Genomic DNA, 56,438 nt, shown 5'->3' with positions numbered 1-56,438 from the left:
GTCGTGATCAGCCTCGCCGTGGCGGGTCTGCTGAATCGAAAACTGCGTGCCGTCGGGATCTTCCGCACCATCGCCTTCCTCCCCTTGGTGGCGTCGACCGTGGCCATGGCGGTGGTTTTCCGTTTCATCTTCGCCAGCGACGACGGGTTGGCCAATATCCTGCTGGGCTGGGTCGGTCTCGGCCCGGTCCCGTGGCTGACCGATCCGCACTGGGCGATGGTCTCCCTGAGCCTGGTCACCGTCTGGAAGTCGGTCCCCTTCGCCACGGTCATCCTGCTGGCCGCCATGCAGGGTGTCCCCGAAAACCTGTACGAGGCTGCGCGAATCGACGGTGCGAGCGGTTTCCGCCGCTTCCACTCCATCACCATCCCCCTGATCCGGGGCGCCCTCTCCTTCGTCCTGGTCATCACGGTCATCAACTCCGTTCAAGCCTTCGACCAGGCGTACGCCCTCACCGGCAGCAACGGCGGCCCCGAAACCGGCACCTATGTCCTCGGGATCATGCTGTTCCAGAACGCCTTCCGCTTCTACGAGGTCGGCTACGCCTGCGCGCTGGCCTGGGTGATCTTCGCGATCCTGTTGGCCTTCACCTTGATCCACCAGTGGCTGTCCCGCCGTGCGGAGGTCGACCTGTGAAACGCCGCCTGATCACCGGTTTGCTCAGCTACCTGGCGCTCATCCTGGTGGCCTGGTGCGCCCTGACCCCGATCCTCTGGTCCGTCTCCGCCTCCTTGAAGTCCGACGGTGAACTCACCGACGCCACCCCGTTCCCCGCCCATCCCCAATGGTCCAACTACCGAGAAGCTTTCGCCTCGATCCCGCTGGGCCACATGCTCCTCAACACCGTCGTCTACGCCGCCTGCGTCACCGCCGGCCAAGTCTTCTTCTGCTCCCTGGCCGGCTACGCCTTCGCCCGCCTGACCTTCCCCGGCCGCGAAACCTTGTTCCTCGGCTACCTCGCCACCCTGATGGTCCCGCTGACCGTCACCGTCATCCCCCAATTCCTCCTGATGCGGGCCTTCGGCTGGATGGACACCCCCTGGTCCATGATCGTCCCCGGCCTCTTCGGCAGCGCCTTCGGCACCTACCTCATGCGCCAGTTCTTCCGCACCCTCCCAACAGAACTGGAGGAAGCCGCCACCCTCGACGGCTGCACCCCCTGGCAAACCTATTGGCGAGTCCTCCTCCCACACACCAAACCCGCCGTCATGGTCCTGGCGGTCCTCACCTGGATCACAGTCTGGAACGACTTCCTCTGGCCCCTGATCATGATCCAACGCAACGACTACGCCACCGCCACCCTCGGCCTGGTCCGCCTCCAAAGCCAATACTCCACCAACTGGCCCCTCCTCATGTCCGCAGCAACAGTCATCCTCCTCCCCCTCCTCCTCATCTACGCCGTCGCCCAACGAGCCTTCGTCCGAGGCATAGCCCTCTCCGGCCTCGGCGGCCGCTAGCCGCCGAGGCCACGCGCCGATTGTGTACTGGATGTGCCGGACTGGTGAGTTGAGGAGGTTGAAATAGGGTGAAGGAGCCCCGGCAGGTATAGTTATTCCTATACTTCGCCGGGTGGCAGACCAAGAGTGGGATATCTACGTGGTCGACGAGGTCCGTCAGTGGATCGCACAGTTGGAAGAACCCGACTATCGACGGGTGGTGCAGGCTATTGACCTATTGGCGGAGTTCGGCCCGGGCCTCGGGCGTCCGTTGGTAGACACCGTTGCGGGCTCGGCCATTCCGAATCTGAAGGAACTGCGGTCGGGCACAGTACGCATCCTGTTCGCCTTCGACCCGTGGCGGTCGTCGATCATGCTGGTAGCGGGCGACAAGCACAAGCGATGGCAGTCTTGGTATCGGGCGGCGATTCCACTGGCAGAGCAGCGATATGAGAGCTATCTGACGGAGCGACGGGAAGAGATGGAGGATCGCGGATGAGCGGGTACTCGAGGTGGCGGGACATCCGCGGAGAGTTCGTCGAACGGGCCGGCGGCGAAGACGCCGTTGCCGCGGGGAAAGAAGAACTGCTCGCGGAGATGATCGGTCATCGGCTAGCCGAGATTCGGCGCTCCAGGGGGATGACGCAGCAGCAGCTCGCCCAGCGGATGGGGGTGACAAAGGGGCGGATCTCCCAGATCGAGCAAGGAGACATCGCCGGCTACGAACTACTGGCACGGTACGCGGCCGCCCTTGGTGGCCGCCTGCACCAGTCCATCCACTTCGAGGACGGGGAGATTTCGGCTATCGCCTGAGCATCAGACATCGATGGACTTCAGTTGTAGCTGAATGTGAGGGAACCGACCTGATCCCAGACCTTCCATGCCCGAACGGCACATCTCCGCCGACCTGTACACGGAGTTGATCACGCGCAGCTGGACCGAGCTACTCGACTCGGCGAGCCCGTGACGCCGGACGCAGATGCCGGTGACCTTGCCGAGTTCTAGGTGGCTAGGCGGTCTTTCAGGGCCTGGGTGATTGCGGCGCGGAGGGGGTCGTGTTGGGGGCCGAGGTGGTGTTCAGGGGATTGGCGGGTTGGGCCGTAGAGGTGGATGGGGCCGGTGCGGAGGTGGTCGGGTTCCCAGAGGTAGCGGGGGTGGATGTGGGCGTGGAGGTGGGGCCAGCTGTTGCCCAGGACTTCGTAGTTGATGCGCCAGAAGGCGGGGTCGGTTGTGCGGCAGGCTTGTTCGACGGCTTCGCCCAGGAGGATCAGGTCGTGCATGAAGGCCAGGCGGGCGGGGCGGGGGAGGTCGGATAGGTGGTCGGCGGTGCCGTCGTGGATCAGGAGGCAGTAGCCGGGGAGGTGTTGGTTGGAGCCGATTACTGCCCAGCCCGTTTGCATGCGGGCGAGGACGTCGGGGTTGGTGCCCTGGCGGGCTGCGCCGATGGAGTCGACGCGGTAGTCGATGGGGGCGGGGTCGGAGTTCGGCATGAGGGTCCCAGTTCTGGTGGGGGACAGAGCGACTGATCGATCCCGGTCAGTTGGGGAGATTTGTCTCGGCAGGACCAGGAGTTGACGTTTTCGGGCTTCGGCTGGAAATCCTTCCAGCGGTCTCGGGTGGCCAGGTCGGGGAAGGCGCCGAGGAAGTCGGCCTTCCACTCGCTGCTGGTGACGTAGTTCTGGATGTCGTCGGCCGGCTTCTTGCAGTCGGGGCGGTGGGACTTGTTGATGCCGACGCCGCAAAGCTCAGGTCTTGATCCGATCATCCCTCGAGCTCGATAACCGCACGGTCGGTTGGGGAGATCGAAATCGACAGCGGGGGAGGAATTTTCCAGAATGAGACCGTTTATCCGGTCCGGGCTTCACTCAGGGTCGGCGCGTCGGCTATGTGTCGGCTATCGGGGATTGAATAATGCCGTGAATGGGCGTGATCCAGTGGAATCGTCGGTCGGTGCTGGCTTCGATGGCCCTGCTGCCCTTGGCGGCGGGCGGGCGAGCGCCGGTCGCGCGGGCGGCGGCGGCGACGCGGTACACGATGACCGCGTTCACCAATGACAGTGATACCGAGCTGCGCGTCTACGAATCCGAGGACGCGACGAACTTCGGGTTGCTGCGGGCCGGGGCCTATCGGCCGCCTGCCGGGCTGGTGCGGGACCCCAGCCTGATGCGGCACACCGACGGCGCGTACTACATCACCTACACCACCGCCGGGGACGGGCACACCATCGGATTCGCGCGCAGCACCGATCGGGTCAATTGGACGCACCTGTCCGACTACCCGGTGCCGGTACCCAAAGCCGAAGCCGCTTGGGCGCCGAAATGGTTCACCTGCATCTCCGGCTTCGTCGGGGTGCTGGTTTCCATCTCGCAGGGCCACGGCTTCACCCCCTACCTGATGATCGCCGCCGACCCGGCCCGGCCGATCTGGAGCCCGCCGATTCCCCTGATCGGGGTCGGTCCGCAGCAGCCGGGGCATCTCGGATTCATCGACACCACCGTCATTCCGTACGCCGGAAACTACTACGCGTTCGCCAAGAACGAATCCACCAAGTTCATCGAGCTCGCCGTCGCGTCCGGGCCGTTCGGGCCGTACCGGTTCATCAACACCGGCGACTGGGCCGGGTGGGGCGCGCCCCGCGAAGGGCAGTGCGTGATCGCGCTGCCGGACGGTGGCCATCGGATCTACTTCGACGCGTACACCGACGCGCAGTACTTCTACAGCGACAGCGTCGACGGCTTCCGCACCTGGACCGCACCCGTCCAGCTACCGGAATTGTCCGGAACCGTCCGGCACGTCACGGTGCTGTCCGAACAGATCGGCGCCCGATAGCTCACGACGCGGTCGCGGCCGCGTAGCGGCGGGCGAGCGTGCGGATATGGGTCACGAGTTCGGGTGGGCTGTCCACCCGGAAGTCCATCATCAGCATGCTCAGGTAGATGGCGATGGTTTCGAGCCGGTCCGCGCCGGTCAGCAGCAGGCATGAGGCGTCGTCGACCGGCTCGACCACGCCAACCGTGGGATTGATCCGGGCGATGACCGTTTCGGCGGGGGCCAGGACGGTGACCCGGGCATGGACTTGCCAACCGGTGGAAGCTATTTCACGCAGGACGAAGGCGACCAGATCGGTGTCGGGCAGGGACCGTGGCGCGAAATGACGAGTGCCGGGCGAGATTTCGATGATCGACGCCACCGGTAGAGCACGCCAGGTGTGCGATTCGAGCGAGTAGGCGACCAGATACCAGCGGCGTTGCCAGCTGATGAGTCGGTACGGCTCCACTTCGGCGTCGTCGGCGCGCAGGGTGGTGGTGGCGCGGATGGCGGTGGCCAGGGTGGCGAGGGTTTCGGCGGGCACGGGCGCGTCCGGTTCCCGGGAGCCGGTGACGGCCGGGCCGATATCGGTGACCGCGCGCAGGGCGGTCACCTTGCGTTGCAGGCGTTTCGGCAGAATGCGGTCGAGTTTCGATTGGGCGCGTTCGAGATTGGCCTGGATATCGGTGATGCCGGTGCTGCCGTCGGCGGCCACGTTCATGGCCACCGCCACCGCGACGGCCTCGTCATCGTCGAGCAGCAGCGGCGGCATGGTGGCGCCCTGGCCGAGGCGGTAGCCGCCGACCGGACCCCGCGCGGCGTGCACGGGATAGCCGAGATCGCGGAGCCGGGCGATGTCCTGACGCAGGGTGCGGTCGGTGACATCCATGCGTTCGGCCAGGTCACGGCCGGTGCGAGTGCCTTCCTGGAGGAGCGTCAGCAGGCGGAGCAAACGGGTTGTGGGGGAGGTCACGAAAAGTCCCTTCGCTCGGCCAGGTTGATTAGGAACAAATCTAGCCTAATCAGGTCATACCTTTGTCTCAACGGATCGAAACGACCTGAGAGGCAAGAACAATGAACGCCACCCCGCAGACCGACAACTCGCCCGCCGCCCTCCTGGCCCCCGTGTGGCGCGACGTGCTCGCCGCCTCCCACCGCGCACTCGCCGACGCCGTCGCCGGGGTGGCCCCGGACCAGTGGGACAACCCCACGCCCTGCTCGGAATGGACTGTCACCCAGGTGGTTCAGCACGCCGCGGGCGACCAGCTGGCCTACGCCAAGTTCCTCGGCATCGGCGACGGCCCCGCCTACAACCCCTTCGAACCGTCCGGCAGCATCGACGGCGGCGCGACCGAATTGGTTTCCGCCGCAGTCGAACCCACCGCCACCGCCTGGGCCACCGTCACCGACGGCACCGACACCGTCCCCACCCCGCTGCCGCACGGCGAACTCCCCACCCCGGTCGCGGCCGTCATGTGCGCGCTCGACGCCGCCGTCCACGCCTGGGACATTGCCGTCGGCACCGGACAGCCCTCGCCCCTCACCGACGAGCTGGCCGGCCACCTGCTCACCGCCGCCCGCGGCCTCATCGAGCCGCTGCGCGACTACGGAGTCTTCGCCGCCGTCGTCACCGAGGTGCCCGCCACCGCCACCCCGGTGGTGGCCGAGCTGCTGGCCTACCTCGGCCGCGACCCGCGGGTCTGACCGGCTCGGGCCCGGACCTGCGGTGACGGTGGGGGCCGACGGGCCGGGTAGACTCCTGCTCTCGTGAGTCTCACCCTCGGAATCGTCGGCCTGCCCAACGTCGGAAAGTCGACGCTGTTCAATGCGCTGACCCGCAACGACGTATTGGCAGCGAACTACCCGTTCGCCACCATCGAGCCGAATACCGGCGTCGTCCCGCTGCCCGATCCGAGGCTGGCCACGCTCGCCGGGATCTTCGGTTCCGAGCGTCAGCTCCCCGCCGTCGTGACGTTCGTGGATATCGCCGGCATCGTCAAGGGCGCGTCCGTGGGTGAGGGCCTGGGCAACAAGTTCCTGGCCAATATTCGTGAGGCCGACGCCATCTGCCAGGTCGTGCGCGTGTTCGCCGATGACGACGTGGTGCACGTCGACGGCAAGGTCGATCCCTTCGCCGATATCGAGGTCATCGAAACCGAGCTGATCCTCGCCGATATGCAGACCTTGGAGAAGGCGGTGGTGCGCCTCGACAAGGAAGCCCGCATCAAGAAGGACCGCAAGCCGGTCGCCGATGCGGCCAAGCAGGCGCAGGAAATCCTGGACAGCGGCCGCACCCTGTTCGCCGCGCAGAATGAGCTGGATGTGGAGCTCCTCAAGGAACTCTCCCTGCTCACCATCAAGCCGTTCCTCTATGTCTTCAATGCCGATGAATCGGTGCTGACCGACGAGGCGAAGAAGGCCGAACTCAAGGCCGCCGTCGCCCCCGCCGACGCCGTGTTCCTGGACGCCAAGATCGAGTCCGAACTCATCGAACTCGACGACGAGTCCGCCCTCGAACTGCTCGAGTCCATCGGCCAGTCCGAGCCCGGCCTGCACGCCCTGGCCCGCGCCGGCTTCCACACCCTCGGCCTGCAGACCTACCTGACCGCCGGACCCAAGGAATCCCGGGCCTGGACCATCCACCAGGGTGACACCGCGCCCAAGGCGGCGGGCGTCATCCACACCGACTTCGAACGCGGTTTCATCAAGGCCGAAATCGTCGCCTTCGACGACCTGGTCGAAGCGGGTTCCATGGCGGCGGCCAAGGCCGCGGGCAAGGTCCGCATCGAAGGCAAGGACTATGTCATGGCCGACGGCGACGTCGTGGAGTTCCGCTTCAACGTCTGACGTTCAGCGCGAACGCGAGCCCCCGCCCGGCATCCGGGTGGGGGCTCGCGTGCGTTTCAGCGGTGACCGCCGGCATCGCCTTCGTCGTGCCCGTTGCCCATATCGCCCTCTTGGTTGTGATCATCGGGGAAATTCGTGCAATAGGGGTTGTTCACGTCGGGGTACGGGCACATCTGGGAATTGGGGTCAGTACCCGAATCGTCTGGATCGGCGATGGCCACACCGCCGCCGAACGTCACCGCGATCATGGCTGCGGCGAGCCCTGTAGCCGCACGCTTGGCTCTCATGGTGGCCTCCTTGCGTCCAGTTCCCGAAGCGTCCGTAACACCGGAAGCTAGCCCACAGTTCGCTCGCAAACCATGGATGTTGCAGCACTGTGTTCCGGCGAGACCTGAACGAGACTCTCGGCGGTGTACCGGTCGGTTACCAGGGGCGTAGTAATACCTTCCGGCGCATAGGTATTCGGGCAGGGGCGGGGTCGCGGGGTGGTAGCGGACGGGCGGCTTGGAACCGGCTGAATGACACCTGTGAAATGCCGGGCGCGACGCGCGGGAAAGCGCTCGAAATTTACATGCCGCCTGCGGCGCGGTGCGCTGGTGTTCCGCTATCGTTCATCCCACTATCCGATGCTGCTACTGGCGCGCCAGGGCTGGTTCGTCGATTCCGGAGTGGGTGGCCGGGGCGGCCAATGCCTGACGCGACCCCCGACCGTCTCCGAAAGATCGAGGGAACGTGCCCGTACCCGTAACTCTGACCGGCCGTTTCGTACGGCTGGAACCCCTTGCGCCGCAGCATGCTTCGGGTCTCGTGGAGGCCGCGGCGGGGAATCGCGACGATTATGCGTTCACGCCTGTCCCGCACGGTGCGGACGAGGCGCTGGAATACATCGCCCAGGCGCTGGCCGGGCATGCCTCGGGGACCTCGCTCGCCTTCGCCATCGTCGCCGTGGCCGGCGGGCGGGTGCTGGGGTCGACCCGGTTCACTCGCTTCGACTATTGGCAGGGGCCGGTGGTGTGGCCCCTGGTTCACGGCGCACCCAGCGACGATCCGCTGCTGGCGGTGCCCGACGCCGCCGAGATCGGGAACACCTGGCTGTCCCGGGAAGCACGCGGTTCGGGCATCAATCTGGAGTCCAAACTGCTGTTGCTGCAGCACGCCTTCGAGGTGTGGCGGGTCAGGCGCATCGCCATGCGCGCCGATGTCCGGAACCTGCGCTCCCGCATGGCGATCGAGCGACTCGGCGCCACCAGTGACGGGGTGCGGCGGGCGCATTCGCGCGGGCTCGACGGGGAGGTGCGCAGTACGGCCTTCTACTCGATCCTGGAGGAGGAGTGGCCGACCGTGCGGGCCACCATCGAAGGGCAGCTGGCGGCGCTGCCGTCCCGGCGGCGCACGCGCAGCCGGCTGGTCGGCGCGTAGGCGCTCACACAGCACCGAACAACGATCGGATCGGCCGGAAGACCGGTCGGTCCGGTCGATGTTCGGCGACTATAATTCCGGGTGTTGCACTGGTCGGCGTCGAGGAAGACCTGTCCGAGTCTGGTGACTCGACGAGCCGGCACCATCTCGGATGACCAAGCCAGCAACCGTTCGCCCCGAAGGAGCGGCGCATGCCCGACCCCATGCGCACGAAAGTCTGCCTCGCCGACAACCTGTCCGGATCCCCGGTCCTGAGCCTGTTCCTCGTCCCCGAACCCCGCGTCCCCGGCGCCGGTGTCCTGCACCTGGTCGAGCAGACGACCCTCGCCGTGCGGACCCCGTTGTCCGCGACCCCGATTCCCTGCCCCAACCCGCATCTCATCGACTGGTTGCAGGAGCACGGCGCACCGAACATCCGGACCCGCTTCCGCGCTTTCGGCGAAGGCCGGCACGACCCGCACCGGGTGCACGTGGTGCTGCACGATCACTACATCGCCGACCCCGAGCCCATCGGCCTGGACATGGACGATCCGGACGAGATGACACGGCTCGCGCTGCTACCCGAGCACTGGCTGGGCCCGCGACGCATCGACGACTTCCACGACTACGCCGTGCGCACCGCGATGCTCGCGGTGTACCGGCACTTCGGCGTGGACCGTCGCATCCCGCTCATGTACCACGGGTACGCCGAACCCGAGGACGGCTGGTTCGAGATCCCGGCCGCGGAGGCCTGAGCCCCCGGCTAGTCGAAGGGCACCACGGTCAGCAGCCACCAGGGCCGCTGCGGTGAGCGGAACTCGAAGGTCTGCACGTACATCCGGCGTTCCTTGCGGGTCATCGGATCGTTCATCAGCACCGTGCGCTCATAGGGCGTGGCCGGGACCACCTCGGTGTCCCACAGCCGATCCCAGTCGGGGGAGCGGCGGGCCAGATTGACGATCTCCTCGACCCGCTCGGGCCGCAGCTCGGGGGCGGCGGCGCGGAACGCCGACACCATCACCTGCGCCTCGGCCTCCCAGTCGCCCAGCCGATAGCGGGCCATGGGTTCGAGCAGGATGGCGGTCATCAGATTCGCGCCCGGACCGGTGCCGGGGAACAGCTTCCGGAAGGCATCGTTCGCGGCGACCACGTCGTAGCCGCCGTCGTGCAGGCAGGCCGGATGCGGGAGGCTGTGTAGCACCGCGAGATCGGCGTCGGGCGGCGGAGAGGGGTCGAACACCCTGAGCAGTGTGCGGGATAGCTCTTCGGAATGACTTCGTATCGAGTTAAGCCGAATCACAAGACTGGGTACTGTCGCAGAATTTCTGCCATATTGAGAGCATCCTGTTTGGTTTTATTCGAAGTGGGTACGGGGGTCGGACACGGGAATGGCGCTCATACGGATCGGTGTGCTGGGTCCGCTGCACATCAGCATCGATGGACAGCGCGTGCCTCCAGGCGCGCCCATGCAGTGTGCCGTCCTGGGGCGACTCGTCGCCGCAGGTGGCCGGGTGGTGCCCACCGAACGGCTCATCGACGACCTCTGGCACGGCGACCCGCCCGCCAAAGCCGTTGCCGCGCTGCAGGTGTACATCCACAACCTGCGCCGCGTCTTCGAACCCGACCGACCGCGCCGGGCCCACTCGCGGATCATCGTGTCCGAGTCGCACGGCTACGCGCTCAACCTCGAGCCGAACCAAGTCGATTCCTGGCTCTTCGAACAGCTGCTGCACGGCCACGAGGCCGCCATGCGCGATCCCGCCCGCCGGCCCGATCCGCTCGAACAGGTGCGGGTGCTGGACTCCGCACTCGCCTGCTGGCACGGCGGGGCCTTCGAATCCTTCCCCGCCATGACCTGGGCCGCCCAGGAAACCGCCCGCCTGCAGGCGTTGAAGCTGACCGCCGCCGAACTGCGCGCGCAGGCGGCACTGGAAATGAACCGGCCCGCCGAAGTGGTGCTGGCCTTGCGGCCCATCCTCGAGGAACATCCGGGGCGAGAGGAATGCGCGCGACTGCTGGCCGTGGCCCAGTACCGGTTGGGGCAGTCGCTGGACGCGCTCGCCACCGTGCGCCGCAGCCGCGAATTCCTCACCCTCGAATTCGGCGTGGATCCCGGTCCCGGACTGCGGGATCTGGAGACCGCCATCCTCACCCACTCGGTGGACACCGAGACCGTCGTCCCGGTCCCGGTCGTGCGGCCCGCCGAACCCGAGCCCCTGCCCGCCCCGGAACCCCTGCCGGACAGCGGATATGCCGGCCAGCGCGACGCCGTGCTGGCCGCCGCCGAGGCCGCGGCCGCCGGGCATGTGCGCCTGGTCTGGCTCTCCGGTGAGGCCGGAGCCGGCAAGACCACCCTCGCCACCGCCATCACCACGCACCTGAGCGAACGCGGCTGGGCCACCGTCTTCGGCCGCTGCCCCGAGGTCGACTCCGCGCCGCCCGCCTGGTCCTGGGCCGAGGTGCTCACCGGCCTGGACGCCGCCGACCCCGAAACCTTCACCGCCGCCGACGCTTTCACCCTGGCCCGGCGGGTGGTCCGATCCTGCCGGGAACGCTCGGCGGGATCGCCGGTCGCCATCGTGCTCGAGGACGTGCACGGCGCCGACACCGCCACCCTGCAGGTGCTGCGGCAGGTGGTGAACTGGCTGCGCGACAGCCCGATCCTGATCGTGGCCACCCTGCGCGGCACCGAGGCCGGACCCGGCGTCCGCGACACCGCCGCCGCGCTGGCCCTGTTCACCGCCGACCGGATCGAACTCGACGGCCTCGACATGGCCGGCACCCGCCGGGCCGCGGCCGCGGCCGGACTCACCGCGCTCGACGACCGCACCGTCGAACTGCTGCGCCGCCGCACCGGCGGCAACCCGCTGTTCGTGCGCGAACTCGCCAAACTGGTTGCCACCCAGGGCACCACCGACGCCCTGCCCGACAGCGTGCGCGACCTGCTCGGCCGCCGGATCGCGCAGCTCCCGCCGGGCGTGGTGGATCTGCTGCGCCACCTCTCGGTCTGGGGTGACAGCGACATCGCCACCCTCGCGGCCTCCGCCGGACAGTCCGACGACACCGTCATCGACCTGATCGCCACCGCCGAATCGGCCCGCCTGCTGCGCACCGACCGTGCCGGACGCGTCGCCTTCGACCACGCGCTGGTCCGCGAAACCGTCTACTACGACCTGCCCGGCGTGCGCCGCACCCGGATGCACTGGGCCGCTTTCGAATACCTGCGCCGCGACCCGGACGCACCCGTCACCGAGCACCCCGCGGGACCGGACACGGGTTCCGGGCGACCGTCCACCCAGCACCGCACCGACGGCGCGGGCTTCCCGATCGCGGAGGACCGGACCCTGTCCGCCCTGCGCGGCGCGGACGAGGTGGTCGCGGCACTGCTCGGAATGCCCCGCTACGCCAACGGATCCCGGATCGACCGGACCCTGTCCGCGCTGCGCGGCGCCGACCAGGTCGCCGCCGCCCGCGACGCCCTGAACGGCCGCGGCCCGCAGGCCTACGCGCCCGCCAGGTCCGCCGCCTCGCTGCGGCTGGCCGACCTGTTCCGGGCCGGAATCAGCGGCGCCGCAGGGCAATCCGGCTCGACCGGCCGGGCCTACGGACGGTCCGCGATGGCCCTCGGTGGCGCCGGGGAAATCATGGCCGGAACCGCGGCCACCGGACTGAGCTCGGCCGCGACCGTCGGGGGCGTGGCCGAGCTCACCTCTCCGCCGGTGCCGCGCGGCCGGGACATCGACGCGCTCGCCCATCACGCCGCGCTCGGCGCCGATACCGAAACCGCCACGGTGGCACTGCCTTACGTACGCGCCGCGGCGCGGCGGTGCGTGGAACGACGGATGCGGGCCGACGCGGTCCGGCGGTGGCGATCGGTGCTGGCACTGCACGACCTGGCCGGACACACCGAGCACACCGCGACGCGCGCGGATCGGCTGGCCGTACTGGAGGCCCGCCGCGAGCTGGTGGTGGCACTGGCCTACGACGGACAGCACATCGCGGCCCGGGCCGCCCGCGCCCAAGCACTGGAACTGGCCGAATCCCTCGGCGGGACAGCGGTGCTCGCGCATGCCGTCACCTGCTGGCCGACACCGCTGATCTGGTCGGTGCACGACTGGCACACCCCGGACCCGGGCCTGCGGGCGCCGCTGCGCCTCGCCTCCGCCGATCCGGTCCAGCCGGTGCGCACCCGAGTCATGTTGCAGGTCACCGCCGTTTTCGATCGCGCCGTCGAGGATCCCTCCGCGGCCCGGGTGCTGGCCGCCACGGCCATGGCGCTGGCCGAGCCGCTCGACGATCCGGACCTGCTGTGCACGGTCCTCAACGCGCAGGCGTTCGCGGCGTTCGCGGCGGGCGGCTTCCTGCGCGCCCACGACCTGAAACGGTATGCCTCCCAGCTGCTGCGAATCTCCACCGAGGCCGAACTCACCGAATTCCGCGCGCTCGCACACTATCTGCTGTTCCGCGCCACCCTCGCCGACGCCGACCTGGTGTCCGCCGCCGAACACGCCGCCCAGGCGGGGGCGTACGCCACCGACGGGCAGCTGCGGCATCTGCTCGACGCCATCGCGCCCTTCGGCATGGTGCTGGAACTGTTGCGCGGCAACACCGATGAGGTACTGCGCCTGCTCGACCAGGGGCGACCGGACCTGGACGACCTGGTCGCGCGCTCCGGGGAGGGTGCGGCCGAACCGACCCGCGACGGCAACGCGCTGCACGTCGGCATCGCCGTCTCGATCGGCTGGCTGCGCGAGGACATGTCCGAGTACCTGGTCGATCTGCGTGAACGCACCGCGATCAAACCCGAACTGTTCATCCACGGATACGCGCTGGCCCTGGTGCACGCGGGCCGCCCGGAGGAGGCCCGCCGCACCCTGGCCGCCGCGCCCCCGCTGGCCCCGCAGTTCTGGTCCACCTTCACCGGCGTGAAGGCCCGGCTCGCCATCGCCCTCGACGATCCGGTCGAGGCGCGCGAGATCTACGGGCAGCTGCTGCCCTACGCGGGCACCGTCTGCGGGCTGGAGACCGGCGCCTCCGCGATGGGGCCGATGGACTTCGTCCTCGCCGAGCTGGCCACCTACCTCGGCGAACACGGACGGGCCGCCGCCCACCGGGCCGCCGGGGCGGAGTTGCAGGCCCGGCTGCGAGCCGAACTGGCCGAACTCGCGTCCGTGGGCCTGGGCCTGATGCGGGCCGGGCGGCTCGGGCCGATCCGGCGCCGGATCGAACCGAACGCGCTGGCCGACGAAGGAACTTCACAGCCGTGTGAGACGTCCTAACCTTCGAGGCCGATCGCCGGCCGGACGGGGGAGGGGCACATGACCATCGAGGATCGGCGCGCGCCGGACGGACGCCGCGAGCGCGCGGGGCGACCCGCACGCGGGGTGACCTCACGCCGAGCGCTCGCCGCCGCCCTCGCGGTGCTGGTGATCGGGGCGCTCGCCGGCGGGGGAGTGGCCGGTGTGCGCTGGTGGCAGCACGCGCATCCGGGCGCGATGCCTTTCAGCGGTCCGCGCACCCTGTCCGGCGGGCTGGTGCACGATTTTCCCGCCATCGATTCCACCGGCCTGACCGCCGCGCAGAACCGTGTGGTGGATGTGCTGCGACAACAATTCGACGAACAGAGCGGGCGCGACAAATACTCCGAGGGTATTGCCGAACCGTGGTGCGCGGACTTCGTGAGCTGGGTCATGCGCGCCGCCGGACAACCGTTGCACAATCCGAATTCCGGATCTTGGCGGATACCGGGCGTTTACACGTTGGAGGAGTACTACCGGGGGCAACACCGTTTCGAGGAGGCGAACGGTGGATATCTCCCGCATGTCGGGGATGTCGTGCTGTACTCCGATTCGAGTGTGTTCCATCAGCACACGAATATTGTGATCGCGGTGGATTCGGATACGATCACCACGGTGGGTGGCAATGAAGCCGGTGAATCCGGTGGCGTCGCCATCCATGAATTCCGCCCATCCGGCACAACGGGGCTGGTCGGTTTCGGGCGATTGGGAACACGCTGATTCCACATTCTGGAAACACGCGGGGCGGGGTGTACAACTGAGCGCACCTTCCGCTTACGATGGGTTTCGGCGGCGCCCGGCAGCGTCGCCGATCGATCCCTGTCCTGCTGCCCCCTCATCGGCAGGACAGGGGTCCCCGCCCGACGAAAGAGCTGGATGACGTTGTCCGACGCACCGACCTGGATCGAGTATGCCGAATTCGGCGAACGTTTCGTGGCGGCGGCGGTGACGGAATCCCGGATCGAATCCGCGGTCTCCAGCGTGGCGGGGCAGGGCATCACCATCGGCCCGTTCGGCATCGGGCCCGCCGGACTGGCCCGCTTCGTCGCCAAGGGCAGCATCGGCAAACCCACCGTCATTCGGCGCGCGCCGCACGTGCACTTCGACGTCATGCTCCCGGTCAGCCTGCGGGTCGACGTCACCCTCGGCGGACAGCGACTGCGGCTGGAAGCGGTCGTGGAGATCGACCTCACCATGCACGCGCGCACCGCCGATCCGCTGCTCATCGTCATCGACATTCCCCCGGTCACCGGCCGCGACGTCAGTTTCGTCATGCGCGCGCAGGCCATCGGCTCGGCGTGGGAAGTCCTGCTCAACCCGATCGCCCAGCTGGTGCAGCGCGAGGTCGCCAACCGCATCAACGCGATCCTGGCCGACCCGGTCTCGCAGCGCGGCCGCACCTTCGACGTACAGGCCATCCTCGACGGCACCCGGTCGGCGTACAAGGGCCGCACCACCCACGAATGGATCGGCTACGACGAGTTCGGGCACCGGTTCTTCGACCTGATCGTCACCGCGGATCGGGTGCGGCAGGTGGTGGAGTCCATGGCCGGCAAACCCATCGAGGTCGGGCCGCTGCGCACCGGGCCGGGCAACAAGGCCGAGGTCTGGGTGCAGGGCAGCGTGCGGCTCCCCAAGGTGGCTCCGGCCGCGGCGGTGGCCGTGACCCCGGCGCCCGTGCCGCGGATCGCCGAATTGCCCAGGGCCGCAGCCGAATCCGCGGTCGCCACCGCGGTGGCGGCGGAGGTTCACGATCCCGCGCTGGTACGTTTCGACCTCACCATTCCGGTGAGCCTGGAGATCAGCGTCGACGTGCTGAAGACCAACCGCTACAAGGCCGAGGTGCAGGTGCCGGTGGCGCTCACCGCGCGCGCCGCCGAACCGTTGCTGATCATCATCGACGCCGCCCCGCCGCGGGCCCGCGACATCGATCTGGAGATGACGGCCGAGGGCTGGCGGGCAGCCGCCCTGGGCAAGCTGGCGGGCATGCGCAAGCAGATCGCCGCGCAGGTGGCGATGGTCGTTCGGGCCGAGGTGGCGGACGTGTCGCGCCGCACCATCGATGTCGGCGCGCGGCTGAACGCCACCCGCGTCTGACCCTCTCGGGCGCCCACCGAATTCATAGCTATTTGTTCGCTGTCCGGCCGGTCGTGCCGGGTTTTCCATCGCTGTGACATATGGTGCCGATGTGCTCGATGAGTCTGGCGATTCCAATGTGAATATGGTGAAATGAGGGCACGTTCAGGGGCTCCCGGCGCGCAGATGATCTTGTTGTCATCGGGGAAGGTGCGCCGGGTACGCCGCAGGTGGATCGAACCGATCCAGAGCCAGACTCCTCCAGCACTCGATCGGAAAGTTCGACCAGCGAGTGTGTGAAGGAGCCGTGATGCGTTCTGCCCATGTCAATCGACGGAATTTCCTCTCCGGGGCATCGGCCCTGGCCGCCGGAATCACCGCCGGACTGAGCCTGCCGCCCGCCACCGCCGCCGCCAAGGAATCCCTCGGCACCCTGCTCGACTACGCCGGCGGCGTTCCCACAGCCCAATCCATCAGCGACGACGGACATCTCGGCGTCATCCGCTACGTCTCCGACCGGCGGCCCGGCGCGGAATGGATGGAAGGCAAACCCCTGCTCGCCCGCGAGGTCGACGCGCTGCGCGCGGCCGGACTGTCCGTGGTGTCCTGCTACCAGTTCGGCAAGGGCCCGACCGCCGACTGGCGCGGCGGCTACGCGGCCGGATTGAAGCACGCCGCACGGGGATTGGTGCTGCACAAGGCCGCGGGCGGCCCCGACAGCGCACCCATCTACGCCTCCATCGACGACAATCCCAGCGACGAAGACTTCGAATCGATGATCGAGCCCTACCTGCGCGGGTGGGAAACCGTCATCGGGCACGGCCGCACCGGCGTGTACGCCAACTCGCCGACCATCGACAACATTCGCGACACGGGCCTGGGTTCGTTCTTCTGGCAGCACAATTGGGGCACCCCGAAGGGTTTCGTGCACCCCGCCGCCACCCTGCACCAGTTCGAGATCGACAAGCGCGAGGTGGGCGGCATCTCGGTGGACGTCAACTCCGTACTGGCCCCGCAATACGGCCAGTGGTGGTGATAACCGACTCTCGTGTCCCGCTGCCGATGGCAGCGGGACACGAATATGAACAGGGAGTGGGTTAGGTCTGGCAGTGGCAGGTGGGGTCGCGCACCAGGTCCGGTTCTTCGGGGACGACCCGGAGCATGAGGTGGGGATCGGTGTGTTCGTTGTCGGAGCCGTTGGCGAAGGTATCGCCGTTGCCGTTCCAGGAGAACAGCGAGAACCGGGACAGGCCCGAGAAGGCGGATCCGAGGCTGGCGAACGACGCCGAGGAGATGAGAGAGCCGAACGAGCCCACCGACCCGATCGACAGCACCGAGCCCACGCTGCCGATGGACAGGATCGAATAGGCCGAGCCGATCGACAGGATCGATCCCTCCGAGCGAATCGAGAGGATCGATCGGCGCGAATGCAGTCCCCGCAGAGGGTGAGTCACAGCGGCCATACCTAGCGGTCTACCACAGGAATCCGGCTCTGCATACGATTTCGCCCCCGCCGCTTCCGGGCTTTCGCGCGGAGGGGACGGGGGCGAATTCTCGGCGTATGCCGAAACTAGACGGTGAAGAAGCCGATGGTCGGCAGGAAGGAGCAGGTGATCGGCTGCGCCTCCGGGTCGGACTGGGTGGTCAGCGAACCCGAGACGACGGCGACCACGCGACCCGAACCGGTGTTGGCGATGGCCGACAGGGTGGCCGGACCGTCCGGGTTGATCTTGGCGTCGTCGGTCAGGTTCATGGTGCCGGTGGCGCGGGTGTCCAGGTTCAGCCACTGCACGGTCATCGGCACCGGCTGCGGGTCGGTGGGCCGCTTGGTGCCCAGCGCGGTGAACACGAAACCGGCCTGACCCTGCGCGGGTCCCGGCGGGGGCAGCTGCGCGGGACCTGCGACGGCCAGCGCGGTGCCCACCGAGTCGGCGGAGGCGGAGATGCAGCCCTTGCCGATGGTCGGCCACAGGAACTGCGAGATGACCGGGCCGTCCTTCGGGATGTCCGGGCCGCCACCGCCGCTGCCGTCGAGGAAGGTGATGACCGCGAGCAGCGTGGTCTTCACCTGCGGCGGCAGGTTGCTGGTCTCCAGCAGCTGCTTGGCCTGGGCCAGGATGGCGTTCTTGGGGCCGGCATCGGCGATATCGGCGGGCCCGGCGGCCGCGCCCACGATGGCGGGAATCAGCGAGGCCAGGGCGTCGACCGGAACCCCTTCGGGGATCATCGGAATCGACACGGCACTCAGGGGCGCCGGCGCGGGCTTCGCGTCCGCCGCTGTCGGCACGGCAACGGTGGCGCAGGCCGCCAGGGCCAGCGCGGAGACTGTGAACCGCGTTCCTCGGGTGCGAAGCACTGGTGTAGCCGTCCTTACCTCGGGTACAACTAGCGGCGATGGAGCCCCATCGCTCCGCGCCACTCTAGGGATTCGGCTGCCGTGTTGTACAGCCACGGTGTGATCTTGGCGAACTCGATCAGCTGACGCTATCGAACGAGCGACCAGAATTCGTGTTACTGATGGGGCCAGTGATGCAAATGTTACAGCCGGGCCCGCGGTGGGCGTGACATTTCCCGCTACGACTAGGCTGGCCGGGGCCGCATGCCGCATTCGTGAGGCCCGCAGGCCGAGTACTCGCCTGGTGACCGCCCGAGCTGAAAGAACGTGCCGTGAATCGACACTTCCACATGGCCGCCGCGGCACTGGGTATTTCGGTGCTGGCCCGTCTCGTGTGGGTGCTGTTGCTGCCCAATGGCATGAACTTCGTGGATCTGCACGTCTATGTGGACGGCTCGGCGAATCTGTTCGGCGGGAACCTCTACGACTACACCGATTCCAGCAAGACGCCGGACTTCCCGCTGCCCTTCACCTATCCGCCGTTCGCGGCGCTGGTCTTCTATCCGCTGCACTTCCTGCCCTTCGGCGTGGTGGCCATCGGCTGGCTGCTGGCCACCGTGGCGGCGCTGTTCGGCGTGGTGTGGTTCGCGTTGGAGATGCTGATGGGCCGCGAGGCCATGCGCGAACAGCGGTGGCGCACAGCCGCGGTGGCGTGGACCGCGGTCGCCATGTGGCTGGAACCGGTCCGCACCACCTTCGACTACGGCCAGGTCAATGTGTTCCTGGTGCTGCTGGCGATGGTCGCGGTGCGCAGTGCCCGGTGGTGGGTGTCGGGCGCGCTGGTCGGCGTGGCGGCGGGCATCAAGCTGACCCCGGCGGTCACGGGGCTGTACTTCGCGGCCCGCAAACGCTGGGTGACGGCGATCTGGTCGGCGGTGGTGTTCTTCGGGACCATCGGGCTGACCTATCTGCTCACCCCGGGGGAGACCAACAAGTACTTCCGGGAGCTGCTCGGCGATGCCCGGCGGATCGGACCGGTGGGGTCCTCGACCAATCAGTCGCTGCGCGGCGCGCTCAGCCGCCTGCTCGGCCACGACGTGGTGTCGGGGCCGGTGTGGATCGCGGCGGTGCTGGTCACGGCGGTGCTCGCGTTCTTCGCGTGGCGTGCACTGGATTCCGACGACCGGCTCGGCACGCTGATCATCGTGCAGCTGTTCGGGCTGATGGTGTCGCCGATCTCGTGGTCGCACCACTGGATCTGGCTGATCCCGGTGATCCTATGGCTGGTCTACGGCCCGCTGCGCGAGGCCGCCGGGGCGCGGGTGCTGGCCGGGTACTGGCTGGTGGTCACGGTCATCGGGGTGCCGTGGGTGCTGGGGTTCTTCCAGGATTCGATCTGGACCATCTCGCGGCCGGGCATCCTGTCCTGGTTCGGCGCGGTGGACGTGATCGGTGTGCTGGCGCTGTTCGGGTGGATCATCCTCGCGGGCAGGCCGCGGCCGGATCGCGCGGCCGATGGGTCGCGTGCGCGGGAGACCATGCGACCCGCGATGTGATAGCTACGGTGTGAAATTCGCGCCGGCGGACCCGCGATGCCCTCGATTCTTGGGTGCGCGAATTAGTCATTAGTCCAGCTACCCTTATCCGCGCGCCGCAATGTCGCGCCGCACTTGCGTAGATCGCCAGCCGTGAACTCCGGTCGGTGACCCATCCGACCCGAAAGACCGTCTGTGAATCGACGTTTCCAGCTGGCTGCCGCCGCCCTCGGCATCTCGGTGCTGGCCCGCGTGGCGTGGGCGCTGTTCTGGCCCAGCAATCTGATCCTGGTGGACCTGCACGTCTACGTCGAGGGCGCCGCGAATCTGTTCCACGGGAACCTCTACGAATGGACCGATTCCAGTCGGTCACCACAATTTCCGCTGCCGTTCACGTATCCGCCGTTCGCGGCGCTGCTGTTGTATCCGCTGCATTTCCTGCCGTTCGGCGTGGTCGCCGTGGGCTGGCTGCTGGCCACCGTGGCCGCGTTGTTCGGCATCGTGTGGATCGCGCTCGAGATGATCGTGGGCCCGACCGCCATGCAGGAGCAGCGCTGGCGCACCGCCGCGGTGGCGTGGACCGCGGGCGGCATGTGGCTGGAGCCGGTGCGGTCCACCCTCGACTACGGCCAGGTGAATGTTTTCCTGGTGTTCATGGCGATGGCCGCGGCGCGCAGCTCGCGGTGGTGGCTGGCGGGCGCGTGGGTCGGTCTGGGCGCCGGCATCAAGCTCACCCCGGCCGTGACCGGGCTGTATTTCGTAGCCCGTCGGCAGTGGCTGGCGATCGCCGCGTCGGTCGGCGCGTTCCTGGCGACCATCGGACTGACGTACCTGCTCGCGCCGAACGAGACCAAGAAGTACTTCGGCGAATTGATCGGCGACCCGAAGCGCATCGGGCCGGTCGGTTCGGTGATCAACCAGTCCCTGCGCGGCGCGCTGAGCCGCTTGGCCGGTCACGACATCGGCGGCGGGCTGCTGTGGAAGTCGGCCGTGCTGGTGACGGCCGTGTTCGCGTTCTTCGCCTGGCGCGCACTGGCTTCCGACGACCGGCTCGGCACGCTGCTGATCGTGCAGCTGTTCGGCCTGCTGGCCGCGCCGATCTCCTGGTCGCACCACTGGATCTGCCTGGTCCCGCTGGTGCTGTGGCTGCGCTACGGCCCGCTGCGCGAGGCCGCCGGCGCTCGCCTGATGTACGCGTATTGGATGTTCAACACGATTGTCGGGATCGCGTGGTTCCTGGGCACCGTGCAGACGAATATGTGGGAAATCTCGCGTCCGGGCTATCTGGCATGGGCGGGCGCGGCGAATGCGCTCGGTGTGCTGGCGCTGTTCGCCTGGATCATCGCGGTGAAGCGGTTCAGCCCTGTGCCTCTAGTCGATCGATCTCCCGTGCGAGAGCCGTATCCAGTGGCGTGAGGCCGCCGGCGTCGTGGGTCGAGAGCGTGAAAGTGACTCGGCGCCAGCGGATATCGATATCCGGGTGGTGGTTGGCGGCCTCGGCCGCGACCGCCACCCGGCGCACCAGTTCGATGCCCGCCAGGAATGAGGCGGCCTGGACGGTGCGGGTGATGCTGTCGCCCGTACGGGACCATTCGGGCAGGTCTTTCAGGGCCTCGGCGATGTCGTCGTCGGAGAGCAACGCGGGTCTCATGATCCCGGTCTACTCCGGATTCAGGCCGCGCGTGCGACTTTGAGGTACTTCTTCAGTTCCTTGCCGCAACAGCCCTTGGCCTCGGCCTTCTGCATCCGCATGATGACCACAGGGCATTTCATGCACCGCGTTTTCTTGCGGCAGCATTTCTTCTTCGGCTTGAGACGCGAGACGTCCTTCGCCTTTACCTTGCCCATGTTGGTTAGCTTAACCTAACCTCTGCCCATTGAACAGGTGACCCGGGTCGCCCGGTAACATATTGCTCGCCGCATGCCCGGTGGAGTTCGCCATGTCTCTCAGTAGGCAAGCCCCACGCATGAGACCCATCCGGGTCGGCAACAGACTTTTCACCAGGAGGAATCAAACGTGTCGTCTGTCGAGTTCCGCAACGTCGCCATCGTGGCGCACGTCGACCACGGCAAGACAACACTGGTCGACGCCATGCTCCGGCAATCCGGTGCGTTCGCCGAACGCGCCGAACTCGTCGACCGAGTGATGGACTCCGGTGACCTCGAGCGCGAGAAGGGCATCACCATTCTCGCGAAGAACACCGCTGTTCACCGGCATAACGCCGACGGATCGGTCACCGTAATCAACGTCATCGACACCCCCGGCCACGCCGACTTCGGTGGTGAGGTCGAGCGCGGTCTGTCCATGGTGGACGGCGTCGTGCTGCTCGTCGACGCGTCCGAGGGTCCGCTGCCGCAGACCCGCTTCGTGCTGCGCAAGGCGCTCGCGGCCTCGCTGCCGGTGATCCTGGTGGTCAACAAGACCGACCGCCCGGACGCCCGCATCGAAGAGGTCGTCGAGGAATCCCACGACCTGCTGCTGGACCTGGCCTCCGACCTCGACGACGAGGCCTCCGAGGCCGCCGAGCTGGCCCTGGACCTGCCGGTCGTCTACGCCTCCGGCCGCGCGGGCGTCGCTTCCACCAAGCGCCCCGACAACGGCACCGTGCCGGACTCCGAGAACCTCGACGAGCTTTTCGAGATCCTCATGAAGTACGTGCCCGCCCCCAAGGGCGACGCCACCAAGCCGCTGCAGGCGCACGTCACCAACCTCGACGCCTCCCCGTTCCTGGGCCGCATCGGCCTGGTGCGCATCCACAACGGCACCCTGAAGAAGGGCCAGAACGTCGCGTGGATGCACGGTGACGGCGTCAAGACCGTCAAGATCACCGAGCTGCTCAAGACCGTCGGCGTAGAGCGTCAGCCCGGCGACGAGGCCGTGGCCGGCGACATCGTCGCCATCGCGGGCATCCCGGACATCATGATCGGCGACACCCTCGCCGACGTCGAGAACCCGGTCGCGCTGCCGCGCATCACCGTCGACGAGCCCGCGATCTCGGTCACCATCGGCACCAACACCTCGCCGCTGGTCGGCCGGGTGCAGGGGCACAAGCTGACCGCCCGCATGGTGAAGTCGCGCCTGGACCAGGAACTGGTCGGCAATGTGTCGCTGCGCGTGCTCGACATCGGCCGCCCGGACGCCTGGGAGGTGCAGGGTCGTGGTGAGCTGGCGCTGGCCATCCTGGTCGAGCAGATGCGCCGCGAGGGCTTCGAGCTGACCGTCGGCAAGCCGCAGGTGGTCACCAAGGTCGTCGACGGCAAGACCCACGAGCCGTTCGAAGAGCTGACCGTCGACTGCCCCGACGAGTACCTGGGCGCGGTCACCCAGCTGCTGGCCGCCCGCAAGGGCAAGATGGTCCAGATGAGCAACCACTCGGCCGGGTGGGTGCGCATGGAGTTCATCGTGCCGTCGCGCGGTCTGATCGGTTTCCGCACCGACTTCCTCACCGAGACCCGCGGCACCGGCATCGCCAACGCCGTGTTCGACGGTTACGCGCCGTGGGCCGGCGAGATCCGCGCCCGCCACACCGGTTCGCTGGTGTCCGACCGCAACGGCTCGGTCACCCCGTTCGCCATGATCCAGCTGGCCGACCGCGGTCAGTTCTTCGTGGAGCCGGGCGCGGACACCTACGAGGGCCACGTGGTCGGCATCAACCCGCGGTCCGAGGACCTCGACGTCAACGTCACCCGCGAGAAGAAGCTGACCAACATGCGGTCCGCCACCGCCGACGTGTTCGAGACCCTGGCCAAGCCGCTGCAGCTGGAGCTGGAGTCGGCGATGGAGTTCTGCACGGACGACGAGTGCGTCGAGGTCACCCCGGAGATCGTGCGTGTGCGCAAGGTCACCCTGAGTGCCACCGACCGTCAGCGTGAGATCTCCCGCCGCAAGGCGCGGGACCGGGCTGCCCAGTAGCTCTAGAATCGCCACGCCGGGGGCCGACCGCAAGCTTCACAGAGGCTTGCCGTCGGCCTCCGGCGTACCGCGATGATGTGCTGACCCACAATCCGAAGGCCCCACCGCTGGTCAACCGCACCCCGGTGTTCGCGGCCCGCCCCGGTCTGGACTGACGGAGCGGGGGAGCGAAGCGGAGGAGCGGAGGAGGGAAGACCGGGGTTACGAGGGCCGCGAACCGCCCGGAGCGAAGCGGAGGGCAAATTGGATATAGAGTGCCGAACGTGATGACCGGGGGCCGGAAGCGCGCATCGTTGCGCGCGGTGCTTGTGATGGTGGCGACCCTGCTGGCGGTCGCGACCGGCTGCACCGCGAATCCGCCGCCGCCCATCGAGTCCACGGACTCTCCCAAGACGCAGCCCGCCAAGCCCGGGAAGAACTCGGTCGTGGTGGCGGTCGACGACATCGGGATCGGGTTCAATCCGCATCTGCGCTCGCAGCAGTCGCCGGCGACGGCGGCGGTGGCGTCCATGGTGTTGCCGAGTCCGTTCAAGGCCGCGCCGACGCCGGGGGTGCCGGGCGGGACCGACTGGAATCTGAATCCGGCGCTGATGGTGTCGGCGGACGTGAGCGCGCAGGATCCGTTCACGATCACCTACCAGATCAAGAACGAGGCGTCCTGGTCCGACGGCGCTCCGATCGCCGCCGAGGACTTCAAATACCTGTGGCAGCAGATGATCACGCAGCCGGGCACGGTGGATCCGGCCGGCTATCGGTTGATCTCGGATGTCAGTTCCTCGGCGGGCGGCAAGACCGTGACCGTCACCCTGACCCAGCCGTATCCCGCGTGGCGGCAACTGTTCACCGATCTGCTGCCCCAGCATCTGGTGAAGGACAGCGGTTTCGAGCAGGGCCTGGTCGACACCATCCGGATCTCGGGCGGCCAGTTCCGGATCAAGCAGGCCGATCGCGGCCGCGAGGAGATCCTGCTCGAACGCAATGACCGCTACTGGGGTCAGCCCGCGGTGCCGGATCAGATCCTGTTGCGGCGCGGCGGAACTCCCGCGCAGGTGGCCGAGTCGCTGCGGGTCGGGGACGCGCAGATGGCGCTGGTGCACGGCGGGGTGGCGTTGCAGGCGCAGCTGGCGGCGATCCCGTCGGTGCGCACGGCGGTGATGGCGCAGTCGCGGGAGATGTCGCTGGTGCTCAACGGCCGCGGCGGGGATCTGGCCGATGTGCGGGTGCGGCGCGCGGTGCTGGCGCTGCTGGATCCGGTGTTGCTGGCCACGGTCGGCGCGCAGACCGGCAGCTGGGTGGAACCGGTTCGGGCGCAGGTGCTTTCGCCGTCGGATCCGGGGTACGCGGCGACGCAGCCGCCACGGATGCCGCAGGAGGAGGCCTTCGGGTTGCTGGCCGAGGCCGGGTTCGCCCGGGCCGCCGAGACGCCCGCGGTGCCGTCGGCGACCTCGCCCGCGCCGCAGCCGCGGCCGCTGGCCAAGAACGGCAAGTCGCTGACGGTGCGCCTGGGCGCGGTGGACGGCGACACCACGACGCTGGCGGTGGCCAATACCGCGGCGGACCAATTGCGCAGTGCCGGAATCGATGTCATCGTGCGCAGCGTCACGGCCGCGCAGCTGTACGGCAAGGAACTGACCGAGGCCGGGATCGACGCGGTGGTCGGCTGGGAGCGCACCGGCGAGGATCCGGCGACCGTGCTGGCCTCGCGGTATGGGTGCGCGCCGGTGGCCCCGCCGGGTGACAACGGTGACACCACCGTGGCGGACGGCGCGAAGAAGTCGCCGTCGAATCTGTCGGGGGTCTGTGATCCGGGCTTGCAGCCGGGCATCGACGCCGCGCTGCGCGGCATCGACCCGGGCAAGGTGATCGCCGAGACCGAGCCCCGGCTGTGGGAGCTGGCGACCGTGCTGCCCATCGTGCAGGACACCCAGGTGGCCGCCGCGGGCCCGCGCGTGGACGGGGCCTCGCTGAGCGGTGCCATCCAGACCGGCATCTTCGCGGATGCCGCCAATTGGCGGAGGCTGCCGTGACCCACGATTCCGCGCGACACGGGCTGCTGCTGGTGCACGCGCACCCCGACGACGAGTCCATCACCACCGGCGGCACCATCGCCCACTATCGCCGGCGCGGCGTCCCGGTCACAGTGGTGACCTGCACGCTCGGCGAGGAGGGTGAGGTCATCGGGGACGAGTACGCGCACCTGGTGGCCGGGTCGGCCGATCAGCTGGGCGGTTACCGGATCGCCGAACTGTCCAGGGCCCTGAACGAATTGGATGTGGACGCACCGCATTTCCTGGGCGGCGCGGGCCGCTGGCGGGACTCCGGCATGGCCGGTACGCCGTCGGCACGCAATCCGCGGGCCTTCGTGAACTCCGGGAACGCGGCGTCGGACGCGCTGGTGCAGGTGTTGCTGGAGCTGCGGCCGCGGGTGGTGATCGGCTACGACCCGCGCGGCGGGTACGGGCATCCCGATCACATTCGCGCGCACGAGATCACGATGGCCGCGGTGGACGCCGCCTCGGATTGGGGTTGGACGGTTCCGAAGGTGTACTGGACGGTCACCGACGCCTCCGTGCTGGCGATGCACACCGAGGCATTGAAGCGCCGCACCGTGGATCAGCTGCCGGGTGCGCTGCCACGGGGCTGGCGGCTGCCACACGATGGCGAATTGGCTTGTGTCCCGGCGGAATCGGTGACCACCACGGTGGACGTGTCGGATGTGCTGGCGGCCAAGCGGGCGGCGCTGCGGGCGCACGCCACCCAGGTGACGGTGGCCCCCTCGGGGCGGGATTTCGCGCTGTCGAACGACGTCGCCCAGCCGGTGCTGCCGGAGGAGCACTACATTCTGGTGCGGGGCGAGCGCGGCCCGCTCGGCCCCGACGGTCGGGAACATGATCTCTTCGGCGGGCTGGAATGAGAGACTGAGGCTATGTACAACTGGGACCTCCAGAACGCGATCGCGGCGTTCGTCGAGAGCCAGCGCCCTTACTTCGAGTGGCAGCACGAGCTGTACCTGTCGGTGCTGTACGGCTTCGTGGACATGCAGAGTCACCTGCTGACGCTGCTCGGTTTCCCGCCGGTGCCGTGACGGCGGCCGTCGGAGCCCGCTCGGGTGACCCGGTGCTCGGCGCGCGACCCGGCCGTACCGCACTCAATGCGGTGATCGCCGGGTTGCTGCTGATCGACGCGGTGATCACGCTCGGCCTCGAAGTGCTCTTCCTGCCCATCTACGCCGGGCAGGCCAAGATTCCGGAGCCCGCGCCGGTGCAGGCGGCGGGTTCGCTGGCGTCGAGCATGACCTCGGGCGCGATCCCGGTGCCGATCGCGGCTTTGGTGGCCGCGGTCGTGAACGTGCTGCTGGTGATGGGCATGGGCGTGGCGACCAAACGGATCGGTGTGATGGCGCTGCCGATCCTGGTGTGGGCGTTGGGCTTCCTGATCTGCGCCGGTTTCAGCCCGAGCGGCTACGCGCTGCTGATGGGCGACTGGCCGACCATGCTGCTGCTGATCTGCGGACTGTTGCCCGCCGGCATGTACCTCTATTACCGCGCGACCGCGCGCCTGGCCGCCGCCGGAGCCTGATTCTTCGCGGCTCTGTCACACTTCGCCGTGCTGTCTCGTCGTTCTCATGACTCGCACTCACGATCAGGAACGAGGGAACACCATGGGATTCGACGCACTGCGCAACACCGTCCGGGGCCGTGTGCTGGAATCCGGTGACGCGGACTTCGATCGGGTCGCGCGGCCGTGGAGCCTGGCGGTGACCCAGCCGGTGGCCGCCGTGGCCGAGGTCGCCGACGCCGAGGATGTGGCCGCGGTGCTGCGGCACGCGCGCGCGGCCGGATGCCCGGTGGTGACCCAGCCGACCGGGCACGGCGCCGCGGGCGGGGTGGAGAACGCGATCCTGGTGCGCACCGGTGCGCTGGACCGGGTCGAGATCGATCCGGTCGCGCGGGTGGCGCGGGTCGGCGCGGGCGTGCAGTGGGGCCGGGTGCAGGCGGCCGCGGCCGAGCACGGGCTGACCGGTCTGGCGGGCAGCAATCCGGTGGTCGGGGTGACCGGCTACACGCTGGGCGGCGGCGCGGGCTGGTTCGCCCGCAAGTTCGGGTGGGCGTCGAACGCGGTGCGCGCCTTCGAGATCGTGGACGCCGACGGTCGCCCGGCGCGGGTGACCGCAGACAGCGATCCGGACCTGTTCTGGGCATTGTCCGGCGGCGGTGGCGATTTCGCCGTGCTGACCGGCCTCGAGTTCGAGCTGTTCCCGATGCCGGCGCTGTACGGCGGCCGCGTCATGTGGCCGGCCGAGCGGCTGCCGGAAGTGTGGGATGCGTTCCGCGCGTTGACTTCCGATGCGCCCGACGAGTTGTCGGTGTGGTTCCAGCGTTTCCAGTTCCCGCAGTCGCCGGAGATGGTGGCCCTCGATGTCGCCTATCTGGGTGACCCCGGCGCGGGCGCGGAGCTGGTGTCGGTGCTGGACCGGATCGGGGGCGCGGTCGCGGACCAGCGCGGGGCGTTGTCGGTCGCGGACATCGGCGACATCACCTCCGAGCCGACCGATCCCAGCCCGGCCATCGGCCGCACCGAACTGCTGCCCGCGCTGACCCCGGAGGCGGAGAAGATCCTGCTCGGCGAATCCGTTGCGCCACTGGCCAATATCCAGGTGCGGCACCTGGGCGGCGCGCTGGCCGGGCCCGCGGCGGGTGCGCGCGGCCCGCTCGGCGAGGGCTATCTCGTCTACCTGCTGGGCCTGGGGCTGCCGCAGCTGCGTGACGCGGTGCACGCCAAGCTGGACACGTTCGGCACGCAGCTGGGCGGTCAGATCAGCGGGAGCAAGCCGTTCACGTTCCTGGCTCCGGGCGAGTCGGCGGCCGCGGCCTTCGACCCGGCGACCCTGGACCGCCTCCGCGCCGTCAAGCGAGACCGCGACCCGCACAACGTGATTCGCGCCAACTACCCGGTGCTGGGCTGACCCTGCTCACCGGCCGGCCGGGACCCCGAGCTGTCCCGGCGTGACGGCCTCGATGAGCTCCCACGCCTGAGCCAGTGGCAGGTCGATGACGTGGTACCGCTTCTTGCCCGCCGCCGAGGCCGCCACCACGGTGGCGACGCCCGCGCGGCGCTGGAAGAAGGTCTGGCGCACGGTCCAGCCGATCACGCCGGGCGCTTCGAGGCAGTCGCGGTCCCGGTCCAGGCAGCCGCTGCGGGTGATGAGCCAGGCCGGATTGCCGTCGGCGGCGGGCAGCACGGCGTGGCCGAGGCCGCGATAGCGATCCCACGCCAGGGCGACGGCGAACGGTACCGCGACCACCAGCACGACCCACAGCCAAGTCGGGATATGGCCTCCCGCAAGGGAAATGGCGAGCATGACCACCGCCGCGGCCGCGAGCGGACCCAGCGCGCGAGAGTAACGGCGGCGGTGCGCCGCCGGCCCGTGCGGGCGCAGCGGCACGGTGACCAGTGCCGGGGGCAGCATGCCGTTCGAGGTCGCGGCGGCTGCGGCATCCGCCCCGGTGCCGGGTGCGGGGACCGGGCCCGGCACCGGGGCGGGGGCGGCGGAGATATGTTGCGCTGCAACCGGTAACGGTGCGGTGGAGGGGGTATGGGTCGGCGGGCCTGCGGGAGGCTGGGCCCGGGCGGTCCCCAGCAGGTGGGCGAGGGTCGCGTGGACGGCGGTGCGCGGGGCCTGCGGCAGGATCTTCTGGCGCGGGCTGGTGCCGGTCATGATGGCCTCGAGCTCGGCGGCGCGGGCCAGGCGCAGCAGCAGTGGCTCGTTGACGGTGGCGCCGCGCAGGCGGGCCAGGTCGAGGGTGGTCTGGCGGGTGGTGAACAGGCCGTGCCGGATGGTGAGGGTCTTGCCGTCGTCGAGGACCTGCAGGCCGAACCAGGTCATCAGGTAGCGGGCGCAGGCGGCCACGCTGACCACGACCACGAGCAGCACCACGAGCAGGGCGATCACGCCGGCGATGACGCCCGCGCTGCGGTGGCCGACGTCCTGGACCGTGCCGGACTTCAGGAAGATCTGCGCGAAGCCGTACTGGAACGCCAGACCCACGACCGGGGCGACGATCGCGAAGCCGGTCAGCGAGAGCGGGGCGTAGCGCACCCAATCCGGTTGCCAGCGTGCGATTTCCACGGCCGGGCGGTCCGGTGTCGCACCGGGCGCGGCCGTTTCGGGCGTGATCGCCGGTGCGTCGGCGGCTTCGGCGCCCCCGCGGGTGTGGGCGAGCAGCGCGGTCCGCAGCTGCGGCACCAGTTTCGCGTCCAGGGAATCCAGTTTGAACTGTTCCCGCTTGTCGACGTGCTGCCCGGTGCCGATGGACAGCACCGCCAGTCCGAGCGCCCGGTGCAGCAGGTCGGCTTCCACGTCCACCGAGCGAACCCGGTTGCGCGGCACCGACAGTCGTTTGCGCTGGATCAGTCCGGTGCGCAGTTCCACCTGGTCGCCGGTGATGCGGTAGGTGGTGGTGAACCAGCGGGTGAGCGCGATGGCCACGATGACCGCGACGACGGTGAGGCTCCACAGCGGGTTGTCGGCGCGTGCCCCGGCGACCAGGGTGGCGATCAGTACCGGAATGAATCGGATGAGTTCGGTGACCGGGTGCACCAGCAGCATCCGTTTGTCGAGGCGCTGCCAGGTCTCGCCGGCCGCTGCGGCGGCCCCCGGGAGCGGCGAAAGCTGTTCCGTCGGATAGGAATCCGAGTAGCTGTTCGGATCCTGGTGCGGCGGCATGCTCACGTGGCGTCTCCCCGGTGCCGGGCGGCGATGGCGGTCAGCTGGGTGACGGTGTCCCGGGCGTCGGCCAGCGCGAGCGCGCTGATGTGCACAGCTCCTGCCGAGGAGGCGGTGGTGACGGTGACGGTGGCCAGTCCGAGCACCCGCTCGAGGGGGCCGCGGTAGGTGTCGACCGTCTGTACCCGGGTGATCGGCGCGACCCGGCTCTCCTGGGTGAACCACCCGGTGCGGGTGTAGACGGCCTCGTCGGTGATCTCCCACCGGTGCACCGCGTACCGCCACAGCGGGACCACCACGATGCTGAAAACCGCTGCGAGGAGCACGATTCCGAGTACCAGCCCCTGTAACCCGCGCCGGTGCGTGTCGAACAGCGCCCAGATCCCGACCCCGAGGATCGGCACCACCCAGGACAGGGCGGCGCTCAGCGCCCACAGCAGTTTGGCGCGGGGGCTGGGCCGCCGGGCCGGGTCGGCCAGCAGGCCGCCGGGAGCGAGGGGCTGGGACATGACGCCCATGCTTGCATGAATCGGGCCGCGGAGGCGGTTGTCGAGTCCGAGAACCGGACGCTCGGTTCCGCCGCCGCGGCCGGGCCCGCTACTTGGGCGTGATCCGGTAGAGCCCGGTGGTGGTGCCCTGGTACTGGATGCGGCCGGGGGCGATGGTGCCGACCATTTCGAGGGTGTCGTTGACCGTGGTCGCGCCGACGAATTGCTCGGAGTCGACCTTGCCGGTGTTGGCGTCGATCACCGCGAAGCTGTAGTTGTCGGTGACGCCGGCGCTGCCGCTGCCCAGGCCCGCGCTGCCGCTGCCGAGGGCACTGCTGCCACTGCCCAGCGCGCTGCTGCCGCTGCCGAGCAGCGAGTGCCGGGTGAACGTGTAGATCTTGCCGTCGGCCACCGACAGTCGCGGCACCGCCGAGGAGGGCACGGTGTTGGTCCACACCACCGTGCAACCGGACCCGGTGACGTCGATGCGGGTCATGCCACCCGACACCGGCGCGCTGGCGGGCTGGCTGGTGCCGGCGTTGGGCGGCAGCGCGGGATAGGGGTAGCCGTAGGTGCTGGCCACGAACACGCTGTTGCCGGATCCGATGGGCGAGTTCTCGGTGCCGTCGATGGCGGGCACCGAGCAGATGGGCGCGCCGGTCGCGGTGCTGTAGACGAGCAGGTTCTCCTTGGTGGCCGCGTTGTCGGTGATGGCCAGGTATTCGGTGCCGTCGCCGGGGCCGAAGAAGGTCGGGGTGGCGCCGGTGCCCCAGCTGAGCTGGCCGGGCTTGCGGGCGGGGCCGCGGTCGTAGGCCTGCCGCCAGACGATCTGCGGGTTGCCGCCACCGTCCACGTTCAGCAGGTAGAGCGCGTGGTCGGTGGCGACGGCCATGCCCTGGGGTCCGGTGGCGATGCTGTTGGCGACGTTCTCGCCGGGGGCGAGCACGATCGAGTGCGCGGTGCCGTCGGTGTTGACGAATCCGGCGGCCGCGCCGTCGGTGGCGAACCACACCCGGCCCTGATAGTCGGGGGAGACCGAGCTGACGGCGTCACAGTCGCCGCCGCCGCAGTGGCCGGTGACCGCCTGTGTCACATCGGTTTTCGAGGCGATGGACAGCGACCACTTGCCGTCGGAGCCGCGCTGGTGCCCGATCCGCAGCAGGTTGCCCGAGCCGTCGACGGTGACCATCTGGTCGTGGTTGTCGAGGTAGGCGTAGACGCCGCCGAGCAGGCTGCCCTTGGTGAGGTCGAGACTGGCGAGGGTGTTGCCGTTGCTCGGGTCGAGCAGCAGCACCTTGGGCGCGCGGTCGGTGATCTTCGTGCACAGCGCCTGGGGCAGGCCGTCGGCGCCCTGCAGGATGGTCGGGCAGGCCGCGGCTTGCTCGTGGAAGTCGGCGTGGACGCCGCCGGTGCCGACGCCGGGGAGCGGCGTGGTGTCGGAGGCTTCGGAGTCGCCGTGCATGGTCGCGGTGCCCACCGGTCCCAGATACGGATTGGCCGGTGGCACCGGCCCGAAGGCGGACGCGGTACTGGTGGCGATGGTGAGCAGGGCGGTGGCGCCGAGGCCGGCGACGACGGCGGCACGTCGGATTTGCGCGAGCACGAGGATCTCTCCCTTTTTCTGCTGGGAAGTAGTCGCCCGCGAGGCTATAGCCATCGGTACCGAGGTTTGAATAGATGTACTCGAGGATGCAAGTAATTGCATCGGAATAACCCCGGCCCGGTCGCTGGTTGCGTCGTTGCATGGCACCCGAGTCGGATCAGCGGGATGGATGGCGCATGATCGAGGACGTGACGGATCTACCCAACCCGAGCCTGCCGAGCCCGCCCCGGGAGTCGGCGCCGCCGGACGCCCCGGCCATGCGGAGCGCGCTGCGCCGGGCCCGGGACGGTGCGGCGCTCGAACTCGACGAGGCGGTGGTGCTGCTGCACGCGCGCGGCGCCGACCTCGTGGAGCTGTGCGCGTCCGCCGCGCGGGTGCGCGACGCCGGGCTGCGGGCGTCCGGGTACGCGGGCGAGACCCTGCCGATCACCTACTCGCGCAAGGTGTTCATCCCGATCACTCACCTGTGCCGCGACCGCTGTCACTACTGCACCTTCGTCACCGTGCCCGGCAAGCTGCGCGCGCAGGGCAAGGGCATGTACATGGAGCCCTGGGAGATCGTGGAGGTCGCCCGGCAGGGCGCCGAACTCGGTTGCAAGGAAGCGCTTTTCACCCTCGGTGACCGTCCCGAGGAGCGCTGGCCCGAGGCCCGGCAGTGGCTCGACGAGCGCGGCTACGACTCCACCCTGGACTACATCCGCGCCATGGCGATCCGGGTGCTGGAGGAGACCGGTCTGCTGCCGCACCTGAATCCGGGCGTGATGAGCGCGCAGGAGCTGGCGCGGCTCAAGCCGGTGTCGCCGTCGATGGGCATGATGCTGGAGACCACCTCGACGCGGCTGTTCACCGAACCCGGTCAGGCGCACTACGGTTCGCCGGACAAGGATCCGGCGGTGCGGTTGCGCGCCCTGCACGACGCCGGGCAGCTGTCGGTGCCGTTCACCACCGGCATTCTGGTGGGCATCGGGGAGACCATCGTCGAGCGCGCCGAGTCGATCATGGCGATTCACCAGGTGCACAAGGCTTTCGGGCACGTGCAGGAGGTGATCGTGCAGAACTTCCTGGCCAAGCAGGACACCGCCATGCGGCACAGCCCGGATGCGGGGATGGAGGAGTTCCGCGCCGCCATCGCGGTGACCCGGTTGGTGATGGGCCCGGAGATGCGCATCCAGGCCCCGCCGAACCTGGTGTCGCTGGAGGAGTGCCGGGCGCTGCTGGGGGCGGGCATCGACGATTGGGGCGGGGTGTCGCCGTTGACCCCCGACCACGTGAACCCGGAACGGCCCTGGCCGAACCTGGACACCCTGGCCCGGATCACCGCCGACTGCGGGTATGTACTGACCGAGCGCATCACCGCCCATCCGCGGTACGCGCTGGCGGGGGAGCCCTGGATCGATCCGCGCATCGCCGACCATGTTGCCGCGCTGCTGGATCCGGTGACCGGGCTGGCCGCCGACGTGCATCCGAAGGGCCTGCCGTGGCAGGACTGGGAGGAGATCGGTGAGCCCGGTCGGGCCGCTGAGGTGGCAGCCGGAAGTTAGGGCAGGCTTGGCAAGAGTAATGTTGGCTGGCCGGGATAGGGTTTCGCCGGGCGGAGATTTCCCTCAGGTGTGGACAGACTAGGAGAGCGGCAGTGCCGTACATCATCGCTGAACCGTGCGTTGACGTGAAGGACAAGGCGTGCATCGAGGAATGCCCCGTGGACTGCATCTACGAGGGTGGCCGCATGCTGTACATCCAACCCGACGAGTGCGTTGACTGTGGTGCGTGTGAGCCGGTCTGCCCGGTGGAGGCCATCTTCTACGAAGACGACACCCCGGATCAGTGGAGCGGCTACGTGAACGCCAACGTCGAGTTCTTCGACGACCTGGGTTCCCCGGGCGGCGCCGCCAAGGTCGGCAAGGTCGACTTCGACCCGCCGTTCATCGCCGCGCTGCCGCCCATGGCCGGAGAGTAGGCAGAGCTCTTGACCGCGCGTGGCCGGGTCAGCGCTCTGCTGCCCGATTTTCCCTGGGACACCATCGCTTCGGTGAAGGCGAAGGCCGCTTCGCATCCCGACGGCATCGTGGACCTCTCGGTCGGAACCCCGGTCGATCCGGTGGATCCGCTGATCCGCGAGGCGCTTTCGTCGGTGGCGGAGGTGCCCGGCTACCCGACCACGCACGGGACGCCCGAATTGCGCGAGGCCGTCGTCTCGGCGCTGAAGCGGCGATTCGGGATCACGGGGGTGGACCCGGCGGCGGTGCTGCCGGCCATCGGCACCAAGGAGCTCATCGCGGGGCTGCCGCGGCTGCTGGGGCTGGGTGCGCAGGACCTGGTGGTCATCCCCGAGGTCGCGTACCCGACCTACGAGGTGGGCGCGCTGCTGGCCGGTACCCGCTATCTGCGCGCCGACAGCACGGTGGCGCTGGGTCCGGAGCGGCCCGCACTGATCTTCCTCAATTCGCCGTCGAACCCGACCGGCAAGGTGCTCGGCATCGACCACCTGCGCAAGGTGGTGCGGTTCGCCCGCGAGCGCGGGGCCGTGGTGGCCTCCGACGAGTGCTACCTCGGCCTGGCCTGGGAGGGCCGCGCGGTCTCGATCCTCGATCCCGAGGTGTGCGACGGTGACCACACCGGCCTGCTGGCCATCCACTCGCTGTCGAAGACCTCGAATCTGGCCAGTTACCGGGCCGGTTTCGTGACCGGTGATCCGGAGTTGGTGGCGGAGTTGCTCGAGGTGCGCAAGCACTCCGGCATGATGCTGCCCTACCCGATCCAGGCGGCCATGACGGCGGCCCTCGGCGACGATGCGCACGAGGTCCAGCAAAAGGACCGCTACCGCGCGCGCCGGGTGGTGCTGCGAGATGCGCTGCAGCGCGCCGGATTCCGGATCGACGACTCCGAGGCCGGGCTGTACCTGTGGTCGACCCGTGACGAGCCGTGCCGCACGACGCTGGATTGGCTGGCCGAGCGCGGCATCCTGGCGGCCCCGGGCGAGTTCTACGGGCCGCGCGGGAATCAGCATGTGCGCATTGCCCTCACCGCCACCGACGAGCGCATCGCCACCGCGGCTGATCGTCTGACCAGCTGATTTTCGGTTACTCGGGGCCCCGTGATACCGTCTACGACGTTGCGAGGCCCGGTGGCCGAGCAATTCGTAAGGCCCTGTGGCGCAGTTGGTTAGCGCGCCGCCCTGTCACGGCGGAGGTCGCGGGTTCGAGTCCCGTCAGGGTCGCAGCAAAGCCCCCTCGCATTTCGATGCGAGGGGGCTTTTCGCGTTTCCGGGGTGGTTGCTCGGCGCTGCCCAGATATGTTGCCAACTCTAGATTTGTGAAAACTGACACACGTTCACTCCAGAACATCTATAACAAGTTCTCATCGCGACTCGATGAGGAGTATTTCAGTGCGTGGATTGTCATATGAAACCCCCGGCAAGAGTGTTTACGGCAGCAATGTCAGCCGACGAGGGTTCCTAGCTGCAACGGGGGTTGTTCTCGGGGCGGCCGCACTACTAGGGAAGCTCCCAGCGGCCCGAGCCTTACCAACCGGTGCGATCAATGACGGCGACCAGATGCCGGTCCTCGTAATTGGAACAGGTTACGGTGGCGCGGTCGCGGCCCTGCGGCTCGCGCAGGCCGGCCAGAACGTGGTCATGGTCGAGAAGGGCATGTCCTGGACCCAGCCCGGTTCGGACGGCAAGGTCTTCTGCAACATGCTCAAGCCGGACGGCCGGTCCTTCTGGCTGCGCACCGAGACCGACCAGCCGGTCAACCACTTCATGGGCGCGCCCTACAACAAGTCCATCTCCCGGTACACCGGTGTGCTGGATTCCGAGCAGTTCAGCGGGATTCGCATCTACCAGGGCCGCGGCGTCGGCGGTGGCTCGCTGGTCAACGGCGGTATGGCGGTGACGCCGCAGCAGAGCTGGTTCCCGACCATCCTGCCCTCGGTCGACCCGGGCGAGATGTACGGCACCTACTACCCGCGCGCCAATGCCGCGCTCAAGGTCAACAACATCGACTCGAACTGGTTCGAGGGCGCCGACTGCTACCAGTTCGCGCGGGTCGGCCGGAAGCAGGCCGAGCGGTCCGGTTTCAAATGGTCCTTCGTCCCGAACGTCTACGACTTCAACTACATGAAGCAGGAGCAGGCCAACACCGTGCCGCGCTCCGCCCTCAACGCCGAGGTCATCTACGGCAACAACGCCGGCAAGAACTCCCTCGACAAGACCTACCTCGCGGACGCGTCGGCCACCGGCAAGGTGACCATCGTCCCGCAGCACGTGGTCACCACCGTGTCCCCGGCCAACGGCGGCGGGTTCTCGGTCGTGATGAACCAGATCGACACCAGCGGCAACACCGTGAAGTCCAAAACGGTTACGGCGCAGAAGGTCTTCTTCGCGGCCGGCAGCGTGGGTACCAGCAAACTTCTGGTCACCCAGAAGGCCACCGGCAAACTGCCCAACCTGCCGGACTCGATCGGCAGCGGCTGGGGCAACAACGGCAATGTCATGGTGGCCCGGCAGAACCAGGCCTGGGACGCCACCGGCAGCCTGCAGTCCTGCATCCCCTGCCTGGGCATCGACAACCTCGCCGACACCGGCGGCCCGGCCTTCGCGGAGGTGTCGCCCTTCCCGGCCGGCATCGAAACCTTCGCCAGCCTGTACCTGGCCATCACCAAGAACCCGAACCGCGGCAAGTTCACCTACAACTCGGGCAGCGGCGGGGTGGACCTGAACTGGCAGACCGCCTGGAACCAGCCGGGCATCGACGCCGCCAAGCGCATCTTCGACAAGATCAACAGCAAGGAAGGCACCATCTACCGGACCGACCTGTTCGGTACCTACAAGACCTGGGGAGACGACTTCGCGTACCACCCGCTGGGCGGTTGCGTGCTCAACGTGGCCACCGACAACTACGGCCGCCTCCCCTCCTACCCGGGCCTCTACGTCATCGACGGCTCCCTGATCCCCGGCTTCACCACCGTCAACCCCTTCGTCACGATTACCGCGTTGGCGGAACGCAACATTGAGAAGATCATTGCCGAGGACTTCCACTGATGCGAAAGGTGACAGCTGATCTCGAACCGTCCGGGTAACTCACCGGGTACGGCCAGAATCGGTTCGGCTCCCCGCCGCCGGCACGGATTGCCGGCGGCGAACGGCTCTCAGTCGTCCGCTGAAGGTGCGGGGAGGCGGGGGAGTGGACTTCCACTAAAGGAAAAATTCCGCTGACGGGGCCGCTGAGGCGTGTTCCGTCCGGCTGGGCGGGGACGATCGCGATAGTGTTGGATATGGACGCTGTCACGGTTGTCCCCGCTCCCGTCAATGAACCGGTGCACACCTACGCCCCCGGCAGTCGCGAACGCGAGCTGCTGAGCGCGCGGTTGGCCGAGCTCTCCGCCGAGGAAGTCGAAGTTCCGCTGGTGATCGGCGGCAAACATCAGCCCGGCGCCGGAGAACGACGCACCATCGTGATGCCGCACCGGCACCGGCGGGTACTGGGGACCTACGCCAACACCACCCACGACGAAGCGCGCGCGGCCATCGCGGCGGCCACCGCCGCCGCACCCGGCTGGCGGGCCCTGCCCTTCGAGGAACGCGCCGCCATCCTGCTCCGCGCCGCCGACCTGCTGGCCGGCCCCTGGCGCGAAACCGTCGCCGCCGCCACCATGCTCGGCCAGTCGAAATCGGTGCAGCAGGCCGAAATCGACGCACCGTGTGAACTGGTCGACTTCTGGCGATTCAATGTCGCCTTCGCGCGCCAGATCCTGCGGGAGCAGCCGCAATCCGCGGCGGGCGTGTGGAATCGGATGGACTACCGGCCCCTGGAAGGGTTCGTGTACGCGGTCACGCCGTTCAACTTCACCGCCATCGCGGGCAACCTGCCCACCGCGCCCGCCCTCATGGGCAATACCGTCGTCTGGAAACCCTCACAGACACAGACGCTTTCGGCCTACTTCACCATGAAACTGCTGGAGGAGGCCGGGTTGCCGCCCGGGGTCATCAACATGGTGACCGGTTCCGGGGCGCAGGTGTCGGAGGTCGTGCTCGCCGATCCGGGGCTCGCGGGCATCCACTTCACCGGCTCGACGCGCACCTTCCAGTATCTGTGGCAGACGGTGGGCTCGAACATCGGCCGATATCACGGGTATCCGCGGCTGGTGGGGGAGACCGGCGGCAAGGACTTCATCCTCGCCCACCCCTCCGCCGACCCGGATGCGTTGCGGGTGGCCATGATTCGCGGAGCCTACGAATACCAGGGGCAGAAGTGCTCGGCCGCCTCGCGCGCCTACGTTCCGAAATCGGTGTGGCGGCGGATGGGGGAGGACTTCCTGTCCCAGGTCGAGTCGCTCACCTACGGCGATGTCGCCGATCTGTCGAATTTCGGTGGGGCCGTGATCGACAACCGCGCCTACGACAAGTGCGTGACCGCCATCGAGCGGGCGAGGGAGCGGGGGGTGTCGGTTCCGGCGGGCGGCGGCTACGACGACGGTGAGGGCTGGTTCGTGCGCCCGACCGTGCTGCTCAGTGACGATCCGGGCGACGAATCCTTCGAGACCGAGTACTTCGGGCCGATCCTGTCGGTCTACGTCTACGACGACGGCGTGCCGGACGCGTTCGACGAGATCATGGAGGTGGTGGACGGGACCTCGCCCTACGCCCTGACCGGCGCGATCTTCGCCCGCGATCGCCAGGCCGTCGAATCCGCCACGACCGCACTGCGATTCGCGGCCGGCAACTTCTACATCAATGACAAGCCCACGGGTGCGGTGGTCGGGCAGCAGCCCTTCGGCGGCGCCCGCGCCTCCGGCACCGACGACAAGGCCGGCTCCTATCTCAACCTGCTGCGCTGGGTCGCCCCGCGCACGCTGAAGGAAACCTTCGTTCCCCCGGTCGATTTCCGCTACCCCCACATGGAGGCGTGATGAACCCACTGCGCCCGGCGATCCTGGCGGCAGCCGGATCGTCACGGATCAAGGATGTCATCACCCGGGTTCCGGCGACCTCCGCCGTGGTGCAGCGCTTCGTCGCGGGGGAGACCCGGGCCGAGCTGGTGCCGGTGGCGCGGGCGCTGCTGGAGAGCGGCCGCTCGGTCAGCGTCGACTTCCTCGGCGAGTACACCACCGATCGGGTGCAGGCGAGCGCCGCTGTGGCGGAGTACTTCTCGCTCATCGACGATCTGGCCGAGGCGGACCAGTCCTCCACCGGGGTGCTCACCGACATCCCCCGGGTGGAGGTCTCGCTCAAGCTGTCGGCCCTGGGGCAGTCCCTGGGGCAGGACGGCCCGGCCATCGCCGCGGAGAACCTGCACAAGCTGTGCGCCAAGGCCGTCGAGCGGCACGTCTGGGTGACCGTCGATGCCGAGGACCACACCACCACCGCCGACACGCTCGAGGCCGTCCGCAACGCCCGCGCCGAATTCCCCTGGCTGGCGGTGGCTTTGCAGACCTACCTGCGCCAGGCCGAGGACAATGCCCGGCACCTGGCCGCCGACGGCACCCGGATCCGTTTGTGCAAGGGCGCCTATCAGGAACCGGACACCGTGGCCTACCAGCGCCGCGCCGAGGTGGACGCCTCCTACCTGCGCTGCCTCGAGGTCCTGCTGCGCAACGCCTGGTACCCGATGATCGCCTCGCACGACCCGGCCATGATCTCCGCCGCCCTGGCGCTGGCCGCCGAAAATCACCGCGCGCCCGGCGATTTCGAGTTCCAGATGCTCTACGGCATCCGCGATGCCGAGCAGCGCCGCCTGGTCGACGAGGGGCATTCGCTGCGCGTCTACATCCCCTACGGCACCCAGTGGTACGGGTACCTCATGCGCCGTCTCGCCGAACGCCCGGCCAACCTGGGCTTCTTCCTGCGCGCCCTGACCGAGCGCGGCTGAGGGACCCTCAGACCAGGGGACGGCCGAAGCGGCGGCGCAGGCGCATGTCGGCCAGATAGAAGTTGTACGGGAACATGCGCAGGACCGTGGGCATGCGGGTCCAGACCGCGGAGATCACGCGCACGAAGCCGGTGAAGATGCGTTCGTCGCGGGCGGTCCAGGTCATCGACATCTCGTCGCGCAGGTGCTGGGGGAGTAGAGCGGTCACGATGAATCGGTGCAGCCCGCCCAGAGTGATCTGCAGCGGCCAGGCCAGCATCTTCAGGTCGGTGAGGTCGTTGAAGTACTTGCGGGTGGGCCCGTCGATGGTCTTGGTGGCGAGGTTCTCGTCCCAGTAGGCGTAGAAGTCGTCGCGGGTGGCGGGCCACATCTCGGGGCGCATCTGCAGGGTGGTGCCCAAGCGCGCGCAGTACTGGTAGAAGGCTTCGGCCAGTGCGGGATTCATCGGGCCGCGCATGCGGTGGTAGAGGTCGTCGACGCCCCAGTACAGGCAGGCCGCCACCCACAGCTGGAGTTTCGGGTCGAAGGCGTTGTACTTGACCGGGCTGCCGGGTTTGGAGTGGACGGTGCGGTGCGAGCGGTTCACGGCCTCGCGGTAGGCCGCGCGGTCCTCGTCGTTGCCGAGCAGTGCGACCGACAGATAGGTGAGGGTGGTGCGCAGCCGCTTGAGCGGGTGCAGCGTCACCTTGCCGCTGTCGACGTCGCTCTCCATGACGCCGTAGGCGACCGGCTTCAGCGACAGCTGCATGACGACATTGGCTGCCCCGCCCAGGAAGGCCGCTACGCCGTCGATGTGCTCACGCATGGACTCGGGGGTCAGCGGCTCGTGGGCCGGGGGCAGCTCGTCGAATTCGCGCAGCGGGGCGGTCATCGTTGACTCGACTCCTCGTCGTCACTCCTCACCGATGAGGAGAGTGTGAGAAACTTCGCTGCTCACCTTCTCATCATGGGGTGGCCGTGTCAATGTGCGAAGATTAGTGCCTCACCGTTTCTTCGTGACCGGAAAGGGCTCGGACCATGGCCAAACTGGCCAAACTGCTGCCGCTCGTGCGCGGATCCGGTCCCGAGGACCGCAATCAGGCCAAGGTCCTCGACGCCGCGTTGCTGGCCTTCCTGGACTTCGGCATCAAACGCACCAGCATGGTCGAGGTCGCCCGGCGCGGCGGGCTCTCGCTGGCCACGCTCTACCGCCGCTTCGCCGGCAAGAATGATCTCATCCAGGCCGTCGCCCTGCGCCAGGCCCGCCAGCTCATCGATGACGTGGACGCCGCCGTGCAAGGCCCGATCGAGGCCGACGCCAGCGCCGAGGAACAGATCGTGGTGCTGTTCGTCGCCTTCATCGAGGGTCTGCGCGGCAATCAGCTGCTGGGCCGGCTGCTCAAGACCGAACCCGAGGTCGTGCTGCCCTACCTGACCGTCCAAGGCGCGCCGGTGATCGAACTCGGCCGCGACTACCTGGCCGAGTTCATGACCCGGCTCCAGGCGGAAGGCAAACTGCCGCACTACGATCCGCTGCCGCTGGCCGAGATGATCGCCCGGGCCGCGCTGTCGCTGGCGTTGACCCCGCAGACCGTGATTCCGCTCGACGATCCGGCGGCGCTGCGGCAGTTCGCCCGCGACCACATCATCCCGGGCTTCCGAATCCTCTGACCGGCAACGGTTCTCACACCAGCCGCAGGCCCAGGCGGCGGCGAATTCGCATATCGGTGAGATAGACGTTGAGCGGGAACGCGCGCAGCGTCGGCGGCACCACCGACTCGACCGCGCCCGCGGTCCGCAGCATGGCGGCCAGCGCGCGGTCCTGGCGCGGCGTCCACGTCATGCCCATCTCGTCCCGGAGGTGTTGCGGCAGCAGGCCGGTCACGAAGAAGCGGTGCACGCCCGCGAACGGCGGGCGCAGCGGCCGGGGCAGCATCTTCAGGTCGATGAGATCGTCGAAGTACGCCCGGATCTTCGGATCGATGCGGGTCTTGGCGAGGTTCTCCGTCCAGTACCGGTCGAAGGCGGCGCGGTCGGCGGGCCACATCTCCGGGCGCACCTGCAGGGTGGTGCCCAGGCGTGCGGCGTGGACGTAGAAGGCGTCGGCGTCGTAGTCGTCCATCGGGCCGTGCATGCGCTCGTAGAGGTCGCGCGCGCCCCAGTACAGGCAGGCGGCCACCCAGAGCTGGAGTTTCGGGTCGAAGGCGTTGTACTTGACGGTGCTGTCCGGGCGGGAGCGGACGTACTTGTGCACGGTGTCCACCGCTTCCCGGTAGGCCGCACGGTCCGCCTCGGTGCCCAGCAGGGCGACGGCCAGGTAGGTCAGCGTGGTGCGCAGCCGCTTCCACGGGTGGATCATGACGTTTCCGGATTCCACCGGGCTCTCCACCACGCCGTAGCCGACGGGCGGGTTGGAGAGCTGCATGATCACGTTCGCGGCCGCGCCGAAGAAGCCGGCGGCGCCGTCCAGATAGCGGCGGACGTCGATCTCCGGTGCGGGCGCGGCGGATTCGAACGGGCGGGGCAGCGGCCTGGTCATCGTTGACCACATCCTCTGGTGAGAAGGTTGTATAGAAACTGTCTTACCCACTCGGGTGGTCTGTCAACCGGCCGGACGGCTTCGCAAGCGATTCGTTGCGTGCGCGCTCGGGTAGCGTGAGCCCGTGTCGCCGCTGTTGCTGAGCTCGTTGAATCCGGCCGCCATCGCCGCCGGAGCCGATATCCCCGATGCCGTCACCATCGACGGGGAAACCCTGTCGCGCAGTGATCTGCTCGGCGCGGCCACCTCGGTCGCCGAACGCGTCGCCCAGGCCCGGCGGGTCGCGGTCCTGGCCGAGCCGACCGTCACCACCGTGCTCGCCGTGATCGGCTGCCTGATCGCCGGCGTGACCGTGGTGCCGGTGCCGCCGGACGCTGGCAGCGCGGAACTGGCGCACATCCTCACCGATTCCGGTGCGCAGGCCTGGCTCGGGAAGGCCCCCGCCGGGTCGGAGCTGCCGGTGATTCCGGTGCGCAAGCACGCCCGGTCCTGGCATCGATACGCCGAACCCGCCGGGAACGCCACGGCTTTCGTGCTCTACACCTCCGGAACGACCGGCGCGCCCAAAGGCGTGATGCTCAGTCGCGCGGCTATCGCCGCCGGGCTCGACGCCTTGATCCAGGCGTGGGGCTGGACCTCGAAAGACGTGCTGGTGCACGGTCTTCCGCTGTTCCACGTGCACGGCCTGATCCTCGGCGTGCTCGGCCCGCTGCGCGCGGGCAGCCCGCTCGTCCACACCGGCAAGCCCACCCCGCGCGCCTACGCCGACGCGCACGGCACCATGTACTTCGGCGTCCCCACCGTCTGGTCGCGGGTCGTCGAAGAACCGGACGCCGCACAGGAATTGGCGAAGGCCCGCATCCTGATCTCCGGCAGCGCCCCGCTGCCCGTGCCGGTGTTCGAGCGGCTGGTCGAGCTCACCGGGCACGCTCCGATCGAGCGCTACGGCATGAGCGAAACCATGATCACCCTCTCCACCCGGCCCGACGGGGAACGCCGCCCCGGCTGGGTCGGCACCCCCGTGGCGGGCGTGGAGACGCGGCTGCGCGACGAGTCCGGCGCGCCCGTGCCGCACGACGGGGAAAGCGTCGGCGGACTGCAGGTGCGCGGACCCATGCTGTTCGACGGCTACCTGGGCAAGCCCGAGGTGACCGCCGAGAACTACACCGCCGACGGTTGGTTCAAAACCGGTGACGTGGCCGTCATCGACGCCGAGGGGTTCCACCGCATCGTGGGCCGGGAATCGGTGGACCTGATCAAGTCCGGCGGCTACCGCATCGGCGCGGGCGAGATCGAGACCTCACTGCTCGGGCATCCGGCCGTCGCCGAGACCGCGGTCATCGGCGTCCCGGACGAGGACCTCGGGCAGCGCATCGTCGCCTACGTGGTGCTGCGCGGCGGGGCGGGGGAAGCGATCGCCGAGGAGCTCATCGCCCATGTGGCGGGCGAACTCTCGGTGCACAAGCGCCCGCGCGAGGTGCGCGTCGTGACCGCGCTGCCGCGCAACGCCATGGGAAAGGTGCAGAAGAAGCTGCTGTCTTGACCTCGAGTGTGCTCGAGGTTTTAGCGTGATCGACATGACCGCATCACTGTCGCCCGCCCAGATCGAGTACCTGAACAGCCAGCGGCTGGGGCGGCTGGCCACCGTCCGCCCCGACGGCTCCCCGCAGAACAATCCGGTGGGGTTCCGCTACAACGCGGCGCTGGGCACCATCGACATCGGCGGCCGCGACCTGGCCGCCAGTCAGAAGTTCCGCAACCTGGCCAAGGACGACCGCGTCGCTTTCGTCGTCGACGACGTCCCCTCGGTCGATCCGTGGACCGTTCGGTGCCTCGAAATCCGCGGCACCGCACTGGCCTTGCGCGACGTCGAGCCGTTCTACCCCGGCCTGTCCCCGGAACTCATCCGGATCACCCCCGAGCGCGTCATCGCCTTCGGCATCGAGTGACACCCGGGTTCGGGTGCCGGAGGTTTCGGGGTCTGGCCGCCGGTCGCCGCCGCCCATAGCGTCCTGGAGCGAAAATATTCGTTCTCCAGGAGGCCTGATCGATGCCCACCGCACTGCGCACCACGCTGGCCGCCACAGCCGCCCTCGCCGGGCTGCTGGCCCCCGCCGCCGCGGCGACCGCCGCCCCGCTGTCGCTCACCCCGATGCAGCAGCCCGTCGAGCCGGTCGCCGGGCCCACCACGACCGGATCGGTGAACACCGGGCCCAACGGCACCGGATCATTCGACCCCTCGGCCGCCGGGTCGGCGAACCTGATCAAGGCGCTCCAGACCGGTTCGGGTCAGTGCAACAACACGATGCCCATCCCGGTGCTCGACGGATCGTCCGCCCCGTGGTGCGCCCTGTACAAGTGAGCCACCGGTGAAATGACGAAAACCCCTGCGGCCCAGGCCGACAGGGGTTTTCGCGTGAGCGGATGCTAGTCGTTGGCGTGCAGCGCCGCGTTCAGCTCGATACCGGTGCCCTTGCGCGGGCGCACCTCGACCGCGCCGGTCAGCGAGTTGCGGATGAACAGCAGGTTCGACTTGCCCGACAGCTCACCGGCCTTCACGGTGCTGCCGTCCGGCAGCGTGACCTTGGTGCCCGCGGTGACATAGAGCCCCGCCTCCACCACGCAGTCGTCGCCGAGCGAGATGCCCAGGCCCGAGTTGGCGCCCAGCAGGCAGCGTTCGCCCAGTGCGATGACCTGCTTGCCGCCGCCGGACAGGGTGCCCATGATGGACGCGCCGCCGCCGACGTCGGAGCCGTCGCCGACCACCACACCGGCCGAGATGCGGCCCTCCACCATGGAATTGCCGAGCGTGCCGGCATTGAAGTTGACGAAGCCCTCGTGCATGACGGTGGTGCCCGAGGCCAGGTGCGCGCCCAGGCGCACGCGGTCGGCGTCGGCGATCCGCACGCCCGACGGCAGCACGTAGTCCACCAGGCGCGGGAACTTGTCGACGCCGTACACGGTGACCTGGCCGCGGGCCCGCAGCTTCAGGCGGGTCAGCTCGAACTCCTCGGTCGAGCACGGGCCGTGGTTGGTCCACACCACGTTCGCGAGCAGCCCGAAGATGCCGTCCAGGTTCGCGCCGTGCGGGCGGACCAGCCGGTGCGAGAGCAGGTGCAGGCGCAGGTAGGCGTCGTGGGTGTCGATCGGGGCGGCGGCCAGGTCGGCGATGACGGTCCGGACCACGACGGTCTCGACGCGTCGGTCCTCATCGGCGCCGGCCGCGCTCGCGAACTTGGCGAACTCGGGGTCGGAGGCGTCCAGCCGCACCGTGCCGACCTCGTCGGCGGAGTATTCGCCGAGAGTCGGGTACGGGTACCAGGTGTCGAGGACCGTACCGTTGACGGTGATGGTGGCGATGCCGACTGCGGAAGCTCCCTGTGTACTCACGTCCCCGTACGTTACCCGGCGGTGAATTCGTACCCCATGCGGTGCCGATTTGTGCCAACGCAGTGACCGTGCGAAGAACTGCGGTTATTCCTGCTTTAGGGTGGATCGAGTGACCATCGATCTGAGTGCCGACCCCATTTCACTCACCGCCGCGCTCGTGGACATTCCGAGCGTGTCTCAGAACGAGAAGGTCATCGCCGACATCGTCGAAAAGGCACTGCGCGAACAGACCACCGGATTCGAGATCCTGCGCCACGGCAATACCGTGCTGGCGCGGACGAATCGGGGGCTGCCGAGCCGGGTGATCCTGGCCGGGCATCTGGACACCGTGCCGATCGCCGACAATGTGCCCGGCCACTTCGAGACCACCGCGGACGGCGAAGTGCAGCTGTGGGGTTGCGGCAGCGTCGACATGAAGTCCGGGGACGCGGTCTTCCTGCACCTGGCCGCCACCGTGGCCGATCCGGTGCACGATCTGACCCTCATCTTCTACGACGGTGAGGAGATCGCCGCCGAGTTCAACGGCCTCGGCCGCATCGAACGCGAACTGCCCGAATGGCTCGACGGCGATCTGGCCATCCTCGGCGAGCCCTCCGGCGGCTGGATCGAGGCGGGCTGCCAGGGCACCCTGCGGGTGCGCCTGACCACCGCCGGGGTACGTGCCCACACCGCGCGAGCCTGGCTGGGGGACAACGCCATTCACCGTTTGGCCCCGATCCTGGAACGGCTCGCCGCCTACCGGGCGCGCGAGGTCGAGATCGACGGCTGCACCTACCGCGAGGGCCTGTCCGCGGTCCGCGTCGAGGGCGGGGTGGCCGGCAACGTGGTGCCGGACGTGGCCACCGTCGACGTGAACTTCCGCTTCGCCCCCGACCGCACCCTGGAACAGGCCACCGAGCACGTGCGCGAGGTGTTCGCCGGGCTGGAACTGGAATTCGAGCGCACCGACGGCGCGCCCGGAGCCCTGCCCGGCCTGTCCAATCCGGCCGCCAAGGACCTGATCGAGATCGTCCACGCGCACGGCAGCGGCGGCGTCCGCGCCAAGTACGGCTGGACCGATGTCTCGCGGTTCGCCGCCCGCGGCATGCCGGCGGTGAACTTCGGCCCGGGCGACCCGAACCTGGCGCACAAGCGGGACGAGCACCTGCCCGTCGATCAGATCACCCAGGTGACGTCGATGCTGCGCAGCTACCTCACGGGCGAGAAAAGCTGATCAACTGTTCAGCACCACGCTGATCGAGCGACCGCCCACGGCCACCGGCGCGTTGTACGGTTGGCTGCATGTCTGCTGATGGCGAAAACGAGGGTGTGGGTTTGTCGAAGACGCCACGGTTCCGGGGGCCGATCATGTTGCGGCGCGACCGCAAGAAGGGGATCGGCACCACCGATCAGCACCTCCTGGACGAGCGCGGCCCCGTGGACTGGGTGCACACCGACCCGTGGCGCGTACTGCGCATCCAGGCCGAATTCGTCGAGGGCTTCGGCGCTTTGGCCGAGGTGCCACGCGCGGTCGCCGTCTTCGGCTCCGCTCGCACCCCCGCCGACTCGGCCGAGTACGCGGCGGGCGTCGCCATCGGAAGCGCTTTGGCGCGAGCCGGTTTCGCGGTCATCACCGGCGGCGGACCGGGCGCCATGGAGGCGGCCAACCGGGGCGCCTCGGAGGCCGGCGGCTATTCGATCGGCCTGGGCATCGAGCTGCCGTTCGAACAGCACCTCAACGAGTGGGTCGACCTCGGCATCAACTTCCGGTACTTCTTCGCGCGCAAGACCATGTTCGTCAAGTACGCGCAGGCGTTCGTGTGCATGCCGGGCGGCTTCGGCACCCTCGACGAGCTGTTCGAGGCGCTGACCCTGGTGCAGACGCACAAGATCACCCGCTTCCCGATCATCCTGTTCGGCACCAAATACTGGGCGGGACTGGTGGATTGGATGCGCGAATCGCTGCTCGGCTCGGGCAAGATCGCCGCCGGCGACCTGGGGCTGGTGCACGTCACCGACAGCGTGGACGAGGTGGTGGAGATCGTCACCCTGGCCGCGCAGGCGCGCAAGGAGATGAACGAGGCGGGGGTGGAGGACCAGTGGTGAGCGACGCGTACGCGGTCTGCGTGTACTGCTCGGCCAGTGTCGACGATCCGGTGGCGCTGGACCTGGCCACCCGGGTCGGCGCCGAGATCGGCCGTCGCGGTTGGCAATTGGTCTCCGGCGGCGGCAATGTGTCGATGATGGGCGCGGTCGCGCAGGCGGCGCGGGCGGCGGGCGCGCACACCGTCGGGGTCATCCCGAAGCGGCTGGTGCACCGCGAGGTCGCCGACACCGACGCCGACGAGCTGATCGTCACCGACACCATGCGCGAGCGCAAACAGGTCATGGACGAGCGCGCCGACGCCTTCCTGACCCTGCCCGGCGGCATCGGCACCCTCGAGGAACTGTTCGAGACCTGGACCGGGGCCTACCTGGGCGTGCACGCCAAACCCGTGGTGGTGCTCGACCCGCAGGACCACTACCGAGGGCTCTTCGACTGGATCGGGGAGCTGCGGGTGCGCGGGTACGCGGGGCTGGAGGCCATCGACCGGGTGCTGGTGACCAAGAGCTTCGACACCGCCTTCGCCGGGCTGCGTCTCACCCGTTGAGCGGAACCCTACGGTTTCACTCGACAAGATCGGGCGAATCGGTCAGGGTGTCCTCATGAGTACCGATGCGCGCTCGACGGTGAGCCTGCTCGACCTGGTCCGCAGTCTGCCCGGCATGGCCATGCAAGCGCCCGGCATGCTCCGCAATGTCGTGCACATGGGGGTGAAATCCGGGGACAAGTCCTCGATCGGACTGTTCTTCCAGCGCGGCGCCGCCCGGCACCCAGACCGGCCCTTCCTGAAATTCGAAGGGCGCGTGTACACCTGGGGCGAAGCCAACGCCCTGGTCAACCGGTACGCGAAGGTGCTCGAGGCGCACGGGGTGAAGCGCGGCGACGTGGTCGGCATCCTCATGGTCAACCGCCCCGAGGCGCTGTTCACCGTGCTCGCCACCGTGAAACTCGGCGCCACCGCGGGCCTGCTCAACCACAACCAGCGGGATGTGGTGCTGCAGCACAGCTTCGGACTGCTGAACTCGGTGCTCGACGTCATCGGCGAGGAATGCGCGGACGCGCTGGACACGCTCACCGAACCCCGGCCCACGCTGCTGTGGAGCGAACAGCTCGACGCCGAGGCCGCCACCGCCGACGCCTCGAATCCCGCTGTGACCGAGGAGATCACCGCCCGGGAACGCGCCTACCTGATCTTCACCTCCGGCACCACCGGCCTGCCCAAGGCCAGCGTCATGACCCACCTGCGCTGGACCAAGTCCATGGCCGGGATCGGCGGGCTCGGGGTCCGGCTCGAAGGCAAGGACACGCTCTACAGCTGTCTGCCGCTCTACCACAACAACGCCCTCACGGTGGCGCTGTCCTCGGTGATCGCCGGCGGCGCGACTTTCGCACTGGGACGTAAGTTCTCGGCCACCCGCTTCTGGGACGAGGCCGTCGCCAGTGAGGCCACCGCCTTCGTCTACATCGGCGAACTGTGCCGCTACCTGCTCAACCAGCCGGCCAAGCCCACCGATCGCGCGCACCACATCCGGCTCTGCGTCGGCAATGGCCTGCGCCCGGAGCTGTGGGACGAGTTCCAGCAGCGGTTCGGGATCAAACGGATCGTCGAGTTCTACGGCGCGAGTGAGGGAAACGTCGCCTTCATCAACGCCTTCTCGGTGGCGCGCACCGCCGGGTTCACGCCGCTGCCGTTCGCCATCGTGGAATACGACGACGCCACCGGCAAGGCGCTGCGCCACCCCGACGGCCGCCTGCGCCGGGTGCCCGCGGGCGGAGTCGGCCTGCTGCTGGCGAAGGTGACCGACCGCTCGCCGTTCGACGGCTACACCGACGCGACCGCCACCGAATCCAAGCTGGTGCGTGACGGTTTCGCGGCCGGCGACTGCTGGTTCGACACCGGCGACCTGGTCCGCGACCAGCGCTGGGGCCACATCGCGTTCGTGGACCGGCTCGGCGACACCTTCCGCTGGAAGGGCGAGAACGTCGCGACCACCGAGGTCGAGGGCGCGTTCGACGGCATCGGCACGGTCACCCAGGCCGTGGTGTTCGGCGTCGGCATCCCCGGCACCGACGGCAAGGCCGGCATGGCCGCTGTGACGCTGCACGAGGGCGCGCACTTCGACGGCAAGGTCGCCGCCAAGACGCTCTACGAGCAGCTGCCCACCTACGCGGTGCCGTTGTTCATCCGCGTGGTGCCCGAGCTGGAGCAGACCTCCACGTTCAAGAACCGCAAGGTGGAACTGCGCAATCAGGGCTACGCCGACGACGCGCAGAGCACGCTCTACGTCCTCGCGGGCCGCACCGACGGCTACGTTCCCGCGTACCCCGAATACGCCGCCGAGGTCGCCGCGGGTCGAGCCCCCGCCAACTGAGGCTCCGGGTCGTTCCGGAGGCGGGCCGGTCGGGGCCCGGTTCCGGTCGGCTGCCCAGCACTGCCGCCACAGCGCTCGGTACAGTCGAGGGCATGTGTGCGCCGTTGCCGACATTGTGCGGGAAGCCGGTGGCGACGGATCGGGCGCTGGTGATGGCGATCGTGAACCGGACGCCGGACTCGTTCTATGACCAGGGCGCGACGTTCACCGACGAGGCGGCCCTGCGGGCCGTGGACACCGCCGTCGCCGGGGGCGCGGATCTGGTCGACATCGGCGGGGTGAAGGCCGGGCCGGGGTCCGAGGTGGACGCCGCCGAGGAGACGCGCAGGGTGGTGCCGTTCGTGGCGGCTATCCGCGAGCGTTACCCGGAGTTGCTCATCAGCGTGGACACCTGGCGCGCGGACGTGGCGCGAGCCGCGGTCGCCGCGGGCGCGGATCTGATCAACGACACCTGGGCGGGGGCCGATCCGGACCTGGTCGGTGTGGCCGCCGAACTGGGTGTGGGAATCGTGTGCTCACATACCGGGGGTGCGATTCCGCGGACCCGCCCGCACCGGGTTCGGTACCCGGATGTGGTGACCGAGGTCACTACCGCGTTGGTGGCCGCGGCCGAAAATGCTGCGGCCGCGGGGGTCATGAAGGACTCGATTTTGATCGACCCCACCCATGATTTCGGGAAAAACACCTATCACGGGCTCGAATTGTTGCGGGCGATAGACGTTCTTGTGAAAACCGGATGGCCCGTCTTGATGGCGCTGAGCAATAAGGATTTCATCGGAGAGACTCTTGGTGTCGAGCTGTCCGAACGATTGGAGGGCACATTGGCAGCGACTGCTTGGTCTGCTTCCGCGGGTGCTCGCGTCTTCCGGGTGCACGAGGTGGCCCAGACCCGCCGGGTCGTGGACATGATCGCCGCCATCCAGGGTCACCGCCCACCCGCCCGTACTTTGCGAGGTCTCGCATGAAAACAGACTGGGTGTACTCCAACACCTTCGACCGCCCCGAATGGACCGTCGAGGAACTCATCGCCGCCAAGGGCGACCGCACCGTCTCCGTGGTGCTGCCCGCCCTCAACGAGGAAGCCACCGTGGCCGCCGTGGTGGCCAGCATCCGGCCCCTGCTCGGCACGCTGGTGGACGAACTCGTCGTCCTGGACTCCGGGTCCACCGACGCCACCGCCGCCCGCGCACGGGCCGCCGGAGCCCGCGTGGTCACCCGCGAACAAGCCGTGCCCGAACTCGACCCCGTCCCCGGCAAGGGCGAATGCCTGTGGCGTTCGCTCGCCGTCACCGAAGGCGACCTGATCGCCTTCGTGGACTCCGACCTGATCGACCCGGACCCGAACTTCGTCCCCAAGCTGCTCGGCCCGCTGCTCACCGTGGACGGCATGCACCTGGTCAAGGCGTACTACCGCCGCCCGCTGCGCACCGGCGAAGCGGTCGACCACCACGGCGGCGGCCGCGTCACCGAACTGGTGGCCCGGCCCCTGCTGGCGGCGCTGCGCCCCGAACTCTCGAATGTGCTGCAGCCCTTGGGTGGTGAGTACGCCGGCACCCGCGAACTGCTCACCTCGGTGCCCTTCGCGCCCGGCTACGGCGTCGAGATCGGCCTGCTGCTCGACACCTACGACCTGCTCGGCCTGTCCGCCATCGGACAGGTGAATCTCGGTGTCCGCCAGCACCGCAACCGCCCGCTGGCCGACCTCGGCGTCATGAGCCGCCAGATCCTGGGCACCGTCCTGGGCCGCAGCGGCATCCAGGACTCCGGCGCGGCCTTGACCCAATTCCCCATGGTGGCAGGCGAATTCATCGCCAACGCGACAGAGGTGTCGCTCGCGGACAGGCCCCCCATGAACACCCTGCGCTCGGAGGAGGCAGCGGCCTGATGTTCGCGGCGCGTCTCGTTCTGGACTGAGCGGAGGGAGGGAAGAACGAGACCTCCAGCGCCGCGAACCCGCCCGGAGCGAAGCGGAGGGCAATCAGACTCTGTCGTGGCGGTAGATGGGTGTGAGTAGATCGGCCTCGATCGGCTCCCCCGTCGAGCGGTCGTAGCGGACACCCACCACCGCCGAGAACGGGTGGGTGGCCGCGCGCTCGTGCAAGGTCGCGAGCCGGGTCGCCAGCAGCCGGATCGCCCCCAGCGAGGCGGGCGGGTGCAGGCCGTCGATGACCAGCACGCTGCCCTTGCCGTCCGGGCGGGGGAGACGGGCCAGATAGGCGATGTCGTAGGGCTCGGTGCCGCCCGGTCGGTAGACCCGCCGCGCGGCCCGATCCTCGATACCCCGGCGCACCCGGCCCGCCCGCGCCACCGTGCGTCTGAGCCGGGGATCCGCGGCCACCAGGTAGCGCAGACTGGGCGACAATTCGGGCCCGCCGAGCACGATCAGCCCGTCCCGGTCCAGGTCGAGCGGGCGGCCCGGCAGGAACCGCTGGACATTCGCGGTGAAGCCGAGTTCGCGCAGCAGTTCCACCAGCCGGTGCGGCGCCGCGGCGTCCGGTGCGCCCACCAGGGCGATGGAGCGGGTGGCACTGCGCACGTCCGGGGTGAGGATGGTGAGCGGACCGTGTCCGAAGAACAGGCCCTCGGGCACCGGGCCCTGCGTACTCACCTGATGGATGCGAGCGCGGGAAAGGCCCGCGGCCGCACCGATTCTGGCGAACGTCCAGCCCTCGGCATGTAGTTCGCGAATGACAGCGCGGCGGATGCGCGTCAGCTCATTGATCTGCTGCTGCGCGGCTGCCACGCCTTCGGTGGCGGCTTTCAGGCGTTCGACCTTGTCCTCGATCGCGAATACCCGGGCCACCTCGTCGGCCGACATGTGCGCAGTCTAGATAGCTGGACAGCATCATGCGTCAAGTCCGCTAGACAGGGTTGATCTCAGGTGGCGTCCGGATCCACCGGCGGACGTTCGTTGCGCTCCAGCGGTTTCTGTTCCGCCGGCATCGAAATTGGGCCGGATCCGGTATTGGCGGAACCGTTTCCGCTGTTCGAGGAGGTGACCGGCTTGTCGAATTTGGTCAGGTCGGTGAAGCTGTTCAGGATCGAGTCGTCCCCGTCCAGCAGATGTTTCGTGACCATCGAACGCGGATTCATACTTCGCAGTTCGTTCAACTGCTCCAACGGTTTCCGGATCTCGTCGAATTCCGGACCGAGCTCATTGCGCAATTGCTGCGAGGCGCCGGTGGCGTAATCGCGCGCCTGTTTCAAGGCATGCGCGGTCCAGCGAACGGCACCCGGAAGTCGCTCCGGACCAAGAATGACAAGCGCGGCGACAAGCAGAATGAGCATCTCGCCCCAGCCGATATTGCTGAACACGGGTACAGGCTACCTTTGCCCGCTTACGGCGTTTTCGCCGCCGCGCCTGCGTTGAACCATTCCTACTTGTCCGATTCCAAAGTGACCGGGACATCGACCTCGCGGCCGTCGCGGATCAGGCGCACCGTCACGGTCTGCCCGATCTCGTGCTGCTGCACCGCCACCGTGAGCTCCTCCGGCCCCGACACGTCGCGGTCGCCGACCTTCACGATCACGTCGCCCTCCACGATGCCGGCCTTCGCCGCCGGGCTACCGGGCTGCACATCGGCCACCGCCGCGCCGCTCATCACGTCATTGGCGACCAGCTTGGTCTTGGCGCTGAGGCCGATGTACGGGTGGTGCACCGAACCGTCCCGGATCAGCGCCTGCGAGATCCGCTTGACCTGATCCACCGGAATCGAGAAGCCCAGACCCACCGAACCGCCGCTCTCGGACTTGATGGCCGAGTTGATGCCGATCAGCCGGCCCTGCATGTCCACCAGCGCGCCACCGGAGTTGCCGTGGTTGATGGCGGCGTCGGTCTGCACGGCGTCGAGCGTGGCGTCGGTGTCGGTGCCCTCACCGCCCACCTTCACCGGCCGGTGCAGCGCCGACACGATGCCCGAGGTGACCGTCTTCTCCAGGCCCAGCGGCGAACCCAGCGCCAGCACGTCGTCGCCGACCTGCACGTCGTTGGAGTTGCCGAGCTGAATCACCGACAGGTTCTTCACATCGACCTTGAGCACCGCCAGGTCCGACTTGGTGTCGCGCCCGACGATGCGGGTCGGCACCTTCGATCCGTCGGAGAACACCACGTCCAGCTTGGCCTTGCCCGACTTGTCGTTGGCGGCCAGCGAGATCACGTGATTGTTGGTGACGATGTAGCCCTGACCGTCGATCACCACACCCGAACCCGTGGAACCGGTGTCGCCCAGCCACGCCCGGACGGTGACCACCGCGGGCATCACCGCGTTGACGACCTTGGTGATCTGGTTGTGCGATTCCGGGGCTGCCGGCGCGGACTGCAACGCCACCTTGCGCGAGGTCAGCGCGGAGGCCGACGAGCCGGTGAACGCCCCGACGAACCCGCCGATCAGACCGATCACCGCCGCGATCGCGGCCAGCAGCGACAGCGCCCGCCACGACACCCGGCCACCGAAGAGCACCTCGCGCGCACCCAGCTTGGATCCGGGCGTGAGGGGCCGGACGGGGGCCGGCGCGACGGCCGGAGTGCCCAGGCGCGCGGCCGAATTCGGGTCCCGCCACGGATCGGCGGGCACGTTCGGCGCCGCGCCCTCGGTCTTGGCCTCGGGATCGCGCTGCAGCAGGTCGGTCGAACCCTCCGGACGACCGAACGCCTCCGCCAGCACCGAATCCGGCGGCCGATTACGAATCTCGGATTCCCCCGGCGCGACCTGCGCGCCACCCGCGGTCCGGGCCGCGAACGAGCCGTTGAGCCCGTTCGGGCGCCGGAAAGCCCGCGCGGTGTGATTGTCCACATGCGGCCGATACACCGGCCGCGGCCCCAGCACCGGTGCGTCCGACGGCCTCAGGTTCCCCCGATTGGCCGCCGAATCGGAGGTTGCGTCCCGCTCGGGCTCCGGCCCCGTGTTCTTCGATTCGGTGGTCACGCTATGGACTCTACTTGCGCCACCATGAGGTCCACCGTCTGCTGTCGAACGAATCTTGGCGCAGGCCGAAGGAACTCATGCCGCGGGCCAGCGGACCCCGATCCCGGTCCGCCGGATCCGGCGCCGGGTGATTGCCGCACTCCTGCAACAGGGCCCGCGGAATGCGGCTCAGCGTGTCGTGCAGGCTCAGCGGCGCGGAGATCTGATCGGAGGACTGGCGCAGCGCGATGCGCGCCTGCTGCTGCGTGTCCACCTCGGCCGCACATTCCCGGCACACGGAAATATGGTGGGCGGCACGCAGATACGCGTTCATCCGTAGTTCGCCGTCGACGTACGCGGCGATGGCCTCACTGGCCAGATGCTCGGTGGGGGCGAAACGCGGGGGACGACGGTGCGGTCGGTCCTCGCCGTTCATACGCTGCACACCCTTCCGGACGATTCGAGTTGTTCGGGGCGACACCGGCCCGCGGGTCACCCGATCTTCTCGGCGGCGATGCGCCGCTCCACCCCATTATGCTCGAGTTGCTCGCGCAGTGCCTGACGTCCTCGGTGGATGCGGCTGCGCACGGTGCCCAGCTTCACGCCCAGCGTCGCGCCGATCTCCTCGTAGGACAGACCCTCGATGTCACAGAGCACGACCGCGGCGCGGAACTCCGGGGCCAGCGAGTCCAGCGCGGACTGCAGATCCGGATCCAGGTTGGCGTCGTGATAGGCCTGCTCGGGCCCCGGGCCCTCGGACGGCACCCGGTCGTAGTCCTCCGGCAGCGCTTCCATGCGGATGCGGTTGCGGCGGCGGACCATGTCCAGGAACAGATTCGT

The 56,438-nt window shown here is 68.6% G+C and carries 55 protein-coding genes, 1 tRNA gene and 1 pseudogene (2 of these 57 only partly in view); 38 read left to right on the top strand and 19 right to left on the bottom strand.

The window, feature by feature from the left end:
- The 4 genes from ACYVKL_RS15010 to ACYVKL_RS14995 all read left to right on the top strand — a co-directional run.
- Positions 1-636: the 3' portion of a carbohydrate ABC transporter permease gene (locus tag ACYVKL_RS15010; protein ID WP_357191234.1), read on the top strand. Its footprint begins 258 nt before the window's first position; the window shows 636 of its 894 coding nt (coding positions 259-894); its start codon lies beyond the left edge, outside the window; the stop codon is at positions 634-636.
- Positions 633-1,457, top strand: a complete 825-nt coding sequence (locus ACYVKL_RS15005; RefSeq protein ID WP_379163567.1) for a carbohydrate ABC transporter permease — start codon at positions 633-635, stop codon at positions 1,455-1,457. Before ACYVKL_RS15010 ends, ACYVKL_RS15005 begins: the two co-directional genes overlap by 4 nt.
- 112 nt (positions 1,458-1,569) lie before the next feature.
- The gene (locus ACYVKL_RS15000; protein WP_357191238.1) at positions 1,570-1,935 is read left to right on the top strand and encodes a type II toxin-antitoxin system RelE/ParE family toxin; all 366 of its coding nucleotides are present in this window, start codon (positions 1,570-1,572) and stop codon (positions 1,933-1,935) included.
- Positions 1,932-2,249: a helix-turn-helix domain-containing protein gene (locus ACYVKL_RS14995; RefSeq protein ID WP_357191239.1), complete on the top strand. Its 318-nt coding sequence runs from the start codon at positions 1,932-1,934 to the stop codon at positions 2,247-2,249. Before ACYVKL_RS15000 ends, ACYVKL_RS14995 begins: the two co-directional genes overlap by 4 nt.
- A gap of 188 nt (positions 2,250-2,437) precedes the next feature.
- On the opposite strand, the gene ACYVKL_RS14990 is transcribed toward ACYVKL_RS14995, so the two are convergent.
- Positions 2,438-2,926 carry an HIT family protein gene (locus ACYVKL_RS14990; protein WP_379163562.1) on the bottom strand — a complete coding sequence of 163 codons (489 nt, stop codon included), beginning with the start codon at positions 2,924-2,926 and terminating at the stop codon, positions 2,438-2,440.
- 430 nt (positions 2,927-3,356) lie between these two features.
- Here ACYVKL_RS14990 and ACYVKL_RS14985 point away from each other — a divergent pair, with 430 nt between their 5' ends.
- Positions 3,357-4,265 (top strand): family 43 glycosylhydrolase, encoded by a 909-nt coding sequence (locus tag ACYVKL_RS14985; RefSeq protein WP_379163559.1) that lies wholly within the window; start codon positions 3,357-3,359, stop codon positions 4,263-4,265.
- Between the two features lies 1 nt (position 4,266).
- Here the strand turns inward: ACYVKL_RS14985 and ACYVKL_RS14980 are convergent, their stop codons facing one another.
- Positions 4,267-5,217, bottom strand: coding sequence for a helix-turn-helix transcriptional regulator (locus ACYVKL_RS14980; RefSeq protein ID WP_379163556.1), 951 nt, complete (start codon positions 5,215-5,217; stop codon positions 4,267-4,269).
- 101 nt (positions 5,218-5,318) lie between these two features.
- Here ACYVKL_RS14980 and ACYVKL_RS14975 point away from each other — a divergent pair, with 101 nt between their 5' ends.
- Together ACYVKL_RS14975 and ychF are read left to right on the top strand one after the other, a co-directional pair.
- Positions 5,319-5,948 (top strand): TIGR03086 family metal-binding protein, encoded by a 630-nt coding sequence (locus ACYVKL_RS14975; protein ID WP_379163554.1) that lies wholly within the window; start codon positions 5,319-5,321, stop codon positions 5,946-5,948.
- Between the two features lie 63 nt (positions 5,949-6,011).
- Positions 6,012-7,091 carry a redox-regulated ATPase YchF gene (ychF, locus tag ACYVKL_RS14970; RefSeq protein ID WP_379163551.1) on the top strand — a complete coding sequence of 360 codons (1,080 nt, stop codon included), beginning with the start codon at positions 6,012-6,014 and terminating at the stop codon, positions 7,089-7,091.
- Between the two features lie 56 nt (positions 7,092-7,147).
- On the opposite strand, the gene ACYVKL_RS14965 is transcribed toward ychF, so the two are convergent.
- Complete coding sequence (locus ACYVKL_RS14965; RefSeq protein ID WP_379163548.1) at positions 7,148-7,378, bottom strand: hypothetical protein; 231 nt, start codon at positions 7,376-7,378, stop codon at positions 7,148-7,150.
- A gap of 445 nt (positions 7,379-7,823) precedes the next feature.
- Between ACYVKL_RS14965 and ACYVKL_RS14960 the strand changes: the two genes are divergently transcribed.
- Positions 7,824-8,510 (top strand): GNAT family N-acetyltransferase, encoded by a 687-nt coding sequence (locus ACYVKL_RS14960; RefSeq protein ID WP_379163545.1) that lies wholly within the window; start codon positions 7,824-7,826, stop codon positions 8,508-8,510.
- Positions 8,511-8,701: 191 nt separating this feature from the next.
- The gene (locus tag ACYVKL_RS14955; RefSeq protein WP_379163542.1) at positions 8,702-9,244 is read left to right on the top strand and encodes a hypothetical protein; all 543 of its coding nucleotides are present in this window, start codon (positions 8,702-8,704) and stop codon (positions 9,242-9,244) included.
- Between the two features lie 8 nt (positions 9,245-9,252).
- On the opposite strand, the gene ACYVKL_RS14950 is transcribed toward ACYVKL_RS14955, so the two are convergent.
- On the bottom strand, positions 9,253-9,729 hold the full coding sequence (locus ACYVKL_RS14950; RefSeq protein ID WP_357191258.1) for an MmyB family transcriptional regulator: 477 nt from the start codon (positions 9,727-9,729) through the stop codon (positions 9,253-9,255).
- A 148-nt stretch (positions 9,730-9,877) separates the two neighbouring features.
- Here ACYVKL_RS14950 and ACYVKL_RS14945 point away from each other — a divergent pair, with 148 nt between their 5' ends.
- From ACYVKL_RS14945 to ACYVKL_RS14930, 4 genes are all read left to right on the top strand, one after another.
- Positions 9,878-13,768 carry an ATP-binding protein gene (locus tag ACYVKL_RS14945; RefSeq protein ID WP_379163539.1) on the top strand — a complete coding sequence of 1,297 codons (3,891 nt, stop codon included), beginning with the start codon at positions 9,878-9,880 and terminating at the stop codon, positions 13,766-13,768.
- A gap of 39 nt (positions 13,769-13,807) precedes the next feature.
- Positions 13,808-14,506 carry a CHAP domain-containing protein gene (locus ACYVKL_RS14940; protein WP_379163536.1) on the top strand — a complete coding sequence of 233 codons (699 nt, stop codon included), beginning with the start codon at positions 13,808-13,810 and terminating at the stop codon, positions 14,504-14,506.
- 156 nt (positions 14,507-14,662) lie between these two features.
- Positions 14,663-15,883, top strand: coding sequence for a hypothetical protein (locus ACYVKL_RS14935; RefSeq protein ID WP_379163533.1), 1,221 nt, complete (start codon positions 14,663-14,665; stop codon positions 15,881-15,883).
- 289 nt (positions 15,884-16,172) lie between these two features.
- Positions 16,173-16,898, top strand: coding sequence for a DUF1906 domain-containing protein (locus ACYVKL_RS14930; RefSeq protein ID WP_379163530.1), 726 nt, complete (start codon positions 16,173-16,175; stop codon positions 16,896-16,898).
- Positions 16,899-16,959: 61 nt separating this feature from the next.
- Here the strand turns inward: ACYVKL_RS14930 and ACYVKL_RS14925 are convergent, their stop codons facing one another.
- On the bottom strand, positions 16,960-17,325 hold the full coding sequence (locus ACYVKL_RS14925; protein WP_379163527.1) for a hypothetical protein: 366 nt from the start codon (positions 17,323-17,325) through the stop codon (positions 16,960-16,962).
- 107 nt (positions 17,326-17,432) lie between these two features.
- On the bottom strand, positions 17,433-18,218 hold the full coding sequence (locus ACYVKL_RS14920) for an Rv1157c family protein (RefSeq protein WP_213559604.1): 786 nt from the start codon (positions 18,216-18,218) through the stop codon (positions 17,433-17,435).
- Between the two features lie 329 nt (positions 18,219-18,547).
- Here ACYVKL_RS14920 and ACYVKL_RS14915 point away from each other — a divergent pair, with 329 nt between their 5' ends.
- Positions 18,548-19,753: a mannosyltransferase gene (locus ACYVKL_RS14915; protein ID WP_379165741.1), complete on the top strand. Its 1,206-nt coding sequence runs from the start codon at positions 18,548-18,550 to the stop codon at positions 19,751-19,753.
- A gap of 174 nt (positions 19,754-19,927) precedes the next feature.
- Entirely contained in the window at positions 19,928-21,148 is a 1,221-nt protein-coding gene (locus tag ACYVKL_RS14910; protein ID WP_379163524.1) for a mannosyltransferase, read from the top strand.
- Here ACYVKL_RS14910 and ACYVKL_RS14905 read toward each other — a convergent pair.
- Both ACYVKL_RS14905 and ACYVKL_RS14900 read right to left on the bottom strand, forming a co-directional pair.
- A complete protein-coding gene (locus tag ACYVKL_RS14905) occupies positions 21,090-21,383 on the bottom strand; it encodes a 4a-hydroxytetrahydrobiopterin dehydratase (RefSeq protein WP_379163521.1) in 294 nt (97 codons plus the stop codon). The two genes, ACYVKL_RS14910 and ACYVKL_RS14905, sit on opposite strands and share 59 nt — an antisense overlap.
- Positions 21,384-21,403: 20 nt before the next feature.
- Complete coding sequence (locus tag ACYVKL_RS14900; RefSeq protein ID WP_213559606.1) at positions 21,404-21,580, bottom strand: hypothetical protein; 177 nt, start codon at positions 21,578-21,580, stop codon at positions 21,404-21,406.
- A 169-nt stretch (positions 21,581-21,749) separates the two neighbouring features.
- Here ACYVKL_RS14900 and typA point away from each other — a divergent pair, with 169 nt between their 5' ends.
- The 6 genes from typA (at position 21,750) to ACYVKL_RS14870 (ending at position 28,611) form a co-directional block, all read left to right on the top strand.
- Positions 21,750-23,645 carry a translational GTPase TypA gene (gene typA / locus ACYVKL_RS14895; RefSeq protein WP_379163517.1) on the top strand — a complete coding sequence of 632 codons (1,896 nt, stop codon included), beginning with the start codon at positions 21,750-21,752 and terminating at the stop codon, positions 23,643-23,645.
- A 266-nt stretch (positions 23,646-23,911) separates the two neighbouring features.
- Positions 23,912-25,672, top strand: a complete 1,761-nt coding sequence (locus ACYVKL_RS14890) for an ABC transporter family substrate-binding protein (protein ID WP_379163514.1) — start codon at positions 23,912-23,914, stop codon at positions 25,670-25,672.
- The gene (gene mshB / locus ACYVKL_RS14885; protein ID WP_213559609.1) at positions 25,669-26,559 is read left to right on the top strand and encodes an N-acetyl-1-D-myo-inositol-2-amino-2-deoxy-alpha-D-glucopyranoside deacetylase; all 891 of its coding nucleotides are present in this window, start codon (positions 25,669-25,671) and stop codon (positions 26,557-26,559) included. The genes ACYVKL_RS14890 and mshB overlap by 4 nt, the downstream gene beginning before the upstream one ends.
- A 12-nt stretch (positions 26,560-26,571) precedes the next feature.
- On the top strand, positions 26,572-26,730 hold the full coding sequence (locus ACYVKL_RS14880; protein ID WP_167333469.1) for a hypothetical protein: 159 nt from the start codon (positions 26,572-26,574) through the stop codon (positions 26,728-26,730).
- Positions 26,727-27,224 carry a hypothetical protein gene (locus ACYVKL_RS14875; protein ID WP_246598385.1) on the top strand — a complete coding sequence of 166 codons (498 nt, stop codon included), beginning with the start codon at positions 26,727-26,729 and terminating at the stop codon, positions 27,222-27,224. The genes ACYVKL_RS14880 and ACYVKL_RS14875 overlap by 4 nt, the downstream gene beginning before the upstream one ends.
- Before the next feature lie 46 nt (positions 27,225-27,270).
- Positions 27,271-28,611, top strand: coding sequence for an FAD-binding oxidoreductase (locus ACYVKL_RS14870; RefSeq protein WP_379163510.1), 1,341 nt, complete (start codon positions 27,271-27,273; stop codon positions 28,609-28,611).
- Between the two features lie 6 nt (positions 28,612-28,617).
- On the opposite strand, the gene ACYVKL_RS14865 is transcribed toward ACYVKL_RS14870, so the two are convergent.
- The 3 genes from ACYVKL_RS14865 to ACYVKL_RS14855 form a co-directional block, all read right to left on the bottom strand.
- A complete protein-coding gene (locus tag ACYVKL_RS14865; protein ID WP_379165740.1) occupies positions 28,618-30,372 on the bottom strand; it encodes a PH domain-containing protein in 1,755 nt (584 codons plus the stop codon).
- Between the two features lie 2 nt (positions 30,373-30,374).
- Positions 30,375-30,881 (bottom strand): PH domain-containing protein, encoded by a 507-nt coding sequence (locus ACYVKL_RS14860; RefSeq protein WP_246598386.1) that lies wholly within the window; start codon positions 30,879-30,881, stop codon positions 30,375-30,377.
- Between the two features lie 88 nt (positions 30,882-30,969).
- Positions 30,970-32,463, bottom strand: coding sequence for a hypothetical protein (locus ACYVKL_RS14855; RefSeq protein ID WP_246598387.1), 1,494 nt, complete (start codon positions 32,461-32,463; stop codon positions 30,970-30,972).
- Positions 32,464-32,639: 176 nt separating this feature from the next.
- Between ACYVKL_RS14855 and cofG the strand changes: the two are divergent.
- From cofG to ACYVKL_RS14820, 7 genes and pseudogenes are all read left to right on the top strand, one after another.
- Positions 32,640-33,965: pseudogene (cofG, locus tag ACYVKL_RS14850) on the top strand (7,8-didemethyl-8-hydroxy-5-deazariboflavin synthase CofG); the annotation flags it as partial.
- 131 nt (positions 33,966-34,096) lie between these two features.
- Positions 34,097-34,420 (top strand): ferredoxin, encoded by a 324-nt coding sequence (fdxA, locus tag ACYVKL_RS14845; protein ID WP_379163507.1) that lies wholly within the window; start codon positions 34,097-34,099, stop codon positions 34,418-34,420.
- A gap of 9 nt (positions 34,421-34,429) precedes the next feature.
- Positions 34,430-35,536 (top strand): succinyldiaminopimelate transaminase, encoded by a 1,107-nt coding sequence (dapC, locus tag ACYVKL_RS14840; RefSeq protein WP_379163504.1) that lies wholly within the window; start codon positions 34,430-34,432, stop codon positions 35,534-35,536.
- 70 nt (positions 35,537-35,606) lie between these two features.
- Positions 35,607-35,680: transfer RNA gene (locus tag ACYVKL_RS14835), tRNA-Asp, on the top strand.
- Between the two features lie 336 nt (positions 35,681-36,016).
- Positions 36,017-37,504, top strand: coding sequence for a GMC oxidoreductase (locus tag ACYVKL_RS14830; protein WP_379163501.1), 1,488 nt, complete (start codon positions 36,017-36,019; stop codon positions 37,502-37,504).
- A gap of 233 nt (positions 37,505-37,737) precedes the next feature.
- Positions 37,738-39,372, top strand: coding sequence for an L-glutamate gamma-semialdehyde dehydrogenase (gene pruA / locus ACYVKL_RS14825; protein WP_379163498.1), 1,635 nt, complete (start codon positions 37,738-37,740; stop codon positions 39,370-39,372).
- Positions 39,372-40,331 carry a proline dehydrogenase family protein gene (locus ACYVKL_RS14820; protein ID WP_379163495.1) on the top strand — a complete coding sequence of 320 codons (960 nt, stop codon included), beginning with the start codon at positions 39,372-39,374 and terminating at the stop codon, positions 40,329-40,331. The genes pruA and ACYVKL_RS14820 overlap by 1 nt, the downstream gene beginning before the upstream one ends.
- Before the next feature lie 7 nt (positions 40,332-40,338).
- On the opposite strand, the gene ACYVKL_RS14815 is transcribed toward ACYVKL_RS14820, so the two are convergent.
- On the bottom strand, positions 40,339-41,202 hold the full coding sequence (locus ACYVKL_RS14815) for an oxygenase MpaB family protein (RefSeq protein WP_379163492.1): 864 nt from the start codon (positions 41,200-41,202) through the stop codon (positions 40,339-40,341).
- Between the two features lie 146 nt (positions 41,203-41,348).
- On the opposite strand from ACYVKL_RS14815, the gene ACYVKL_RS14810 reads away from it, so the two are divergent.
- Positions 41,349-41,981 (top strand): TetR/AcrR family transcriptional regulator, encoded by a 633-nt coding sequence (locus tag ACYVKL_RS14810; protein ID WP_379163489.1) that lies wholly within the window; start codon positions 41,349-41,351, stop codon positions 41,979-41,981.
- Between the two features lie 13 nt (positions 41,982-41,994).
- Here the strand turns inward: ACYVKL_RS14810 and ACYVKL_RS14805 are convergent, their stop codons facing one another.
- On the bottom strand, positions 41,995-42,849 hold the full coding sequence (locus ACYVKL_RS14805) for an oxygenase MpaB family protein (RefSeq protein WP_379163486.1): 855 nt from the start codon (positions 42,847-42,849) through the stop codon (positions 41,995-41,997).
- 133 nt (positions 42,850-42,982) lie between these two features.
- On the opposite strand from ACYVKL_RS14805, the gene ACYVKL_RS14800 reads away from it, so the two are divergent.
- From ACYVKL_RS14800 to ACYVKL_RS14790, 3 genes are all read left to right on the top strand, one after another.
- Positions 42,983-44,392, top strand: a complete 1,410-nt coding sequence (locus ACYVKL_RS14800; RefSeq protein ID WP_379165738.1) for an acyl-CoA synthetase — start codon at positions 42,983-42,985, stop codon at positions 44,390-44,392.
- 34 nt (positions 44,393-44,426) lie between these two features.
- Complete coding sequence (locus ACYVKL_RS14795; RefSeq protein ID WP_379163483.1) at positions 44,427-44,798, top strand: PPOX class F420-dependent oxidoreductase; 372 nt, start codon at positions 44,427-44,429, stop codon at positions 44,796-44,798.
- A gap of 101 nt (positions 44,799-44,899) precedes the next feature.
- Positions 44,900-45,211 (top strand): hypothetical protein, encoded by a 312-nt coding sequence (locus tag ACYVKL_RS14790; RefSeq protein ID WP_379163480.1) that lies wholly within the window; start codon positions 44,900-44,902, stop codon positions 45,209-45,211.
- A gap of 65 nt (positions 45,212-45,276) precedes the next feature.
- On the opposite strand, the gene dapD is transcribed toward ACYVKL_RS14790, so the two are convergent.
- Positions 45,277-46,239 (bottom strand): 2,3,4,5-tetrahydropyridine-2,6-dicarboxylate N-succinyltransferase, encoded by a 963-nt coding sequence (gene dapD, locus ACYVKL_RS14785; RefSeq protein ID WP_379163477.1) that lies wholly within the window; start codon positions 46,237-46,239, stop codon positions 45,277-45,279.
- Positions 46,240-46,348: 109 nt separating this feature from the next.
- Here dapD and dapE point away from each other — a divergent pair, with 109 nt between their 5' ends.
- The 6 genes from dapE to ACYVKL_RS14755 all read left to right on the top strand — a co-directional run bounded on the left by dapE (position 46,349) and on the right by ACYVKL_RS14755 (position 52,579).
- Positions 46,349-47,452, top strand: a complete 1,104-nt coding sequence (gene dapE / locus ACYVKL_RS14780) for a succinyl-diaminopimelate desuccinylase (RefSeq protein WP_379163474.1) — start codon at positions 46,349-46,351, stop codon at positions 47,450-47,452.
- Positions 47,453-47,520: 68 nt separating this feature from the next.
- Entirely contained in the window at positions 47,521-48,324 is an 804-nt protein-coding gene (locus ACYVKL_RS14775; RefSeq protein WP_379163471.1) for an LOG family protein, read from the top strand.
- Entirely contained in the window at positions 48,318-48,869 is a 552-nt protein-coding gene (locus tag ACYVKL_RS14770) for an LOG family protein (RefSeq protein WP_213559624.1), read from the top strand. Before ACYVKL_RS14775 ends, ACYVKL_RS14770 begins: the two co-directional genes overlap by 7 nt.
- Before the next feature lie 55 nt (positions 48,870-48,924).
- On the top strand, positions 48,925-50,694 hold the full coding sequence (locus ACYVKL_RS14765; RefSeq protein WP_379163467.1) for a long-chain-acyl-CoA synthetase: 1,770 nt from the start codon (positions 48,925-48,927) through the stop codon (positions 50,692-50,694).
- A gap of 92 nt (positions 50,695-50,786) precedes the next feature.
- Positions 50,787-51,659 (top strand): dihydropteroate synthase, encoded by an 873-nt coding sequence (gene folP / locus ACYVKL_RS14760; protein ID WP_379163464.1) that lies wholly within the window; start codon positions 50,787-50,789, stop codon positions 51,657-51,659.
- A complete protein-coding gene (locus ACYVKL_RS14755) occupies positions 51,656-52,579 on the top strand; it encodes a glucosyl-3-phosphoglycerate synthase (RefSeq protein ID WP_213559627.1) in 924 nt (307 codons plus the stop codon). The genes folP and ACYVKL_RS14755 overlap by 4 nt, the downstream gene beginning before the upstream one ends.
- A gap of 93 nt (positions 52,580-52,672) precedes the next feature.
- On the opposite strand, the gene ACYVKL_RS14750 is transcribed toward ACYVKL_RS14755, so the two are convergent.
- From ACYVKL_RS14750 to sigE, 5 genes are all read right to left on the bottom strand, one after another.
- On the bottom strand, positions 52,673-53,512 hold the full coding sequence (locus ACYVKL_RS14750; RefSeq protein WP_379163461.1) for a hypothetical protein: 840 nt from the start codon (positions 53,510-53,512) through the stop codon (positions 52,673-52,675).
- Positions 53,513-53,571: 59 nt separating this feature from the next.
- A complete protein-coding gene (tatB, locus tag ACYVKL_RS14745; protein ID WP_213559629.1) occupies positions 53,572-54,009 on the bottom strand; it encodes a Sec-independent protein translocase protein TatB in 438 nt (145 codons plus the stop codon).
- 62 nt (positions 54,010-54,071) lie between these two features.
- Positions 54,072-55,619 carry a trypsin-like peptidase domain-containing protein gene (locus ACYVKL_RS14740; protein ID WP_379163458.1) on the bottom strand — a complete coding sequence of 516 codons (1,548 nt, stop codon included), beginning with the start codon at positions 55,617-55,619 and terminating at the stop codon, positions 54,072-54,074.
- A gap of 10 nt (positions 55,620-55,629) precedes the next feature.
- On the bottom strand, positions 55,630-56,034 hold the full coding sequence (locus ACYVKL_RS14735; protein ID WP_379163456.1) for a hypothetical protein: 405 nt from the start codon (positions 56,032-56,034) through the stop codon (positions 55,630-55,632).
- Positions 56,035-56,090: 56 nt separating this feature from the next.
- Positions 56,091-56,438: the 3' portion of an RNA polymerase sigma factor SigE gene (sigE, locus tag ACYVKL_RS14730; protein WP_379165737.1), read on the bottom strand. The gene runs 297 nt beyond the window's last position; 348 of the gene's 645 nt are visible here — the last part of the coding sequence; the start codon falls outside the window, past its right edge — the gene reads right to left on this strand; the stop codon is at positions 56,091-56,093.

Source organism: Nocardia tengchongensis, assembly GCF_054781395.1.
The sequence above is the reverse complement of the archived record's forward strand: the minus strand, read 5'-3'. Positions and strand labels throughout refer to the sequence as shown.

Excerpts from the sequence above, each read along its gene's own strand:
- ACYVKL_RS14880 (WP_167333469.1), top strand. The coding sequence starts at position 26,572 with ATGTACAACTGGGACCTCCAGAACGCGATCGCGGCGTTCGTCGAGAGC.
- ACYVKL_RS14860 (WP_246598386.1), bottom strand. The coding sequence starts at position 30,881 with ATGTCCCAGCCCCTCGCTCCCGGCGGCCTGCTGGCCGACCCGGCCCGG.
- ACYVKL_RS14830 (WP_379163501.1), top strand. The coding sequence starts at position 36,017 with ATGCCGGTCCTCGTAATTGGAACAGGTTACGGTGGCGCGGTCGCGGCC.
- ACYVKL_RS14810 (WP_379163489.1), top strand. The coding sequence starts at position 41,349 with ATGGCCAAACTGGCCAAACTGCTGCCGCTCGTGCGCGGATCCGGTCCC.
- ACYVKL_RS14890 (WP_379163514.1), top strand. The coding sequence starts at position 23,912 with ATGACCGGGGGCCGGAAGCGCGCATCGTTGCGCGCGGTGCTTGTGATG.
- ACYVKL_RS14755 (WP_213559627.1), top strand. The coding sequence starts at position 51,656 with ATGAAAACAGACTGGGTGTACTCCAACACCTTCGACCGCCCCGAATGG.
- ACYVKL_RS14985 (WP_379163559.1), top strand. The coding sequence starts at position 3,357 with ATGGGCGTGATCCAGTGGAATCGTCGGTCGGTGCTGGCTTCGATGGCC.
- ACYVKL_RS14930 (WP_379163530.1), top strand. The coding sequence starts at position 16,173 with ATGCGTTCTGCCCATGTCAATCGACGGAATTTCCTCTCCGGGGCATCG.
- ACYVKL_RS14935 (WP_379163533.1), top strand. The coding sequence starts at position 14,663 with ATGACGTTGTCCGACGCACCGACCTGGATCGAGTATGCCGAATTCGGC.
- ACYVKL_RS14945 (WP_379163539.1), top strand. The coding sequence starts at position 9,878 with ATGGCGCTCATACGGATCGGTGTGCTGGGTCCGCTGCACATCAGCATC.
- ACYVKL_RS14870 (WP_379163510.1), top strand. The coding sequence starts at position 27,271 with ATGACTCGCACTCACGATCAGGAACGAGGGAACACCATGGGATTCGAC.
- ACYVKL_RS14765 (WP_379163467.1), top strand. The coding sequence starts at position 48,925 with ATGAGTACCGATGCGCGCTCGACGGTGAGCCTGCTCGACCTGGTCCGC.
- ACYVKL_RS14735 (WP_379163456.1), bottom strand. The coding sequence starts at position 56,034 with ATGAACGGCGAGGACCGACCGCACCGTCGTCCCCCGCGTTTCGCCCCC.
- ACYVKL_RS14805 (WP_379163486.1), bottom strand. The coding sequence starts at position 42,849 with ATGACCAGGCCGCTGCCCCGCCCGTTCGAATCCGCCGCGCCCGCACCG.
- ACYVKL_RS14790 (WP_379163480.1), top strand. The coding sequence starts at position 44,900 with ATGCCCACCGCACTGCGCACCACGCTGGCCGCCACAGCCGCCCTCGCC.
- ACYVKL_RS14905 (WP_379163521.1), bottom strand. The coding sequence starts at position 21,383 with ATGAGACCCGCGTTGCTCTCCGACGACGACATCGCCGAGGCCCTGAAA.
- ACYVKL_RS14865 (WP_379165740.1), bottom strand. The coding sequence starts at position 30,372 with ATGCCGCCGCACCAGGATCCGAACAGCTACTCGGATTCCTATCCGACG.
- ACYVKL_RS14795 (WP_379163483.1), top strand. The coding sequence starts at position 44,427 with ATGACCGCATCACTGTCGCCCGCCCAGATCGAGTACCTGAACAGCCAG.
- ACYVKL_RS14820 (WP_379163495.1), top strand. The coding sequence starts at position 39,372 with ATGAACCCACTGCGCCCGGCGATCCTGGCGGCAGCCGGATCGTCACGG.
- folP (WP_379163464.1), top strand. The coding sequence starts at position 50,787 with ATGTGTGCGCCGTTGCCGACATTGTGCGGGAAGCCGGTGGCGACGGAT.
- ACYVKL_RS14990 (WP_379163562.1), bottom strand. The coding sequence starts at position 2,926 with ATGCCGAACTCCGACCCCGCCCCCATCGACTACCGCGTCGACTCCATC.
- ACYVKL_RS14955 (WP_379163542.1), top strand. The coding sequence starts at position 8,702 with ATGCCCGACCCCATGCGCACGAAAGTCTGCCTCGCCGACAACCTGTCC.
- ACYVKL_RS14900 (WP_213559606.1), bottom strand. The coding sequence starts at position 21,580 with ATGGGCAAGGTAAAGGCGAAGGACGTCTCGCGTCTCAAGCCGAAGAAG.
- ACYVKL_RS14925 (WP_379163527.1), bottom strand. The coding sequence starts at position 17,325 with ATGGCCGCTGTGACTCACCCTCTGCGGGGACTGCATTCGCGCCGATCG.
- pruA (WP_379163498.1), top strand. The coding sequence starts at position 37,738 with ATGGACGCTGTCACGGTTGTCCCCGCTCCCGTCAATGAACCGGTGCAC.
- ACYVKL_RS14815 (WP_379163492.1), bottom strand. The coding sequence starts at position 41,202 with ATGACCGCCCCGCTGCGCGAATTCGACGAGCTGCCCCCGGCCCACGAG.
- ACYVKL_RS14965 (WP_379163548.1), bottom strand. The coding sequence starts at position 7,378 with ATGAGAGCCAAGCGTGCGGCTACAGGGCTCGCCGCAGCCATGATCGCG.
- ACYVKL_RS14995 (WP_357191239.1), top strand. The coding sequence starts at position 1,932 with ATGAGCGGGTACTCGAGGTGGCGGGACATCCGCGGAGAGTTCGTCGAA.
- ACYVKL_RS14775 (WP_379163471.1), top strand. The coding sequence starts at position 47,521 with ATGTCTGCTGATGGCGAAAACGAGGGTGTGGGTTTGTCGAAGACGCCA.
- ACYVKL_RS14975 (WP_379163554.1), top strand. The coding sequence starts at position 5,319 with ATGAACGCCACCCCGCAGACCGACAACTCGCCCGCCGCCCTCCTGGCC.
- ACYVKL_RS14940 (WP_379163536.1), top strand. The coding sequence starts at position 13,808 with ATGACCATCGAGGATCGGCGCGCGCCGGACGGACGCCGCGAGCGCGCG.
- ACYVKL_RS14915 (WP_379165741.1), top strand. The coding sequence starts at position 18,548 with ATGGCCGCCGCGGCACTGGGTATTTCGGTGCTGGCCCGTCTCGTGTGG.
- ACYVKL_RS14750 (WP_379163461.1), bottom strand. The coding sequence starts at position 53,512 with ATGTCGGCCGACGAGGTGGCCCGGGTATTCGCGATCGAGGACAAGGTC.